Origin of the sequence: Neorhizobium galegae, assembly GCF_017877055.1 — a bacterium.
GTDB lineage: Bacteria > Pseudomonadota > Alphaproteobacteria > Rhizobiales > Rhizobiaceae > Neorhizobium > Neorhizobium galegae_D.
The window spans coordinates 569859-627529 of the sequence record NZ_JAGIPG010000001.1 but is presented as its reverse complement, the minus strand read 5'-3'; the positions used below and the strand labels follow the sequence as shown (position 1 = coordinate 627529).

47 protein-coding genes and 1 tRNA gene (2 of these 48 cut by a window edge) are annotated in these 57671 nt (G+C 63.1%); 27 read left to right on the top strand and 21 right to left on the bottom strand.

All coding sequences use genetic code 11. The features are described from left to right. Nucleotides 1-696, bottom strand: the 5' end (the start) of a protein-coding gene (locus tag J2857_RS02715) for a glutamate synthase subunit beta (RefSeq protein WP_210008429.1). Its footprint begins 759 nt before the window's first position; the window shows 696 of its 1455 coding nt (coding positions 1-696); it begins with the start codon at nucleotides 694-696; the stop codon falls past the left edge of the window. 65 nt (nucleotides 697-761) lie between these two features. Beyond that, nucleotides 762-5483 carry a glutamate synthase large subunit gene (gltB, locus tag J2857_RS02710; RefSeq protein WP_210008428.1) on the bottom strand — a complete coding sequence of 1574 codons (4722 nt, stop codon included), beginning with the start codon at nucleotides 5481-5483 and terminating at the stop codon, nucleotides 762-764. A gap of 477 nt (nucleotides 5484-5960) precedes the next feature. Between gltB and J2857_RS02705 the strand changes: the two genes are divergently transcribed. Continuing rightward, nucleotides 5961-7013 (top strand): threonine aldolase family protein, encoded by a 1053-nt coding sequence (locus tag J2857_RS02705; RefSeq protein WP_210008427.1) that lies wholly within the window; start codon nucleotides 5961-5963, stop codon nucleotides 7011-7013. A gap of 9 nt (nucleotides 7014-7022) precedes the next feature. Here the strand turns inward: J2857_RS02705 and J2857_RS02700 are convergent, their stop codons facing one another. After that, nucleotides 7023-7877: a LysR family transcriptional regulator gene (locus J2857_RS02700; protein WP_037077205.1), complete on the bottom strand. Its 855-nt coding sequence runs from the start codon at nucleotides 7875-7877 to the stop codon at nucleotides 7023-7025. Between the two features lie 88 nt (nucleotides 7878-7965). Between J2857_RS02700 and J2857_RS02695 the strand changes: the two genes are divergently transcribed. Beyond that, nucleotides 7966-8967 (top strand): bile acid:sodium symporter family protein, encoded by a 1002-nt coding sequence (locus J2857_RS02695; protein ID WP_210008426.1) that lies wholly within the window; start codon nucleotides 7966-7968, stop codon nucleotides 8965-8967. A gap of 16 nt (nucleotides 8968-8983) precedes the next feature. Here J2857_RS02695 and mazF read toward each other — a convergent pair whose 3' ends face one another. The 4 genes from mazF to J2857_RS02675 form a co-directional block, all read right to left on the bottom strand. Next, a complete protein-coding gene (gene mazF / locus J2857_RS02690) occupies nucleotides 8984-9322 on the bottom strand; it encodes an endoribonuclease MazF (protein WP_210008425.1) in 339 nt (112 codons plus the stop codon). Next, nucleotides 9319-9561: an AbrB/MazE/SpoVT family DNA-binding domain-containing protein gene (locus J2857_RS02685; protein ID WP_007759004.1), complete on the bottom strand. Its 243-nt coding sequence runs from the start codon at nucleotides 9559-9561 to the stop codon at nucleotides 9319-9321. The genes mazF and J2857_RS02685 overlap by 4 nt, the downstream gene beginning before the upstream one ends. A gap of 149 nt (nucleotides 9562-9710) precedes the next feature. After that, nucleotides 9711-10193 carry an Hsp20 family protein gene (locus J2857_RS02680; RefSeq protein ID WP_037077212.1) on the bottom strand — a complete coding sequence of 161 codons (483 nt, stop codon included), beginning with the start codon at nucleotides 10191-10193 and terminating at the stop codon, nucleotides 9711-9713. Nucleotides 10194-10543: 350 nt separating this feature from the next. Beyond that, entirely contained in the window at nucleotides 10544-10927 is a 384-nt protein-coding gene (locus J2857_RS02675) for a YciI family protein (protein ID WP_210008424.1), read from the bottom strand. A gap of 251 nt (nucleotides 10928-11178) precedes the next feature. Between J2857_RS02675 and J2857_RS02670 the strand changes: the two genes are divergently transcribed. Beyond that, nucleotides 11179-12147 (top strand): alpha/beta fold hydrolase, encoded by a 969-nt coding sequence (locus tag J2857_RS02670; protein WP_210010001.1) that lies wholly within the window; start codon nucleotides 11179-11181, stop codon nucleotides 12145-12147. 21 nt (nucleotides 12148-12168) lie between these two features. Here the strand turns inward: J2857_RS02670 and hisN are convergent, their stop codons facing one another. The 3 genes from hisN to J2857_RS02655 all read right to left on the bottom strand — a co-directional run bounded on the left by hisN (nucleotide 12169) and on the right by J2857_RS02655 (nucleotide 15227). Next, the gene (hisN, locus tag J2857_RS02665) at nucleotides 12169-12945 is read right to left on the bottom strand and encodes a histidinol-phosphatase (RefSeq protein ID WP_210008423.1); all 777 of its coding nucleotides are present in this window, start codon (nucleotides 12943-12945) and stop codon (nucleotides 12169-12171) included. Between the two features lie 321 nt (nucleotides 12946-13266). Then, nucleotides 13267-14286: a hypothetical protein gene (locus J2857_RS02660; protein ID WP_210008422.1), complete on the bottom strand. Its 1020-nt coding sequence runs from the start codon at nucleotides 14284-14286 to the stop codon at nucleotides 13267-13269. A 56-nt stretch (nucleotides 14287-14342) separates the two neighbouring features. Continuing rightward, nucleotides 14343-15227, bottom strand: a complete 885-nt coding sequence (locus J2857_RS02655; RefSeq protein ID WP_210008421.1) for an N-formylglutamate amidohydrolase — start codon at nucleotides 15225-15227, stop codon at nucleotides 14343-14345. Nucleotides 15228-15411: 184 nt separating this feature from the next. On the opposite strand from J2857_RS02655, the gene cpdR1 reads away from it, so the two are divergent. From cpdR1 to J2857_RS02640, 3 genes are all read left to right on the top strand, one after another. Then, complete coding sequence (cpdR1, locus tag J2857_RS02650) at nucleotides 15412-15774, top strand: response regulator CpdR1 (protein WP_037077221.1); 363 nt, start codon at nucleotides 15412-15414, stop codon at nucleotides 15772-15774. A 117-nt stretch (nucleotides 15775-15891) separates the two neighbouring features. After that, nucleotides 15892-15966, top strand: a tRNA-Val gene (locus tag J2857_RS02645). 170 nt (nucleotides 15967-16136) lie between these two features. Then, nucleotides 16137-16376: a hypothetical protein gene (locus J2857_RS02640; RefSeq protein ID WP_210008420.1), complete on the top strand. Its 240-nt coding sequence runs from the start codon at nucleotides 16137-16139 to the stop codon at nucleotides 16374-16376. A gap of 240 nt (nucleotides 16377-16616) precedes the next feature. Here J2857_RS02640 and J2857_RS02635 read toward each other — a convergent pair whose 3' ends face one another. The 4 genes from J2857_RS02635 to J2857_RS02620 form a co-directional block, all read right to left on the bottom strand. Further along, the gene (locus J2857_RS02635) at nucleotides 16617-16790 is read right to left on the bottom strand and encodes a DUF1328 domain-containing protein (RefSeq protein ID WP_210008419.1); all 174 of its coding nucleotides are present in this window, start codon (nucleotides 16788-16790) and stop codon (nucleotides 16617-16619) included. A gap of 79 nt (nucleotides 16791-16869) precedes the next feature. Then, the gene (locus J2857_RS02630) at nucleotides 16870-17931 is read right to left on the bottom strand and encodes an ABC transporter ATP-binding protein (protein ID WP_210008418.1); all 1062 of its coding nucleotides are present in this window, start codon (nucleotides 17929-17931) and stop codon (nucleotides 16870-16872) included. Further along, on the bottom strand, nucleotides 17928-19496 hold the full coding sequence (locus tag J2857_RS02625) for an ABC transporter permease (RefSeq protein WP_210008417.1): 1569 nt from the start codon (nucleotides 19494-19496) through the stop codon (nucleotides 17928-17930). Before J2857_RS02625 ends, J2857_RS02630 begins: the two co-directional genes overlap by 4 nt. 72 nt (nucleotides 19497-19568) lie before the next feature. Next, nucleotides 19569-20582 (bottom strand): iron ABC transporter substrate-binding protein, encoded by a 1014-nt coding sequence (locus J2857_RS02620; RefSeq protein WP_210008416.1) that lies wholly within the window; start codon nucleotides 20580-20582, stop codon nucleotides 19569-19571. Nucleotides 20583-20767: 185 nt separating this feature from the next. On the opposite strand from J2857_RS02620, the gene J2857_RS02615 reads away from it, so the two are divergent. From J2857_RS02615 to J2857_RS02605, 3 genes are all read left to right on the top strand, one after another. Beyond that, complete coding sequence (locus J2857_RS02615; RefSeq protein ID WP_210008415.1) at nucleotides 20768-22837, top strand: ATP-dependent helicase; 2070 nt, start codon at nucleotides 20768-20770, stop codon at nucleotides 22835-22837. A gap of 118 nt (nucleotides 22838-22955) precedes the next feature. After that, nucleotides 22956-24008 (top strand): dipeptidase, encoded by a 1053-nt coding sequence (locus J2857_RS02610; protein ID WP_210008414.1) that lies wholly within the window; start codon nucleotides 22956-22958, stop codon nucleotides 24006-24008. Nucleotides 24009-24127: 119 nt separating this feature from the next. Next, nucleotides 24128-24838: an alpha/beta fold hydrolase gene (locus tag J2857_RS02605; protein WP_210008413.1), complete on the top strand. Its 711-nt coding sequence runs from the start codon at nucleotides 24128-24130 to the stop codon at nucleotides 24836-24838. A 67-nt stretch (nucleotides 24839-24905) separates the two neighbouring features. On the opposite strand, the gene J2857_RS02600 is transcribed toward J2857_RS02605, so the two are convergent. The 3 genes from J2857_RS02600 to J2857_RS02590 all read right to left on the bottom strand — a co-directional run bounded on the left by J2857_RS02600 (nucleotide 24906) and on the right by J2857_RS02590 (nucleotide 28072). After that, the gene (locus J2857_RS02600) at nucleotides 24906-25403 is read right to left on the bottom strand and encodes a histidine kinase (protein ID WP_210008412.1); all 498 of its coding nucleotides are present in this window, start codon (nucleotides 25401-25403) and stop codon (nucleotides 24906-24908) included. 166 nt (nucleotides 25404-25569) lie between these two features. Continuing rightward, the gene (locus tag J2857_RS02595; RefSeq protein WP_210008411.1) at nucleotides 25570-26292 is read right to left on the bottom strand and encodes a DUF1003 domain-containing protein; all 723 of its coding nucleotides are present in this window, start codon (nucleotides 26290-26292) and stop codon (nucleotides 25570-25572) included. A gap of 1 nt (nucleotide 26293) precedes the next feature. Beyond that, complete coding sequence (locus J2857_RS02590; RefSeq protein ID WP_210008410.1) at nucleotides 26294-28072, bottom strand: ABC transporter ATP-binding protein/permease; 1779 nt, start codon at nucleotides 28070-28072, stop codon at nucleotides 26294-26296. Nucleotides 28073-28431: 359 nt separating this feature from the next. Here J2857_RS02590 and J2857_RS02585 point away from each other — a divergent pair, with 359 nt between their 5' ends. From J2857_RS02585 to J2857_RS02500, 18 genes are all read left to right on the top strand, one after another. Further along, nucleotides 28432-29052: a TetR/AcrR family transcriptional regulator gene (locus tag J2857_RS02585; protein ID WP_210008409.1), complete on the top strand. Its 621-nt coding sequence runs from the start codon at nucleotides 28432-28434 to the stop codon at nucleotides 29050-29052. Further along, nucleotides 29049-30014: an HlyD family secretion protein gene (locus J2857_RS02580; protein WP_210008408.1), complete on the top strand. Its 966-nt coding sequence runs from the start codon at nucleotides 29049-29051 to the stop codon at nucleotides 30012-30014. Before J2857_RS02585 ends, J2857_RS02580 begins: the two co-directional genes overlap by 4 nt. 11 nt (nucleotides 30015-30025) lie before the next feature. Beyond that, nucleotides 30026-30961 (top strand): ABC transporter ATP-binding protein, encoded by a 936-nt coding sequence (locus tag J2857_RS02575; protein ID WP_432420149.1) that lies wholly within the window; start codon nucleotides 30026-30028, stop codon nucleotides 30959-30961. Continuing rightward, entirely contained in the window at nucleotides 30958-32112 is a 1155-nt protein-coding gene (locus tag J2857_RS02570; RefSeq protein WP_210008406.1) for an ABC transporter permease, read from the top strand. Before J2857_RS02575 ends, J2857_RS02570 begins: the two co-directional genes overlap by 4 nt. Nucleotides 32113-32273: 161 nt before the next feature. After that, nucleotides 32274-35600, top strand: coding sequence for a DUF2126 domain-containing protein (locus J2857_RS02565; RefSeq protein ID WP_210008405.1), 3327 nt, complete (start codon nucleotides 32274-32276; stop codon nucleotides 35598-35600). 8 nt (nucleotides 35601-35608) lie between these two features. Beyond that, nucleotides 35609-38020 (top strand): circularly permuted type 2 ATP-grasp protein, encoded by a 2412-nt coding sequence (locus J2857_RS02560; RefSeq protein ID WP_210008404.1) that lies wholly within the window; start codon nucleotides 35609-35611, stop codon nucleotides 38018-38020. Continuing rightward, nucleotides 38020-38901, top strand: a complete 882-nt coding sequence (locus J2857_RS02555; RefSeq protein WP_210008403.1) for a transglutaminase family protein — start codon at nucleotides 38020-38022, stop codon at nucleotides 38899-38901. Before J2857_RS02560 ends, J2857_RS02555 begins: the two co-directional genes overlap by 1 nt. Before the next feature lie 125 nt (nucleotides 38902-39026). Further along, on the top strand, nucleotides 39027-40355 hold the full coding sequence (locus tag J2857_RS02550) for a TadE/TadG family type IV pilus assembly protein (protein ID WP_210008402.1): 1329 nt from the start codon (nucleotides 39027-39029) through the stop codon (nucleotides 40353-40355). A 198-nt stretch (nucleotides 40356-40553) separates the two neighbouring features. After that, complete coding sequence (locus tag J2857_RS02545; protein WP_210008401.1) at nucleotides 40554-43016, top strand: glycogen/starch/alpha-glucan phosphorylase; 2463 nt, start codon at nucleotides 40554-40556, stop codon at nucleotides 43014-43016. Further along, a complete protein-coding gene (gene glgB, locus J2857_RS02540; RefSeq protein WP_210008400.1) occupies nucleotides 43016-45226 on the top strand; it encodes a 1,4-alpha-glucan branching protein GlgB in 2211 nt (736 codons plus the stop codon). Before J2857_RS02545 ends, glgB begins: the two co-directional genes overlap by 1 nt. 19 nt (nucleotides 45227-45245) lie before the next feature. After that, nucleotides 45246-46508: a glucose-1-phosphate adenylyltransferase gene (gene glgC / locus J2857_RS02535; RefSeq protein ID WP_210008399.1), complete on the top strand. Its 1263-nt coding sequence runs from the start codon at nucleotides 45246-45248 to the stop codon at nucleotides 46506-46508. A gap of 6 nt (nucleotides 46509-46514) precedes the next feature. Continuing rightward, nucleotides 46515-47972, top strand: a complete 1458-nt coding sequence (gene glgA, locus J2857_RS02530; protein WP_210008398.1) for a glycogen synthase GlgA — start codon at nucleotides 46515-46517, stop codon at nucleotides 47970-47972. Between the two features lie 2 nt (nucleotides 47973-47974). Beyond that, nucleotides 47975-49603 carry an alpha-D-glucose phosphate-specific phosphoglucomutase gene (locus J2857_RS02525; protein WP_210008397.1) on the top strand — a complete coding sequence of 543 codons (1629 nt, stop codon included), beginning with the start codon at nucleotides 47975-47977 and terminating at the stop codon, nucleotides 49601-49603. A 4-nt stretch (nucleotides 49604-49607) separates the two neighbouring features. Further along, nucleotides 49608-51554 (top strand): glycogen debranching protein GlgX, encoded by a 1947-nt coding sequence (glgX, locus tag J2857_RS02520; protein WP_210008396.1) that lies wholly within the window; start codon nucleotides 49608-49610, stop codon nucleotides 51552-51554. Between the two features lie 133 nt (nucleotides 51555-51687). Continuing rightward, nucleotides 51688-52173: a MaoC family dehydratase gene (locus tag J2857_RS02515; protein WP_210008395.1), complete on the top strand. Its 486-nt coding sequence runs from the start codon at nucleotides 51688-51690 to the stop codon at nucleotides 52171-52173. Nucleotides 52174-52178: 5 nt separating this feature from the next. Then, nucleotides 52179-53237 carry a DUF2332 domain-containing protein gene (locus tag J2857_RS02510; protein ID WP_210008394.1) on the top strand — a complete coding sequence of 353 codons (1059 nt, stop codon included), beginning with the start codon at nucleotides 52179-52181 and terminating at the stop codon, nucleotides 53235-53237. Continuing rightward, nucleotides 53234-53386: a hypothetical protein gene (locus J2857_RS30855; RefSeq protein ID WP_245362992.1), complete on the top strand. Its 153-nt coding sequence runs from the start codon at nucleotides 53234-53236 to the stop codon at nucleotides 53384-53386. The genes J2857_RS02510 and J2857_RS30855 overlap by 4 nt, the downstream gene beginning before the upstream one ends. Nucleotides 53387-53459: 73 nt before the next feature. Further along, nucleotides 53460-53600 carry a hypothetical protein gene (locus J2857_RS02500; protein WP_210008393.1) on the top strand — a complete coding sequence of 47 codons (141 nt, stop codon included), beginning with the start codon at nucleotides 53460-53462 and terminating at the stop codon, nucleotides 53598-53600. On the opposite strand, the gene J2857_RS02495 is transcribed toward J2857_RS02500, so the two are convergent. From J2857_RS02495 to J2857_RS02480, 4 genes are all read right to left on the bottom strand, one after another. Beyond that, the gene (locus tag J2857_RS02495; RefSeq protein WP_210008392.1) at nucleotides 53597-53905 is read right to left on the bottom strand and encodes a hypothetical protein; all 309 of its coding nucleotides are present in this window, start codon (nucleotides 53903-53905) and stop codon (nucleotides 53597-53599) included. The genes J2857_RS02500 and J2857_RS02495 overlap by 4 nt on opposite strands. A 66-nt stretch (nucleotides 53906-53971) precedes the next feature. Further along, nucleotides 53972-54532, bottom strand: a complete 561-nt coding sequence (locus J2857_RS02490) for a sarcosine oxidase subunit gamma (protein WP_210008391.1) — start codon at nucleotides 54530-54532, stop codon at nucleotides 53972-53974. Next, entirely contained in the window at nucleotides 54525-57500 is a 2976-nt protein-coding gene (locus tag J2857_RS02485; protein ID WP_210008390.1) for a sarcosine oxidase subunit alpha, read from the bottom strand. Before J2857_RS02485 ends, J2857_RS02490 begins: the two co-directional genes overlap by 8 nt. Beyond that, nucleotides 57497-57671 carry the 3' portion of a sarcosine oxidase subunit delta gene (locus J2857_RS02480; protein ID WP_210008389.1) on the bottom strand. 167 nt of this gene lie beyond the right edge of the window, so the window shows 175 of its 342 coding nt (coding positions 168-342); its start codon lies off the right edge, out of view — the gene reads right to left on this strand; it ends in the stop codon at nucleotides 57497-57499. Before J2857_RS02480 ends, J2857_RS02485 begins: the two co-directional genes overlap by 4 nt.

Genomic DNA, 57671 nt, shown 5'->3' with positions numbered 1-57671 from the left:
ATCGTGCTCGGCGATCAGCTTCTCGACCGGAATATCGACGCCGATATTGGCGCCGTAGTGGAAGGTCACGCCTTCGCCGGTGATCTGCTCGACGCGGCGGTCGATAAAATTCTTCTCCATCTTGAAGTCCGGAATGCCGTAGCGCAGCAGGCCGCCGGCCTTGGACTCGCGCTCGTAGACATGCACTTCGTGGCCTGCACGGCCGAGCTGCTGGGCGGCAGCCAGACCGGCGGGACCGGAACCGATGATGGCCACCTTCTTGCCGGTATGGACGGTCGCCGGCTGCGGCGCGATGAAACCGAGTTCATAGGCCTTGTCGGCGATCGCCTGCTCGACCGTCTTGATCGCGACCGGCGCATCCTCGAGGTTCAGCGTGCAGGCTTCCTCGCAAGGCGCGGGGCAGACGCGGCCGGTGAATTCCGGGAAGTTGTTGGTGGAATGGAGGTTGCGGATCGCCTCCTCCCACTTGTTGTTGTAGACGAGGTCGTTCCAGTCCGGGATCTGGTTGTGAACCGGACAGCCGGTCGGGCCGTGGCAATAGGGAATGCCACAGTCCATGCAGCGCGCCGCCTGCTTGGTGACTTCCGCATCCGACATCGGGATGGTGAACTCGCGGAAATGGCGGATGCGGTCGGAGGCCGGCTGATACTTGCCCACCTGCCGGTCGATCTCCAGGAAACCTGTTACCTTGCCCATGTTTAAACCCTCAATCCGTCCTGCCGCTGCTGCAGCCGGTTAAAACCTAACAACTCCCGCGAAACTTATTCCGCAGCGACGCCCATCCGCATCCGCTCCATCTCCACCAGCGCACGGCGGTATTCGACCGGCATGACCTTGCGGAACTTCGGCCGGTATTCGCTCCAGCGGTCAAGGATCTCCTTGGCGCGGGTCGAGCCCGTGTAATGCAGGTGGTTGGAGATCAGCTGGTAGAGGCGCTCCTCGTCGTGGCGCGTCATGTCCTCGGAAACGTCGACGCGTCCCTTGTGCATGAGGTCGCCGCCGTGATGGTGCAGCTTCTCCAGCATGTCGTCCTCTTCCGGAACCGGCTCGAGTTCGACCATCGCCATGTTGCAGCGCTTGGCGAAATCGCCGCTCTCGTCGAGCACGTAGGCGACGCCGCCGGACATGCCGGCTGCGAAGTTGCGTCCCGTTTCGCCGAGCACGACGACGATGCCGCCGGTCATGTATTCGCAGCCGTGGTCACCCACGCCCTCGACGACCGCGATCGCACCGGAGTTGCGAACGGCAAAACGCTCGCCGGCAACGCCGCGGAAATAGCACTCGCCGGTGATCGCGCCGTAAAGCACGGTATTGCCGACAATGATCGAGTTCTCCGCGACGATCCGAGAGTTCTCCGGCGGGCGCACGATGATGCGGCCGCCCGACAGGCCCTTGCCGACATAGTCGTTGCCGTCGCCGACCAGATCGAAGGTGATGCCGTGCGCCAGAAACGCGCCGAACGACTGGCCGGCCGTGCCGCGCAGCGTCACATGGATCGTGTCGTCCTTGAGGCCCTTGTGGCGCCAGCGCTTGGCAAGCGCACCCGAAAGCATCGCACCGACGGAACGGTCGACGTTCTTGATCGGCACTTCGAAGACCACCGGCTCCTTGTTCTCAAGCGCTGCCTGCGACTTCTCGATCAGCTTGCGGTCGAGAATGTCGTCGATCGGGTGCTTCTGGCGCTGGGTCCAGTAGGTCGCATCCTTCGGAGCTTCCACCTTGTGGAAGATTTTTGAGAAATCGAGGCCCTTGGACTTCCAGTGGGCGATCATCTGGTCCTTTTCCAGAAGCTCGACCATGCCGATGATCTCGTCGAAGCGGGTAAAACCGAGCGATGCCAGGATCTCGCGCACTTCTTCGGCGACGAAGAAGAAGTAGTTGATGACATGCTCCGGCGTGCCCTTGAAGCGCTTGCGCAGAACCGGGTCCTGAGTGGCGACGCCCACCGGACAGGTGTTGAGATGGCACTTGCGCATCATGATGCAGCCGGCGGCGATGACCGGAGCCGTCGCGAAGCCGAACTCGTCGGCACCGAGCAGCGCACCGATGATGACGTCACGGCCGGTCTTCAGGCCACCGTCCACCTGCAGGGCGATGCGCGAGCGAAGCCCGTTCAGCACCAACGTCTGCTGGGTTTCGGCAAGGCCGATTTCCCAAGGCGAACCCGCATGCTTCAGCGAGGTGAGCGGCGAAGCGCCGGTGCCGCCGTCGAAGCCGGCGACCGTGATATGGTCGGCGCGCGCCTTGGCGACGCCTGCGGCAACCGTGCCGACGCCCACTTCCGAGACGAGCTTGACGGAAATGTCCGAGGTCGGGTTGACGTTCTTCAGGTCGTAGATCAGCTGCGCCAGGTCTTCGATCGAATAGATGTCATGGTGCGGCGGCGGCGAGATGAGGCCGACGCCCGGCGTCGAATGCCGGGTCTTGGCGACCGTCGCGTCCACCTTGTGGCCGGGCAGCTGGCCGCCTTCGCCGGGCTTGGCACCCTGCGCCACCTTGATCTGCAGCATGTCGGCATTGACCAGATATTCGGTCGTCACGCCGAAGCGGCCGGAAGCGACCTGCTTGATCGCCGAACGCTCCGGGTTCTGGGAACCGTCCGGCAGCGGCATGTAGCGGTCGCTCTCTTCACCGCCCTCGCCGGTGTTCGACTTGCCGCCGATCCGGTTCATGGCAATCGCCAGCGTCGTATGCGCCTCGCGGGAGATCGAACCGAAGGACATCGCACCGGTCGAGAAGCGCTTGACGATGTCGACCGCCGGCTCCACGTCGTCGATCGAAACCGGCGTGCGGCCGATTGCCTCCGCCGACTTGATCTTGAACAGGCCGCGGATGGTGTTCATCCTGACCGCGCTCTCGTTCACCATCTCGGCGAATTCGCGGTAACGATCCTGGCTGTTGCCGCGCACGGCGTGCTGCAGGGTCGCGACGACATCCGGGGTCCAGGCATGGCTTTCGCCGCGCATGCGGTAGGCATATTCGCCGCCGATATCGAGCGTGGTGGCGAGGACCGGGTCCTTGCCGAAGGCCGCATGATGGCGGGCGACGGTTTCCTCTGCGATCTCTTCGAGGCCGACGCCTTCGATGTTGGACGCCGTGCCGAAGAAATACTTCTCGACCAGACCCGAAGACAGACCGATCGCGTCGAAGATCTGGGCGCCGCAATAGGACTGGTAGGTCGAGATGCCCATCTTGGACATGACCTTGAGGATGCCCTTACCGACCGCCTTGATGTAGCGGTAGACGACTTCCTGCGCATCCACTTCCTTCGGGAATTCGCCGCGCATATGCATGTCGGTCAAGGTGTCGAAGGCGAGATAGGGGTTGATCGCCTCGGCGCCGTAACCGGCCAGACAGCAGAAGTGATGGATTTCGCGCGGCTCGCCGCTCTCGACGACGAGGCCGACCGAGGTGCGCAGCCCCTTGCGGATCAGGTGATGATGCACGGCAGCGGTCGCCAGCAGCGCCGGGATGGCGATGCGGTCCGGACCGATCTGGCGGTCGGAGAGCACGATGATGTTGTAGCCGCCCTTCACCGCCGCTTCCGCACGTTCGCAGAGACGATCGAGCATTTCCGGCATGCCTTCGGCGCCGCGCTCGATGTCATAGGTGAAATCGAGCGTCTTGGTGTCGAACCGGTCTTCGGTGTGGCCGATCGAGCGGATCTTTTCCAGATCGCCGTTGGTCAGGATCGGCTGGCGCACTTCCAGACGCTTGGCGTTCGCCGCACCCTCGTGGTCGAGAATGTTCGGACGCGGGCCGATGAACGACACGAGGCTCATGACGAGCTCCTCGCGGATCGGGTCGATCGGCGGGTTGGTGACCTGCGCGAAGTTCTGCTTGAAATAGGTGTAGAGCAGCTTCGACTTTTCCGACATGGCCGAGATCGGCGTGTCGGTGCCCATCGAGCCCACGGCTTCCTGACCCGTGGTCGCCATCGGCGACATCAGGATCTTGGTGTCTTCAGAGGTGTAGCCGAAGGCCTGCTGGCGGTCGAGCAGCGACACGTCGCGGCGCAGCGCCCGCGGCTCCACCGGCTTCAGGTCTTCGAGGATGAGCTGGGTCTTGTCCAGCCACTTGCCATAAGGATGCTTGGTCGCGAGCTCGGACTTCAGCTCCTCGTCGGAAACGATCTGGCCCTTTTCCATGTCGATCAGCAGCATCTTGCCCGGCTGCAGGCGCCACTTCTTGATGATGCTCTCTTCCGGCACCGGCAGAACGCCGGATTCCGACGCCATGATAATGCGATCGTCGTCGGTCACCATATAACGGGCCGGACGCAGGCCGTTGCGGTCGAGCGTCGCGCCGATCTGGCGGCCGTCGGTGAAGGCGACGGCGGCCGGACCGTCCCAAGGCTCCATCAGGGCGGCGTGGTATTCGTAGAAGGCCTTGCGCTCCGGCGACATCGACTGGTTGCCGGCCCAGGCTTCCGGGATCAGCATCATCACGGCATGCGCCATGGAATAACCGCCGCGCACGAGGAATTCGAGCGCGTTGTCGAAACAGGCGGTGTCCGACTGGCCTTCGTAGGAGATCGGCCAGAGCTTGGAAATGTCCTCGCCGAACAGCGGAGAGGAGACCGACGCCTGGCGCGCCGCCATCCAGTTGACGTTGCCGCGCAGCGTGTTGATCTCGCCGTTATGGGCCACCATGCGGTAAGGGTGCGCGAGCTTCCAGGACGGGAAGGTGTTGGTCGAGAACCGCTGGTGCACCAGCGCCACCGCCGTCTCGAACCGCGGGTCGGCCAGGTCCTTGTAATAGGCGCCAACCTGATAGGCCAGGAACATGCCCTTGTAGACGATCGTCGAGGACGACAGCGAGACCGGATAGAAGCCCATGTCGACGCCGCCGAATGCGTCATAGATGCGGTTGGAGATCACCTTGCGGATCAGGAACAGCTTGCGCTCGAAATCGTGGTTGGTCGCAGCATCCTTGCCGGCGCCGATGAAGACCTGAACGTGATGCGGTTCGGTGGCGGCGATATCAGGCGCCTTCGACAGCGAAGAGTTGTCGACCGGCACATCGCGGAAGCCGAGGAACTGCTGCCCCTCCTCCGCGATGACGTCTTCGATCACCTTCTTGTAGTGCTCGATCTCATCCGCCTTGCGCGGCATGAAGATGTGGCCGACGGCGTATTCGCCGGCCTTCGGCAGGGTGACGCCCTGAGCCGCCATCTCCTCGCGGAAGAAGCGGTCGGGGATCTGCACCAGAATGCCGGCGCCATCGCCCATCAGCGGGTCGGCGCCGACGGCACCGCGATGCGTCAGGTTTTCGAGGATGAACAGGCCGTCCTTGACGATCTGGTGCGACTTCTTGCCCTTCATATGAGCGATGAAGCCGACGCCGCAGGCATCGTGCTCGTTGCGCGGGTTATAGAGACCCTGCGGGGCCGGAATGCCGTTCGCGACAAACGGAATGCGAGTTTTCGTCTCGGCGGACATCGGCGCTTCAGCGCCTGATATCTCGGAGATAGTCTTCGTCATCGTCATTCCTCCTGTTGGCCGCCTTCGGCAGCGGGCAAAGTGGCTCTCAAATATCTCTTGGGGATGACAGCCAAGCTCCATCCCGTGCTTCATGCGATGGCGCCGCTCCAGCGTCAGTTGCAGCCTTGCAGTGCAACATAACCCGGATCGGCGTGAGCGTCAGCGGGAAAGACGCGCCAATTATCGCTTCATTTCCCGGAATTAGGACAGCACTTCTGTCCTAATTTCCAAAATTTATGCCATAGAAGTTAATTGGCGACAAGAGCGGTTGCTAAAAATCTGCGGCTTTTGGCGACAGAAGATTACGCCGAATGCCGTAGATGTCGAAATTTAATTACGTTCGGGCAGGTTTTAAAGTGTGCCACTTGCTGACCTAACCGTTTTGGCCTTTCGGCCGCCCTCGCCGATTGATTACCGGTTCAAAAAGATTAATCTCCGCACGCCTTCCAAGACAAAGCTTCCAGGGTGATTTTTCAAATGTTTTTCGCTTCCGACAACTGGGCCGGCGCCCATCCGTCCATCAATGAACGCCTCTCCAGGGAGTCGACCCGGTTTGCCGCCGCCTATGGCAACAGCGACCTCGACAAGGCGGTCGAGGCCCGGTTCAACGAGATCTTCGAGCGGGACGTCTCCGTTTATTTCGTTTCGACCGGCACGGCTGCGAATTCGCTGTCGCTCGCCAGCATCGCACGGGTCGGCGGCGTCGCCTTCTCCCATTCGGAAGCGCATGTGATCGAGGATGAATGCGGCGCGCCGGACTTCTTTTCCGGCATGCGCATGGTTCCGGTCGAAGGCGAAGACGGCAAGATGGATCCGGCGAAGCTCAGCGCTCGCATCGCCGGCTTCCCGCAGGATTCGCTGCATCACGGCCGCGCCGCCGCCGTCACCCTCACCCAGGCGACCGAAACCGGCACCATCTATACGCTCGACGAGATCGACGCGATCACCAGGATCGCCAAGGCGAACGGCTTGCCGGTGCATATGGACGGCGCCCGTTTCGCCAATGCGCTGGTCTCGCTCGATGTCTCGCCCGCTGAAATGACCTGGAAGCGCGGCATCGACATCCTCTCCTTCGGCGGCACCAAGAACGGCTGCTGGTGTGCGGAAGCGATCGTTTTCTTCAATCCTGAACTCGCCAGGGACTTCGCCTTCATCCGCAAGCGCGCCGCCCAGCTGTTCTCGAAGACCCGTTTCATCTCGGCCCAGTTCGATGCCTATCTGCAGGACGGCCTCTGGCTCAACATGGCAAGCCACGCCAACAGCATGGCAGATCGGCTGCGCGCCGGCATCGGCTCGCTGAACAGCACAAGGCTTGCCTGGGACACGACCTCCAACGAGGTTTTCGCCGTGCTCAACAAGGCATCCGCCGAAGCCGCAGAGGCCAAGGGCGCGAAATTCTACGGCTGGCCGGTGCCGACCAACATGCCGGAGCCGGTCCAGGACGACGAAACCCTGATCCGCCTCGTCACCTCGTTTGCCACCACCGAAGAGGATATCGACCAATTCCTGTCGATCTGCTCGGCGGGCTGAAGCCTCAACCTACGCCTGATGCTGTGGCGCGATCTGCGCCACGATCAGGCTCGACAGCGCCTCCGTGAGCGCGGCATCGGCGCCGCGCCGCGGAACCAGCACGAATTCCACGTCTTCCAGCACCGGCAGCCGGTCTGCCGGGATCTCCTTCAGCCCCGCGGGCGCCATGCTGCGCGGCTGCACAAGCACGCCCATGCCGGCTCGCGCCGCAGCGGTGAGCCCACTCAAGCTGCCGCAGGTGCAGACGATCCGCCACGCCTTCTTTTCCCGGTCGAGCGCCTCTTGCGCCACCCGCCTGGTAATGCTCGGCGGCGGAAAGGCGATCAGCGGCAGCACATCGCCGCGCAGCGCCAGATCCGGGTCGCGCGCCAGCCAGACCAGCGGCTCGCGATAAAGCAGCCGGCCGTTCGTCTCGCCGATATGCCGCTTGGCGAGCACCAGGTCGAGATCGCCGATATCCTGCATCTGATAAAGCACCGCGGAGAGCGCCACGGTCAGCTCCAGGTCGACCAGCGGATAAAGCCGGATGAAATCTTCGAGGATCGAGGTCAGCCGGCTCGCCACCACGTCTTCCGATACCCCGAGCCGCAACCGCCCGCGCAACCGGCTCTCGCCGAACAATGAGGCCACCTTGCCGTTCATGTCCAGCATGCCCCGCGCATAACCGAGCAATGCCTCGCCCTCCGCCGTCAGCTTCACCTGATGCGTATCGCGAAACACCAGCTGCCGTCCGAGCGACTTTTCCAGCCGCTGGATATGCTGCGTCACGGTGGATTGGCCGATGCCAAGACGCGCCGCGGCCTCGGTAAAACTGCCGGTCTGCTGCAGCATGACGAAACTGTTCAGGTGGTGAAGGTTGAGCATGGCTATCCGAAATCGTGATAACTGTTAGTGTTTGCATTCTGTTTCATGATAAGTGAAGGGTAAATCCTCAAATCCGAGGAATCCGCCCATGAGCCGTTTTCTGCCGGACCGCTTCACGGTCCTTCTCGTCTGCACCGTCATTCTCGCCTCGGTTCTGCCGATCCACGGCGTCTATGCCGACTGGTTCAACGTCGCGACCGACATCGCCATCGGCCTCTTGTTCTTCCTGCATGGCGCGCGTCTGTCGCGCGATGTCGTGGTGGCGGGCATCCTGCACTGGCGCCTGCACCTGACGATCCTGCTGACGACGTTTGCGATCTTCCCGATCCTCGGGCTGATGATCGGCTTCATTCCGGACGACATCCTGGCGCCGCCGCTCTATGCCGGCATCCTTTTCCTCTGCGTGCTGCCCTCGACCGTGCAGTCCTCGATCGCCTTCACCTCGATTGCCGGCGGCAACGTGCCGGCGGCGATCTGCGCCGCTTCGGGCTCCAACATCTTCGGCATGTTCCTGACGCCGCTGCTGGCCGGCATCCTGCTCTCGACCACGGGCGACGCGGGCTTTTCGTGGGATGCGCTTGAAAGCATCCTGCTTCAGTTGCTCGCCCCCTTCGTCCTCGGCCAAGTCCTGCAGCCCTGGATCGGCAACTGGATCCGCTCGAAGAAGAAGATCCTCGCCCCCGTCGACCGCGGCTCGATCCTGATGGTCGTCTATCTCGCCTTCTCGGAGGCGGTGATGGAAGGCCTGTGGCACACCTTCTCGGCGCTCGATATCGGCGTCGTCATCCTGGTCGACATGGTGTTGCTGGCAGTCGTGCTCTGCATCACCATGTTCGGCAGCCGTGCGCTGGGCTTCAACAAGGAGGACGAAATCACCATCACCTTCTGCGGATCGAAGAAGTCGCTCGCAAGCGGTGTACCGATGGCCAACGCCATCTTCTCCGGTCAATCCTCGTCGATCGGCGCCATCGTCCTGCCGCTGATGCTCTTCCACCAGATCCAGCTCATGGCCTGCGCCGTCATCGCCCAGAAATATGCGAACCGCCTGAAGGCGAAGGAGGATGCCGTCGCGGCCCCGGCTGCGGCCTGAGGGGCGGCGGCGTTGATCAGGGCTTGCCGATCAGCGCACCTGCTCTGGCCCTGATCTGGGAAAGCTCCCGGGCGGAAACCCGGCCCTTGCGCTGCGCATTGCGCGCCTTCCAGTCGAGGCTCTTCAGCTGGTCGGCAAGGACCGTGCTGTCTCCGTCGTCACCGATCGCCACTTCGAAAGGATATCCCTTCCGCTTGGTGGTCATCGGGCAACACAGCATCAAGCCGAAGCGATTGTAGCTTTGAGGGCTCAACACGACGGCTGGCCGGCGCCCGGCCTGCTCATGTCCTGCCCGCGGCGAAAATTCCAACCAGACGATATCGCCGGCCTCCGGAACATAGGACGCAGGCGTCATAGGGCTTCCTTGCCGACAGGCGCTCCAAAATCAATTTCCTCATGGAGGTTGTCCGGTGTTATGCCTGCAATGAGCTGGTCGAGATCAAGCTCCGCATCCCGCACCACCTCAATGATGATCCGGCCGTTTTCCTCCGACACATCCACGACCGTATCGATCTGCAACTGAGCCGCCTCCATGACGGCGGCGGGGATGCGCACCGAGGCGCTGTTTCCCCATTTTTTGACGGTGACGCGCATCAGCCTCTCCCATGTAGAAACATTGTCGATACAATAGGGGCACAAGCCGCACCGGTCAATGAACCCAAAAAACGAAAAACGGCCCTTCCCCCAAGAGGAAGGGCCGCATTGGGCTTGCTCGACTATATCGACCGGAACCCGGCAGCGGGTTAGTTGACCTGCTGCGGGGTAACCTGGGCCTCGATCGTCTTCGGAGCGACTGCGTCTGCGGCAATCGCGATGCGACGGGGCTTCATGGCTTCCGGAATGTTCCGGAGGAGGTCGATATGGAGCAGGCCGTTCTTCAGTGAAGCGGATTGCACTTCGACATGATCGGCGAGCTGGAAGCGGCGCTCGAAGGCGCGCTTGGCGATGCCGCGATAGAGGTATTCGCTCTGTTCGGCAGCGGTTTCGTCTTCGCTCTTTTCACCCTTCACGGTAAGCACGTTCGCATGGGCTTCGAGGCTCAGTTCCTTTTCGTCGAAACCGGCAACGGCCATGGTGATGCGATAGGTGTTTTCACCGGTCCGCTCGATATTGTAGGGCGGATAGCTCGGGGTCTGGTCAGCCGGCCCGCGATTGTCGAGCAGGTTGAAAAGGCGGTCGAAACCGACGGTGGAGCGGTAAAGGGGGGTAAAATCGACGTGACGCATGGAGTCCTCCTTGGGAAGCGACGTTGCGGTTTTCATCTGGGTTTGCGCATCCCTTCATTGGCGATGCGGTCCCGTTCCGCGGACCCGTTTGGCGTCCGCAGAGTTCAAATGGGGATTGGTTTTCGCGGCTTCAAGGCCCCGTTCGCGGCGCGATTTACGAGTGAACCTGACATGAACAGCCCGTTTCGAGCCGGTTCAGGATCGTTTTGATAGAAGTGACGGTGGAAGGCAGACTGTCTCTCTCGACCGAAGCTCCATTCGTCCCTTCGCTTCGGTCATCAATTGCCGGGATCGCTTGGGGTATCCCTAGACCCCGCGATTCCGGCTTCTTTTTCCTCCTGAAAAATCCCCTAGTCCTCGGCCCGCGTCTCCAGCGGCGCGCCCGGCAGATAGAGCAGGATCGGCCTGATTTCGTAGACCGCCGTCGGATTGGCACGGCGCAGATCTCGTGCCGCCGCAATGGCTCCATCGATCGTCGGAAAATCCACGAGGTAGAGGCCGAGCAGCTGCTCCTTGGTTTCGGCAAACGGACCGTCGATGACCATCCCCTCGCCTTTGCCCCGCAATGTCACGGCCTGTTCCGTCGGCCCGAGTCGAGCGGCAGGTCCCAGGGACTTCTGCGCAACCAGACGGTCATTGACCTCCAGCAGCTCGGTCATCAGCGCCTGATCCTCCTCCTCGGTCCAGGACTGGACCACTCCCTCCTCGTGATAGGCAAGGATTGCGTAATACATGGCTTGTCTCCCTCCTTATACCTCGACTGACGCCAACCATCTTCCTCGCACACTCCCGTGCTCCGGCGGGCCGACGGACATCCAGAAATCTTCAAATGCGGTTGAATACACATGTTAGACCGGCAGCGTGCAAGCCCTCCGATGTCTTCGACATCGGAGGGCACGCCACCGGCTGGCGCCCGCCGCGCTTTTCCCTTGACGTCCCGCCGCCGCTGGCTGACCCTGCCGGCATGAGCGAAGCGGCAGATTCCATCGACGACATTCTCCACCCGACGCCCGACAATCCGGCGCCGGCCAATTACACGGCCGGCTATTTCACCGGCCATCGCGGCACCCGGTTACGCTACGGCCTGTTCCGCTCCGGGATGTCGCCGGCGATCGGCACCATCGTGCTGATGCAGGGCCGCAATGAGTCCATCGAGAAATATTTCGAGACGATCCGGGACCTCAACGCCATGGGCCTCTGGGTCGCGACATTCGACCTGCGCGGCCAGGGCGGCTCGCAGCGATTGACGAAAAATCCGCGCAAGGGCCATGTCCGACGCTTTTCCGATTACGAGCGGGATCTCGAGATCTTCCTCGAACATATCGTCCTGCCGGATGCCCGCCTGCCCTTCTTCCTGGTCGCCCACTCGACCGGCGCCCTGATCGCGCTCTCGGCTGCCCCGCGGCTGTCGAACCGCATCAACCGGATGGCACTCGCTGCCCCCTATATCGCGCTTTCGGGCCAGGGCGTGCCGGAGGCACTGATCCGCTCGCTGGCCGGACTGGCAAGCTGGACCGGCTTCGGCGGCGTCTCGATGGGCAGCGACCGCAGCAACCGCGCCTTCGAAGGCAATCCGCTGACCTCGGACCCGAAGCGTTTTGCCCGCAACATTGGGATCGGCGCCGCCCATCCGGAGCTGACGATCGGCCCGCCGACGGCCCGCTGGCTGCACGAGACGTTCAAGGCCGCGCGCCGGGTGTCCTCCCAGTCGCACCTGACCAGGATTACCATCCCGACCCTGATCCTCGCTCCAGTTCTCGACGCCATCGTCCCCTATGCGGCGCAGGAGGAGCTGTCGCGCAATTTCCGCGCCGGCCAGCTCATCACCATCAACGGCGCGCGCCACGAGCTTTTCCACGATAGGGATATCTACCGCGCCCAGGGGCTGGCGGCCATCGAGGCCTTCATGCCCGGCCAGGATGGCGGCTTCGGGCTTTCCGAAACCGCGGCATGACCTACAGGTCGGCCGGCTTACCTATTGGCCGGAAAGCAGCTTCATCGCTTCCGCATGCACGGCCTTGCTGCCGGCCGCCAGGATATTGCCGCCGTTTTCCGGGCGTCCGCCGTCCCAGGTGGTGATGATCCCACCCGCCTGCTCGATGATCGGGATCAGTGCGCCGACATCGTAGGGCTTCAGATTGTTCTCCACGACGAGATCCACATGACCGGATGCGAGCAGCACATAGGCATAGCAATCGCACCCGTATCGGAACAGCCGCACCTTCTCTTCGACCGAACGATATTTCGCCAGATCGTCGCCGCCGAAGATATGCGGCGAGGTGGTGAACAGGGTAGCGTCGGCAAGGCTGCCGCAGTCACGCACCGAAATCTGCCGTTCGCCATCCGGGCCGGAATACCAGGCGCGAGTGCCGTCGGCGAAATAACGCTCGCCGATAAAAGGCTGGTCCATCAGGCCCATCGCGGCGCGGCCGTTCGACTGGAACCCGATCAGCGTGCCCCAGACCGGTAGGCCGGAAATGAAGGCACGCGTGCCGTCGATCGGATCGATCACCCAGATATGCTCGCGATCGAGGCCGATATTCTCATGCTCCTCGCCGAGAATGCCGTGTTCCGGAAAACGTTCGGCGATCAGCGCCCGAATCGCCGTCTCCGCAGCGCGGTCGCCTTCGGTCACCGGATCGAAGCCGCCCTGCTCCTTGTTGACCACGGAAAGTCCTGTGCGGAAGCGCGGCAGGGTCTCGGCCTTGGCGGCGGCGGCAAGCGCATCGAAGAAATCGCGATCGGGGAGCATGGAGAAATCCGCTGAGGAAGAGGTGATCTCTTCTAGGATACTCGCCCGAAACTGAAAACCGGATTCGCGTGACCACGCGCAGAAAATCCAAAAACAAGCGACCCGGCGCCGAAAAACTCATCAAACCGCCCAAAAATGGCGCATATTTAATCAGCCAAAAAACATGCTTGACATTTGTGCACCGCACTCGTAGCTTCAATGCACAGTCTTTGACTGTAAATACCCTCCTTGGGTGTTTCCTCCCTAGACTTAGCCGCGCCCACAAGCGCGGTTTTTTTTGCCCGCGACCAAGCTGGCGCGCGGCTCTCAGATATCCAGATCTCAAACGTAAGTTGGATCAAATGGATCTTGATCTTCCTCCCCCGGCCTAGAGACCCATTCTGGGCGATCCGGTATCGACCATGCGGCCATATTCCGCGCCGTTCGAAACATCCCGCGCGGAAACTCCGCCTGCAGTATTCCTGCGTGATGAAGGGCAGCAACAATTTTAATAGAGGCGAATATTGCAAAAGCGGCTTCAGCCCGGGTAGCCAAAAAGCCATTATGTGCGATCGCGTTCCGCTTCTTGTTCAGAAAGCCCAAGGCATCGGGACCCGCAAACCAAATGTCCTTTAATTCTTTTCCATGGAGGACTCTCAATAATGGCCCGAGAAATGTCTTAAGCCGACCTCCGGTAATACCTCTCAGTATAAGATCGCGACCATCCTCGCCGACAGATACACCTTTCTCTTCGAGCGCGTCTTCAACAATCCCTTGCGAAAGATCATCCAAGATACCATGGGCGATTATGATAGCTTCGGAGTAGTATCCGTGTTCAAACAGTTCAAAACAATTCAGATAGCGGCGCGCAATTGGTACAGTATTCCCTTCTATATGAGGGTTCGCTAGCTTTTGGGTTTCAAGGCGATCGACTGGAGATTCACCGCCGGGCATCCGCCGATTGACGTCAAAAGGTTTGAACGTACCCTCTATAAAGCACGTGTGAAACAGGGTATCGCCTGTACCTATTCGCCTAAGATGTAGCCCCTCGGCATGCCCAAGGCGGACCAGCTTATATGCATCCATTAATTGATTTATAGATTTGAGTGCTTTGAGTAAGGGGAGTTGCCGCTCGACGTGCCCCTCAAACTGCGCTTGAGTTTTGCCCTTTTGATCATCCCAAGTCACGGTAAATAGCGTGCTGGTTCGCGGCATATCAATCCGATCGAGGAAAGGCGGAAAACCGAACATAAATGCGTCGGGATACAAGACATTCACTACTGTTCTCGCAACGTTGTACGATCCAACGTCAATCGAGCCTCGAAACCCAACGGCAATATGATAAATAACTTTGTTAGCCATGCACCATTAAGGCTGTTAAAAAGCCTACCCGCATAATTAAATCGCTCAGAGGTATCTTATTCGGCGGCGAGCGCGCTGTCGCCGGAAAAGTCGACGACGAAGTCCGCCATCTGCCGCATGAAGGTGGAAAGGGCGGCCGCGACCACCGGGAACTCCGGCCGCCTGGCAAGCGTCATCTCGTCCACGTAAAGCGCCCGGTTGATCTCGATCTGCAGGGCATGCAGGCCGCGCACCGGCCGCCCGTAGTGCTCGGTAATGAAGCCGCCGGCATAGGGCTTGTTGCGCACGGCGGAAAAACCCATGCCCTCGAGGAACTGCATCGCGGCCCGCGAAAGCTCGGCGGATGCGCTGGTGCCGTAGCGGTCACCGATGATGAAGTCGGGCCGCACGTCCGAACCGGACAGCCGGATATTGCCCGGCATTGAATGGCAGTCGATCAGGATGGCGAGCCCGAAGCGTGCATGGGTGCGGGCGATCAGCTTGCGAAGGCAGGCGTGATAAGGCTTGTAGATCGTTTCGATGCGCGACATCGCCTCGTCGACCGGCAGCCGGCGGCGGTAGATTTCCATGTTTTCCGCAACGATCCTGGGGATCGTGCCGAGCCCGCCTGCGACCCGCATGGAGCCGATATTGACGAAAGGCGGCAAAGGCCCGTCGAACATGCGAGGATCGAGCTCGTAGGGCTCGCGGTTGACATCGAGATAGGCGCGCGGGAAATGGGCGAGAAGCAGCGGTGCGCCAAGCTCCGGCGCATCGGCGAAAAGCTCGTCGACATAATGGTCTGCGGAGCGGCGGATGGAGAGCGAATCGAGGCCGCTCTCGGCGAGAAATTCAGGCGGGTAGAAGCTGCCGCTGTGAGGCGAATTGAAGACGAAGGGGATAGTCTGCGTGGCGGGCTCCCTCACTTCGAAATGTTCAAAATCACCCGCGTTGCAATCCATCCTGCCTTTACCATGTCACGAACTTGTTCAGGAACTCATGTTGCCAGTTGCCCGAGGCGAAGTCCATACTATCTATACCCTACCAAATCCTCTTACACCCCCATTAAACGGATGTTTACCGCGCGTTGGCAGTGTAAGAGATACCGACAACTCTAAAAATTTGCATTGGATAACGGTCCTGGAGATGATTCAGAAAATCCTTCTCGCCGAAGACGATAACGACATGCGTCGTTTCCTGGTGAAGGCGCTTGAAAAGGCGGGCTACAAGGTTGCGTCCTTCGACAACGGCGCGAGCGCCTATGACCGCCTGCGCGAAGAGCCCTTCTCGCTGCTCCTGACCGACATCGTCATGCCGGAAATGGACGGGATTGAGCTCGCCCGCCGGGCGACCGAACTCGACCCGGACCTCAAGGTGATGTTCATCACCGGCTTTGCCGCCGTCGCGCTGAATTCCGATTCCAAGGCCCCGAAGGACGCCAAGGTGCTGTCGAAGCCCTTCCACCTGCGCGATCTGGTGGACGAAGTGAACAAGCTCCTGGCGGCCTGAAACCGGAAACCCGGCCCCGAAAGCCCTGATCTGCAAGGCCTTCAAAAAACCTTCGCATTTCATGGCAAAAACCTGTTGACGGCCCGACCAGTCTATGGTCTATGCGCCGCCACGGATGGGCGTGTAGCTCAGCGGGAGAGCACTACGTTGACATCGTAGGGGTCACAGGTTCAATCCCTGTCACGCCCACCATCCAGTTCAAAACGTTGAGAAATCCGCTTCGGCGGATTTCTTCGTTTCTGATCCTTCCCTTAACATATCCGTTCCAAAACGGCGCATTTGCGCCCGAAATTCTTCACCAGCCTTGCTGGCGATTTGGTCATCTGCGCCTGTTATGGTGTTACGACATCAAGGAGGTGTAGATGGCGCAGTTCAAGAATTCGGAGCATCTCGTGCAGACGAAAGCACCGGCCTTCGAGAAGGATTGGATGCCGGGGCAGAAGGTGCCGAACGCCGGCATCTACCGGTGCAGGACCTGCGGCGACGAGATCGTCGTGCACAAGGACGCGGCCATCCCACACATCCACCACGAGCATACGGTCCTTGGACCGGTAATCTGGAAGCTGCTCGTGTTCGCCCAGAAACATCCGTCGCGCCCCTGACGGTTCGCGCCGGCATAGGTTCCTGCTGTTCGAGATCGGTGTCTTTTTTCGCGGGAGCGTACCGAATCGGCCGGAACCCGCCTCGCAACACGACATGGAATATGCCAAATGCGACCCACCGCGTCATTGATGCGGATTTTCCCCAATTTGCCCCGCCAGACCTTCGGCGGGGCTTTTTTGTTTCAAGCGAACTGTCTCGACCGGCTCCTGGTGCTTCAAGCCGGAAAGTAGCCGGTGGAATCAGAGAATTGCGTTGCCGGCCGCAAGCGCAAGCACCACGAAAACCAGAAAGATGACGAGGAAGATGAAGAAGAGAATCTTTGCGATCGAGGCCGTCGCGGCGGAAACTCCGGAGAAGCCGAGGAAACCGGAAATCAGCGAGATGACCAGGAAGATGAGAGCCCATTTCAGCATGGAATTGTTTCCTTCACGTTGATGGTCGGATAACGCGAAGAAATGTTCCAGGGTTCCCAACGGTCCCAGGAGCTTGCGGTCAGAAGCCGGGCTGCCGGAAGAGATGCGCCGTTCCAGCCACCCCGATCGTCACCCTGTCGCCGGCGACGAGCGTCTCGCGGCTCGGAATGTCGAGCCTGAAAGAGAAGCCCTGCGGATCGCCGCCGAGCGTGATGCGGACATCCGAGGTCGGACCGCAGAAATTGATTTCGGCGATCGTTCCCACGGCTCCCTCGCCGCCGCCCTGAACCCCATTCCGCGTCACCGTGACCTGCTCCGGCCGCAGCATGATCTGCGCCTTGCCGCGATAGGCGATATCATCAACCGGCAGGACTCCGAGCGGGCTGTCGGCCCGCCCGTTCGCGACATCGGCGGGCAGCACGATCGCCTCGCCGAGGAAGGCTGCCGTCGCCGCGTCGACCGGCCGCGAATAGACCTCGCGCGGAGACCCCACCTGCGCGAACTTCCCCGCCCGCATCACCGCCACCTGGTCGGCGAAGGCAAGCGCCTCGCCCTGGTCGTGGGTTACCAACAGCGTGGTGATGCCGGCCGCTGTCAGCACGTCGGTCACAGCCTTGCGGGTCGCGGCCCTGAGACCGGTATCCAGCGCCGAGAAGGGCTCGTCGAGCAGCATCAGCCTCGGCTTGCGTGCCAGAGCCCTGGCAAGCGCTACGCGCTGCTGCTGGCCGCCTGAGAGCTGATCCGGCTTGCGGGCGAGCATGGCCGGGTCGAGCCCGACCATGTCCATCAGCTGCGCGATGCGGTCATTCTTCACCGAGGCCTCCGCCTCCAGCCCGAAACCGATATTCTGCCGGATCGTCAGATGCGGAAACAGGCAGCCGTCCTGCGCCACGATGCCGATGCCGCGCTTGTGGGCCGGCACCTGGGAGCGAGCGTCGGCAAGCTGCTGGCCTGCGAACACGATACGGCCCTCATCCGGCGCATCGAAGCCGGCAACCAGGCGCAGAAGCGTGGTCTTGCCGCAGCCGGAAGGCCCGACGATCGCCGTGCGGCTGCCGGCCGTCACCGACAGGTCGATGCCGTCGAGGGCTGCGACGGAACCATACTGTTTGCGCAGGGAGGTCAGGGTAAGAAACGTCATCGCCCGGCGATCTTTTTCGATTGATGGTGGAGAAGAAAGGTGAGCGGCAGCGAGAAGGCGACCATCAGCACCGCATAGGGCGCCGCACCCGCATAGTCGATCTCGCCGGTCAGCGCCCAGAAGGCCATGGCGAGCGTGCGGGTGCCGTTCGGCGCCAGCATCTGGGTGGCAGTGAGTTCATTCATGATACCGAGGGAGGAGAGCGCGACGCCTGCCGCCGCCCCCGGTGCGGCAAGCCGGATGGTTGTCGCAAGCAGCGCATTGCCCGGCGAACGGCCGAGGCTAGCCGCCGCCTGCTCGATCTCGACCGGCACCTGCGCGATGCTGGCGCGCAGGCTCACCAGAGCACGCGGCAAAAACATCACCACATAGGCAAGCACGATGGTCGCAACGCTCTGGTAGAGCGGCAGCATGGCCCGCACGGTGATCGTCACCAGCGCCAGCGCCACGACGACGCCCGGCATCGAGCTTGCGAGATAATAGCAGCCTTCGAGGAACCGGCTGGCGGGGGTCGGCCGGCGCACGGAAAGCCAGGCGATCGGCACGGCGGCGGCGGTCGTCGCGATCCCGCCGATCAGGCAGATGATCAGCGTCTGCCACAGCGCCAGCCCGACCTCGTCGATCCGCCACACGCCAGCACCCCCGGCGATCAGCCAGCGGCCGAGCGTCAGCACCGGAATGCCGAGTGCAAAGGCGGCGGTCGCAGCCGGCAGAAGGAGAGCGACGTATTTCCACCTGCCGAGCCGGGCGACCTTGGGCCGGCGGGCGACGCCGGATCCGAGCCGCGCATACCGGCTGTGGCCGCGCAGCGAAGCCTCGAGGCCAAGCAGCACGAAACAGCAGAGCACCAGCACCAGCGCCAGCATGTAGGCGGCGACACCGTTATAGGTCGACTGGAACTGGTCGAGAATGGCGGTCGTGAACGTGTCGAAGCGGATCATCGCGAAGAGGCCGTATTCGGCAAGCAGATGCAGGCCGATCAGCAGCGCGCCGCCGCAAAGGGCAAGCCGCAGTTGCGGCAGCACGACGCGCCGGAAGACGGCAAAGGGCGCCAGTCCCAGCGAGGCCGCCTGGTCCTCCAGCGCCGGGTCGAGCAGCCGGAAGGCAGCGGACAGGGGAAGGTAGAGAAAGGGAAAATAAGCGACGACCGAGATCGCCACGCCGGCGGCAAGCCCGTTGAAGCCGGGCCACAGCCCGATCCAGGCATAGGAATGCACGAAGGCGGGCACGGCCAGCGGCGTGACGCAGAGCCAGGACCAGAACCGCGCGCCCGGCAGGTCACTGCGTTCCGTCAGCCAGGCTAGTGCCACGCCGAGCACCGCGCAGATCGGGATAGTGAGGACGACGAGCAGGAAGGTATTGGCCAGCAGCTCGCCGACCCGCGAACGGAAGATCAGCTGAAAAGCCATCTCCCAGCCGGTGACGACCGTCGCCCACAACACGAAGCCGAGCGGCAGGAGCGCCAGCAAAGCCACCACGACCGCGATCGTCAACGTCCAGGACGACGCCGCCGGCGGGCGGTGTCGCGGCGCGATGGAGATCCTGGTATCTGCGGTGGAAGTCATTGCCGGTCCGAAAAGATGAGACATCGCAGGTACGCCCTGCGATGTCTCCATGCAACTGTTATTGGCCGCTTTTTAGAGCAGGCCGGCGGCGGTCATCATGTCGGTGACCTTGGCATTGTTGAGGGTCGAGGGCTCGACCTTCGGGGCTGCCAAGTCGGCGATCGGGGTCAGCATCTTGTTCGAGGCCTCGCCCTTGCCGACGGCATATTCAAAGGCGGTGCCGTCGCGCAGGATCTTCTGGCCGCCCTTGCCGGTGACCCACTTCAGGAAGGCCTGCGCCTGTTCCTTGTGCTTGGAGGAGGCGAGGACGCCGCCGCCCGAGATCGATACGAAGGCGCCCGGATCCTGGTTCTTGAAATAATGCATGCCGATGTTCTTGGTATTTTCGCCGGTCTTCGCGACATCGCCGAAATAGTAGTAGTGATAGATCAGCGCGCCTTCGAACTGGCCGGCATTGACGGCCTTCATCGCATTCGAATTGCCGCGGATCGGGGTGGCGTTTTCCTTCATGCCCTTCAGCCAGGCTGCGGTCGCTTCTTCGCCCTTGAGCTGCAGCAGCGCACCGACGATCGCCTGGAAGTCGGCGCCCGACGGCGATGCCGTCCAGCGGCCCTTCCATTCCGGCTTGGCAAGGTCGAGCATCGACTTCGGCAGCTTGTCTTCCGTCAGCTTGGTCTTGTCATAGACAAAAACGGTCGAGCGGGCAGCGATGCCGACCCAGTTGCCGTTGGCCGGATGGAAACCCGGCAGAACCTGATCGAGCGTCGCCTTGTCGACCGGCGCGAACAGGCCCTTGCCGTCGACCAGCACCATGGCCGGCGAATTTTCGGTCAGGAACACGTCGGCCGGCGAATTGGCGCCTTCCTGGACGATCTGGTTGGCGATTTCGAGATCGCTGCCCTGGCGGATGGTGACCGCGATGCCGGTCTCTTCCGTGAAGGCCTTCGCCCATTCCTTGGTCAGCCCTTCGTGCTGGGCATTGTAGATGGTGAGGCTGTCGGCCACCTGCGCCGAAGCCGGCGAGGAAAGGGTAAGAACGGAAAAGGCCAGGGCAACGCCCGCAGCCAGAGTGAATGAAGTTTTCAAGATCGCCTCCAAAATTTGACAAGGCGTCTCTTAGACAAAGAGGACTTAAGAGGTCAAGTTAAGGTTCGTTCCCAAATCCGTGATGGCCAAATGGCCGCATTCCAGATGGGTCGATGCCATGACAGTGGATGCAGGCGGCGGCCCACGAATCAGCTATGGCTAAATCGAACACATCGGGAACGGGCATGGCTGTTGCTTATCTGGAAAAGCTGAACGACGCGCAGCGGCGCGCGGTGGAGCACGGCGCGGACGTGCCGAACGGCGGCCCGGCCGGTCCGCTTCTGGTCATCGCCGGCGCCGGTTCCGGCAAGACCAATACGCTTGCCCACCGCGTCGCCCACCTGATCGTCTCGGGCGCCGATCCGCGCCGCATCCTGCTGATGACCTTTTCCCGCCGTGCCGCATCCGAAATGGGCCGCCGCGTCGAGCGCATCTGCGCGCAGGTCCTGGGGGCCAATGCCGGCATCATGACCGATGCGCTCGCCTGGGCCGGTACATTCCACGGCATCGGCGCCCGGCTGCTGCGCCTCCACGCCGACCAGATCGGTCTCGACCACGATTTCACCATCCACGACCGGGAAGATTCCGCCGACCTGATGAACCTGATGCGCCACGAGCTCGGCTTCTCGAAGACCGAGAACCGGTTTCCGACCAAGGGCACCTGCCTGCAGATCTATTCCCGCGCCGTGAACTCGGAAACGCCGCTCGACGAGGTGCTGAAACTCCATTTCCCCTGGTGCTCGGCCTGGGAGCCGCAGCTGCGCGAACTGTTCGCCTCCTATGTCGAGGCCAAGCAGGCCCAGAACGTGCTGGATTACGACGATCTCCTGCTCTACTGGGCGCAGATGATGAGCGAACCGGCGATTGCGCAGGATGTCGGCGGCCGTTTCGACCATGTCCTCGTCGACGAATACCAGGACACCAACCGCCTGCAATCCTCGATCCTGATGGCGATGAAGCCCGGCGGCATCGGGCTGACCGTCGTCGGCGACGACGCCCAGTCGATTTATTCCTTCCGCGCCGCGACGATCCGCAACATCCTCGATTTCCCGAACACCTTCGATCCGCCGGCCAATATCGTCACGCTCGACCGCAACTACCGCTCGACCAACACGATCCTCGCCGCCGCCAACGGCGTCATCGATCTCGCCCGTGAGCGTTTCACCAAGAACCTGTGGACCGACCGCCAGTCGGAGGAGCGCCCCCGCCTCGTCGCCGTCAAGGACGAGACCGAGCAGGCCAATTACATCGTCGAAAAGATCCTCGAAAACCGCGAAACCGGCATGACGCTTAAACAGCAGGCCGTGCTGTTCCGCTCCTCGCATCACTCCGGCCCGCTCGAGGTCGAGCTCACCCGCCGCAATATCCCCTTCGTGAAATTCGGCGGCCTGAAATTCCTCGACAGCGCCCATGTCAAGGACATGCTGGCGGCCTTGCGTTTCGCCCAGAACCCGCGCGACCGGGTCGCCGGCTTCCGGCTGATGCAGCTTCTTCCCGGCATCGGCCCGCAGACGGCCGGCAAGATCCTCGATGCGATCGCAGCCGATCCCGAGCCGCTGGCGGCGCTGCAGGAAATCCCTGCCCCACCACGCTCCGGCGCGGACTGGCCGGCTTTTGTCGACATGCTCGCAGCCGTCCGCAGGGGCAAAGGCTGGCCCTCCGAAATCGGCCTTGCCCGCCAGTGGTACGAGCCGCATCTTGCCCGCATCCACGAGGATGCCGAAACCCGCAAGGCCGACCTGCTGCAGCTCGAACAGATCGCCTCCGGTTATACGTCGCGCGAACGTTTCCTCACCGAGCTGACGCTCGATCCGCCGGACGCGACCAGCGCCGAATCCGGCACGCCTCTGCTCGACGAGGACTATCTCATCCTCTCGACCATCCATTCGTCGAAGGGCCAGGAATGGCGCTCTGTCTTCCTCTTGAACTGCGTCGACGGCTGTATCCCGTCCGACCTCGGCGTCGGTTCGACCGCCGAGATCGAGGAGGAACGCCGCCTCCTCTACGTCGCGATGACGCGGGCGAAGGACCACCTGCACCTGATGACGCCGCAGCGTTTCTTCGTGCACGGCCAGGCCTCGCAGGGCGACCGCCACGTCTATGCTGCCCGCACCCGCTTCATCCCGGCGACCCTGCTGCAATTCTTCGAAACCGCCGCCTGGCCGGTTGTGGCGCCGATGTCCGACGCCGAACGCCAGGCCCGCCACCAGGTCCGCATCGACGTCACCGCTCGCATGCGCGGCATGTGGCGGTAGGCAGCCCCAACGACGTAACCACCGTCATAAGCTTCTAACCCAATTGTGGGATGAGCCGTCGTCAGGCGACTGCAACGGGCCGGATGCGCCGGCGCCTCCACTTAAGGATCGAATTCGCATGAACGGCATCGAAGTCTTCGACGGACACAATGACGCGGTCCAGTACATATCGGACTACAAACCCGGCGGCCGGGATTTCCTGGCCCGTTCCGAGGCGGGGCATCTCGATCTTCCCCGCGCAATCGAGGGACATCTCGTCGGCGGGCTTTTCGCCCTGTATGCGTATCCCGAGCACAAGCCGGAAAACGATCTGACGCAGACCAGCGATGGATACGAGGTTCGTTATGCCGAGGCTCTGAACGAGGATTATGCCCGCCGGCTGATCGACGCCCAGCTTCACGCGATGAACGGATTGATCCGGCGCTCGGACGGCCGGATGCGACTCGCGACCAGCGTCGATGACATCAACACCGCCCGGGCCTCCTCCGCCTTTGCCGTCGTGCTTCACATGGAGGGCGCAGAGGCAATCGGTCCCGATCTCGACTATCTGCACGTCCTTCACGCAGCAGGCCTCCGATCTCTCGGCCCGGTCTGGAGCCGCCCGAACATTTTTGGCTACGGCGTACCCTTCGCCTATCCGCGTTCGCCGGATACCGGCCCCGGATTGACCGATGCCGGCAGGAGCCTGGTGAAGAGCTGCAATGCGCTGGGCGTCATGATCGACCTCTCGCATCTGAACGAGCGCGGCTTCTGGGACGTGGCGGCACTGAGCTCCGCCCCGCTCGTCGCCACCCATGCCTGCGCCCATGCGCTGTGCCCCTCGACTCGCAACCTTACCGACCGGCAGCTCGACGCCATTCGCGATACCGACGGGGTGATCGGCTTCAACCTCGCCGTCTACGACATCCGCGCCGACGCCCATCTCGACGCGGATACGCCGCTCGATATGGTAGTCCGCCACATCGAATATCTCATCGACCGCATGGGGGCGGACAGGGTCGCCCTCGGCTCGGACTTCGACGGTACCGTCATATCCCGCCACATCAGGGACGCGAGCGGCCTGCCGCATCTCTTCGATGCCATGCGCAAGGCCGGATTCGACGAGCCGACGTTAAGGAAATTCGCGTTCGACAATTGGCTCCGCGTCTTCGGTCTGACCTGGCCGTCCTGATCGGGACAGACGCCGGACGGCCACGTCGCAATAGGCTTGTCCCCTCTCCTGTCGCATTGACTTCATCCGGAACGGATGGGAAACAACCCGCATCGTTCAGGTGTCTAGGGAGGGGACGGATGACCAGCCGCAAGATCGTATTGGTACAGGGTGCCTGGGGTTCGAGCGCCAGCTGGACGCCGGTCGCCGATAGTCTTCGGAGCATGGGCCATCAGGTCTTCGTGCCGAGCCTCACCGGGCTCGGCGAACGCAGCCACCTCTTTTCGGGCGCCATCAATCTCGACATCCATATCGGCGATGTCTGCGGCCTTATCGACGCGGAAGGCCTGGAGGAATTCGACCTCGTCGGCCATTCCTATGGCGGCATGGTGATCACAGGTGTCGCCGATAAGTTCGCAGCCCGCATCCGCACGCTGATCTATCTCGACGCCTTCCTGCCGGAAAACGGCCAGTCGGCGCTCGATCTGCTCGGTCCGGAAGTGGCGGTGGCCAACCTCGCCATGGCCGGCGAGCTCGGCGGCGTCGCCGTGCCGCCCCCTGCCCGTCACGCGACCCGCGTGCCGGAACATCTGCGCCACTACATGGCCAGCCGCTCGCCGCAGCCGTTCGCGACGTTGATCCAGAAGATCAAGCTGTCGGGTGACTATCGGAAGATCACGAAAAGGCTTTACGTCTCGGCCAATATCGACCAGTCGAACATCTTCTCGGGCATCTACGCCAGGGTTGGCGCCGATCCGTCATGGGCGTCGATGGAAGTGCCGAGCGGCCACGTGCTGCAGCTCGAAATGCCGGAGGAGGTCGCCCGCATCATCAGCGATTTCATCGGCTGACTTTTCGACCCGGTCGGTCCGGCGACATCGAAAGCGGCGGCGGAAACAACCGCCGCCGCACCCGGTATCACTTTACGATCGGCTTGATCGACAACAGGATGTCGACCAGTTCCTTCTGGTGCTTTTCCTCGTCGCCCTTGGTTCCCCAATAGGTGACGACGAGGCCCTTGGTCGGCGACGTCTGGATCAGTGCAAGCCCGACGCTCACCGGACCGCTCTCGTCCTTGCCGTCCCAATCGAGCGTGGTCATCTGCATGCCGTTGAACTCCTCGACCGGAGTTTCCTTCAGCGTCTTGGGATCGACGGTGACGCCAACCTCCTTCAGGAAGTCGATGGCATCCGAAACGGTCTTGTCCATCGACTTCAGCTCCGCGACATCGGCGGAAAGATAGACGGCATCGTCGCTCGACGTGGCATCGACGCCGGTGTCGGTTTCCTTCGGGTTCCAGCTGTCGGGGATCTTGATGCTGGCGATCGGAGCGTCGCTCGGGAACTTGAGTGTTTTTGCCTCAGCCAGCATGGGAGCGGCCATAACGAGCATGGCAATCAGGAGAGCTTTTTTCATCTGTGAATCCTAAAGAGATGGGGACCGCAGATGCTTCAACCAGCGGCGAAAATCCGTTTAGCACGCAGCCCTTTAAGAATAGGTGCAGCAAACACTCAAAAAGCCGGGGAATTCCGCCAAAGTTGCCGCCGGCGCTGCAGCCGTCCTCGTCGGCCGTGGGGCGGACCTAGTTCGAACTCCGCCCGCCGCCGCGCCGTTCCAGAAGTTCGATCTGGATCTGCTGCATTTCTGCCAGCCGCTCCCATTGATGCGCCATCTGGTGGTCGATCTTTTCATGGAGCTGGCGGATTTCCAGTTCGGCGCGCAGGTTTATCATGTAGTCGTTCTCGGAGCGCATCCGGTCCTTTTCCTCCTGCCGCCGTTGGCTCATCATGATGACCGGTGCCTGCAGCGCCGCCAGGCACGAGAGTACCAGGTTGAGCAGGATGAACGGATAGGGGTCGAAAGGCTCGGCGAACAGGCCGACGACGTTCACCGCCATCCACACGACCAGCACGCCGAGAAAGCTCAGAATGAAGGTCCAGGAGCCGCCGAAGGAGGCGACCTTGTCCGCCACGCGCTCGCCGAAGGTGGGGTTGCTCTCGAGCAGGCCGGCAGCGCTCTTCTGCACCGTCGAGGCGCCCTTCTCGAAACTGTCGAGCACGCGCCTGTCGAGATCGGAAAGCTCACCGCGCTCCTCGTCCAGCAGCTTTTCCACGTAGCGGCGGCGGAAACGGGCGAGGTCCTCGTCGCAGATCAGGCTGTTCTCATCGCAGTCCTTCACCTCCTCGACGATCATCTCGGCAAGATGCGGCCGCAGATATCCGGTCCTGTGCATTTTCGGGAGTGGAAAGGTGCGGCCGCAGACGATGCATTGTCCGGTCTTGGCGGACGTCATGTGCCTGCCCATGTCAGGCCTCTTCTTTCGTCTTCTGCGCATGCGCGTGAAGCGGCGACAGGTGGAATAGCCGCGGCGAGAATTTCTTCCGGAACTCTTCCGAACGACCGATATAGATGAGCGTCACGCCTTTAAGACGGCTGAGCACCCCCAACAGCCGCTCCTGGGTTTCCGGCTCCAGTCCTTCCAGCACGTCGTCCATGATCAGCCAGGCCGGCTTGCGCAGCACCGCATTGGCGATCGACAGCGCCGCCTCCTCGTCCTTGTCGAGCAGCCGGTCCCAGCGCTCCAGCTCATCCAGCCTGCCCACGAGACGGCCGAGTCCGACCGTTTCGAGGGCCTCGATCAGCGCCTTGTCGTCGATGTCGCTCAGCCCGGCCGGATAGGTCATCACCTCGCGCAGTGTCGCCGTCGGCAGGTATCCGTCCTGCGGCATCAGAATCATGCGGCCCGTCGGCGGCAAGCCGATCTCGCCGCGCCCCCAGGGCCAGATGCCGGCCAGCGCCTGGAAGAACAGATGCCGGTCAGCGCCCGGATCGCCGTTGATCATCACCCGCTCGCCCGGCTCGATGGCGCAATCGCCTTCGACGACGCGCACCCCATGCCCCGCCTCGCCCTGCTCGGGCGCGCCGTAGACCATGAGACCGCAAACGCTGATGCCCTCTCCCTGGCGCGCCTCGCGATAGGTGATCACCTCGCCCTCCTTGGCCGGTGTATCCATGGCGAGCAGCGCATTGCGGAAGGACGAGACGCGGTTCAGCGTCGCCCGCCAGTCGGCGATGACGCTGAAATTGACGACATACCAGCGGAGCGCCTGGTTGACCTGGTTGAAGGCGCCAACCGCCATCATCAGTCCACCGAAGGAAAGATCGCCTGAAAAATACATCGGCGACGCGATGATGATCGGCGCTACCAGCGCCAGCCAGCCGAATCCCGCCGATACCCAGGTGAGGTTGGCGAGCGCCCAGGCGAGCTTGCGCAGCATGCCGAGCACCCCGTCGATCGCGAAATGCACCCGGTCGCGCTCGCTTGCCTCGCCGCGTGCCAGCGTGATCGGCTTCAGGTTCTCGTTGGCGCGAACCAGGGCCGAGCGCAGGTCCGCTTCACGGGCGTAGCGCTCGGCGTTGAGCCGCGGCAGCAGGTTGCCGACCACGTTGCTGAGCACCGAGCCCAGAAGCGCATAGAGGATCGTCGTCCACACCATATAGCCGGGGATCGAAATGGTGCGGTCGCCGAAATGAAAAACGAAATCGGACGAGATCGCCCAGAGCACGCCGATGAAGCTCCCGAGCAGGATCGTCGAGTTGACGAGCCCGATCGCCAGCGCCGTGGTGTTTTCCGCCAGGATCCGCGTGTCCTCGTGCAGCCGCTGGTCGGGATTGCTGGCGATCGAGCCTGCACCGACGAGCTTGAGCGCCCGGCCGGGCTTGAGCCAGACATCGGCGAGATCGCGCGCCAGTCCCTCGCGCATCCGCAGGGCGGTGATCTGATTGAGCCACTGCTGGACGACGTTGAGCAGCGTCAGCGAAAAGGCGATGACGCCAAAGACGACGAGCTGGTTCAGAAATTCAGGCATGTCGCGGCGTTCAAGCGCGTCGTAGAACGGCCCATTCCACTCGTTCAGCCGGTATGTCGCATAAGTCGTTGCGAAGATGACGACGAGCAGCGCGACCGTCAGGACCAGGACGCGGTTGCGCACCGGCGCATTCCAGAAAGCCTTGCCCATCATGCGGAGCTGGCCCCCCAGGGAAAGCTCGAAGGCCGGTGCTACGCCTTCGGAATTCTGCGACATCTACTGCGACTCCTACAATAACCCTCGTCACCCCCAACTTAGCATGCGCTTGCGGCTTTTGCAGCTTCAAGGGTCCGGCTTGGTTTATATGGTGATGCAATCGCGATTCGTTCACCCCGGTCCAGGTACGGTTAAGCCATTCGTCTCACCTTGTGCTTGCGGCTATCCCGCAGGCGCTGGCAATCGCATTTGGCATGCCGGGCCACACACGCGATGGCCGTCCATCCCCACCGACGGAAATCGCTCACACCGGGAGCTTCGCCTCCCCTCGCCAACCTCCCCGCCCCCCGCGAAATTCCTTGCTATTTCGGCTCCTCCATGTTAATGACCGACCAGTCAGTCATAATTAAGAATGTACGATGGCCGAGAGAAAAAGAGAAAAACGCGATCCACAGCAGCGCCGGGCCGAAATCCTGGCCGCCGCCTTCGCCTGCTTTTCCGAGCGCGGTTTTGCCGCCACCCGCATGGAGGATGTCGCAACCCGCGCCGGCATCGCCAAGGGCACCGTCTATCTGCACTTTCCGGACAAGGAGGCGCTGTTCACCGAGCTCGTCTCCGGCATCGCCTCGCCGATCCTCGGCCGGATCGAGGGGCTGGCTGCCAACGAGGCGATCCCGCCGCGTTTCGCCATCTCGATGTTCTACACCCTCTTCAGGCGCGAGGTACTGGAGACGGACCGCCGCCATCTGCTGCGCCTGATCCTCGCCGAAGGGCCGATGTTTCCAGCCGTCACCGAGTTCTATCACCGCGAGATCATCTCAAAGGGGCTTGGCGTGTTGCGCACCCTGCTCGCGCGTGCCGCCGACCGCGGCGAACTACGCCATCCGGCCATCGCCGACATACCGCAGATCGTCATCGCCCCGGCGCTGCTGTCGATCGTCTGGATGACGCTGTTTGAGGCTTACGAACATCTCGACACCCAGAAACTGTTCGACGCTTTCCTCGAAACCCTGTTCGTGCCGGAAGGAGGTGCGAAGTGAAGCGTATCCTCGTCATCGCGATTCTGGCGGCCGCCGCCCTTGCCGCCCTGCCCTTCCTCTTCGCCGGCAAGCCGCCGCGTCCCTACCAGGGCTGGGTCGAAGCAGACATGCTGTTCATCGGTGCCGAAAGTGCCGGCCGGCTCACCCAGGTGGATATCGCCGAAGGCGCAACGATCGCAGCCGGCGCGCCACTCTTCAGGCTGGACTCCTTGAGCGAAGAGGCCGCCGTCGCTGCCGCCCGCGCGTCGCTTGCGCGCTCCCGGGCCGAACTGGATCTGGCGCAGGCCGCCCAGAAGCGTCCCGAAGAGATAGACGTGCTGCGCGCCTCCGAACGGGAAGCCTCCGCCCGGCTGGAGCTTGCCCAACAGGATCTCGACCGCACCCGCGTCCTCGTCGAGCGCGGCACTGCGACCCGCGCCAATCTCGATACCGCCACTGCCACCGAAGCCGCCAATCGCGCAGCCCTCGACAACGTCCGCAGCCAGATCATCCTCGCCGCCCTCCCCGCTCGCGGTGAGACGCTGCGACAGACAGAGGAATCCGTCGCGGCCGCCAGGGCTGATCTCGCTTCGGCCGAGGCAGCGCTTGCCCGCCGCTCGGTTTCGGCGCCGGCCGCGGGCAGCGTCGAGACGCTCTATTACAGAAGCGGCGAAGTCGTCCCCGCAGGCCGTCCGATCGTCGCTCTCCTGCCCCCGGAAAATGTCCGCATCCGCTTCTTCGTCCCCGAAACCGAAATCGCCGTGCTGTCGCTCGGCCAGCCGGTCCGCGTCGGCTGTGATGCCTGCCGGCCGGCCGATGCCAAGGTCAGCTTCATCGCCAGGAGCGCGGAATACACGCCGCCGGAAATCTACAGCCTCGAAGAGCGCTCAAAACTCGTCTACCGCGTCGAGGCCATCCCGGCCGATCCGAAGGCGCTGCGCCCCGGCCAGCCGGTCGACGTCCTGCCCGGACCACGCCCATGACCGACGCCACCATGACGGTCGACGCCCCCGAAACGGTCATCGACGTCCACCACCTCACCAAGAGCTTTGGCGGCCGCAAGGTGGTCGATGATCTCTCCATGTCGGTGAAGAAAGGCCGCATCCACGGCTTCCTCGGCCCCAACGGCTCCGGCAAGACCACCACCATCCGCATGCTCTGCGGCCTCCTGACGCCCGACAGCGGCGATGGCACCTGCCTCGGCTTCGATATCCTCACCGAAAGCGACCGCATCCGTCGCCGGGTCGGCTACATGACCCAGAAATTCTCGCTCTACCAGGACCTGTCGATCCGCGAGAACCTCGAATTCGTCGCTCGCGTCTACGGCCTGGCCGATCCGCGCGGCAAGGCGAGCGCGGCGATCGAACGCCTCGGTCTCAAGGGCCGCGAGAAACAGCTGGCCGGCGAGCTTTCCGGCGGCTGGAAACAGCGTCTCGCGCTCGGCGCCTGCATCCTGCCCGAGCCGGCGCTTCTCCTGCTCGACGAACCGACCGCCGGCGTCGACCCGAAGGCGCGCCGCGATTTCTGGAACGAAATCCATGCACTGGCGGCCGGCGGGCTCTCGGTGCTGGTCTCCACTCATTACATGGACGAGGCGGAGCGCTGCCACGAGATCGCCTATATCGCCTACGGAAAACTGCTCGCCGAAGGCACGGTGGACGAAGTGATTGCCGGCACCGGCCTCGTCACCTTCACGGTCTCCGGCCCGGACGTGCACCATCTCCAGGCCGAACTCGAAAACCAGCCCGGCATCGACATGATCGCCCCCTTCGGCACCAGCCTGCATGTCGCAGGCCGCGATGCGGAGGCGCTGGAAAAGGCAATCGCCCCCTACCGCGAAAAACCCGGTCTCAAATGGGAAAAGGGTGAACCCACGCTCGAAGACGCCTTCATAGACCTGATGCGCCGTTCGGAGGACAATTTCCGATGACCACGGCTCCCCGCAGCACAAACGGCAACGGCGGCTCCTTCGGTCGCTTCTGGGCGATGACGGTCAAGGAATTCATCCAGATGACGCGCGACCGCATCACGCTTGCGACCATGGTCATGCTGCCGATCATGCAGCTTTTCCTGTTCGGTTTTGCGATCAACACCACGCCGCACAACCTGCCGACCGCCGTCCTGATGCGCGAGAACAGCGATGTCGGCCGCTCCATCCTCGCCGCCCTGAAGAACACCGATTTCTTCGAGGTGAAGACCGTCGTGACCCGCGCGGAGGACATGGACGCACTGCTGCAGTCCGGCGACGCGCTGTTCGTCGTCGAAATCCCCGAAGGTTTCGAACGGTCGCTCCGCCGCGGCGATTCGCCGTCGCTGCTGGTCGCCGCCGACGCAACCGACCCGGTCGCTGCAAGCTCGGCGCTCGGCGCGCTTTCGGGGATCATCGCGACCGCGCTCGAAAACGATCGCCAGGTCGCCTTCGCCGAACCGGTGAAACCCGCCTTCCAGATCGTCCAGCACCGCCGCTACAATCCCGCCGGCTCCTCGACCTTGAACATCGTCCCCGGCCTGCTCGGCACCATCCTGACGATGACGCTGCTGATCTTCACGGCCCTCTCCGTCACCCGCGAGGTCGAGCGCGGCACGATGGAAAACCTGCTCTCGATGCCGATCAAGCCCTTGGAGATCATGCTCGGCAAGATCGCGCCCTACGTGCTGATCGGCCTCATCCAGGCGCTCGTCATCATCGGCGTCGGCATCCTCGTTTTTCGCGTCCCGATTCTCGGCGATCCCCTGTCGCTGGCGGCCGCAACCTCCCTCTTCGTCGTCACCAACCTGTCGATCGGCTACACGTTCTCGACGGTTGCGGCGAACCAACTGCAGGCCATGCAGATGGCGATGATGTTCTTCCTGCCGAACATCCTCCTCTCCGGCTTCATGTTCCCCTTCGCCGGCATGCCCAATTGGGCGCAGTGGATCGGCGAGGCCCTGCCGCTCACCCACTATATCCGCATCGTCCGGGCGGTGATGCTGAAGGGCGCCAGCATCGAGACATTGGCCTATGACACGCTGGCGCTCGCCGGCCTGATGGCCGTCGCCATGCTGATCGCCGTACGCCGTTTTCGCCGCACGCTGGATTGAAGGCTGCAAAGCTACGTCTTTCAACGGTGTTGCCGCATCGCGATAAGCTCGGATTCCGCCTTGCATTATTCTCGTGCATTGCACAAAATCCTTGCAACGATCATCGATCGGCCAGCGTAAAGGCCGGCAAAGGCAGCCAGAGGGGCAGCCAAAGGGGCAGTATGTCGATCAAGGCGAGTATCTACCACCTTACCCATTACATGTACGACAAGCCCGTCCGTCTCGGACCGCAGATCATCCGCCTCAAACCGGCCGCCCATTCGCGCACCAAGGTGCTCAGCCATTCGCTGAAGGTGACGCCGTCCAACCATTTCGTGAATCTGCAGCAGGATCCCTACGGCAACTACCTCGCCCGATTCGTTTTCCCGGACCCGGTCACCGAGTTCAAGATCGAGGTCGACCTCGTCGCCGACATGACGGTCTACAATCCCTTCGACTTCTTCGTCGAAGAGGAAGCGATGAAATGGCCGTTCGCTTACCCGCCGGAACTGGTCGAGGACCTGTCGATCTACATGGTGCCCGAGCCGCCGGAACCGGCGCTCGTCGATTACCTGAAGACCTTCGACATGTCCCCGGGCCAGCCGACGGTCGACATGGTGGTCGGCATCAATGCCCGCCTGCAACAGGCGATCGGATATGTCATCCGCATGGAGCCCGGCGTGCAGACGCCGGAACAGACGCTGACCTCGGCCCTGGGCTCCTGCCGCGACACCAGCTGGCTGCTCGTCCAGATCCTGCGTCATCTCGGCCTCGCCGCCCGCTTTGTCTCCGGTTACCTGATCCAGCTCACGCCGGACCTCAAGGCGCTCGACGGCCCGTCCGGCACCGAAGTCGATTTCACCGACCTGCATGCGTGGTGCGAAGTCTATCTCCCCGGCGCCGGCTGGGTCGGCCTCGATCCGACCTCCGGGCTTTTGACCGGCGAAAGCCATATTCCGCTCGCCGCGACCCCGCATTTCCGCAATGCCGCGCCGATCTCTGGCGGTTATTTCGGCGAAGCGGAAACTTCCTTCGCCTTCGACATGAAGGTCAACCGCGTCGCCGAGCACCCGCGCATCACCAAGCCTTTTTCGGACGAATCCTGGGATGCGCTCGACAAGCTCGGCGAACAGGTCGACCGCGTCCTCAAGGCGCAGGATGTCCGCCTGACGATGGGCGGCGAACCGACCTTCGTGTCGATCGACGATTTCGAATCCGGCGAATGGAACACCGATGCAGTCGGCCCGACCAAGCGCGAAAAGGCGGATGTCCTGATCCGCAAGCTGCGCGAGCGTTTCGCGCCGGGTGGCTTCCTGCATTACGGCCAGGGCAAGTGGTATCCCGGCGAAAGCCTGCCGCGCTGGACCTTCTCGCTCTACTGGCGCAAGGACGGCCGGCCGATCTGGAGCAATCCGGACCTCGTCGCCGAGGAAGGCCGCAATTACGGCGTCGGCGAGCAGGATTCGGAAAGGCTGCTCACCGGCATCGCCACCGAACTCGGCATCACCCCCGACATGGTCGTGCCGGCCTATGAGGACCCGGCCGAATGGATCATCAAGGAAGGCTCGCTGCCGGACAATGTCGATCCGTCCAATTCCAAGCTCAAGGACCCGGAAGAGCGCAACCGCATCGCCCGCGTCTTCGAGCGCGGCCTCACCAGCCCGAGCGGTTATGTCCTGCCGGTCCAGGCCTGGAACGCGAAGGCGAGCGGCAAGCGCTGGATCAGTGAGAAATGGCGCACCCGCCGCGGCCGCATCTTCCTGGTGCCCGGCGACAGCCCGGTCGGTTACCGCCTGCCGCTCGGCACCCTGCCTTATGTCCCGCCTTCGCAATTTCCCTATATCCACGAGGCCGACCCTTCCATCCCGCGCAATCCGCTGCCGGACGTGATCGTCCCGGCCGGCCGCGCCATGCCGGAATCCTCCTTCAAGGCGGGGGACGCGGCCAATCCCGGCCGCGTCGAACAAACCCTCGGCGAGATCGGCGGCGCGGTGCGCACCGCAATCTCGGTCGAAGCCCGCGACGGCCGGCTCTGCGTCTTCATGCCGCCGGTGGAAAAGATCGAGGACTATCTCGAACTGATCGCCGCTGCCGAAAACGCCGCGACCGCACTCGGCCTCGCCGTGCATATCGAGGGCTATGCGCCGCCGCATGACGAGCGCATCAACGTCATCCGCGTCGCGCCCGATCCGGGCGTCATCGAGGTCAACATCCATCCGGCCGCGAGCTGGAAGGAAACGGTTGCGACCACCACCGCGATCTACGAGGAGGCCCGCCAGAGCCGCCTCGGCGCCGACAAGTTCATGATCGACGGCCGCCACACCGGCACCGGCGGCGGCAACCATGTGGTGGTCGGCGGCGCCAATCCCAACGACAGCCCGTTCCTGCGCCGCCCCGACCTGCTGAAGAGCCTGGTGCTCCACTGGCAGCGCCACCCGTCGCTCTCCTACCTGTTCTCCGGCCTGTTCATCGGTCCCACCTCCCAGGCGCCCCGCATCGACGAAGCCCGCCACGATTCGATGTACGAGCTGGAAATCGCGCTCGCCCAGGTGCCGGCGCCCGGCCAGGGCGTGCCCCCGCTGCCATGGCTGATCGATCGCCTCTTCCGCAACCTTCTGACCGATGTCACCGGCAATACCCACCGGTCGGAAATCTGCATCGACAAGCTGTTCTCGCCGGACGGCCCGACCGGCCGCCTCGGCCTCGTCGAGTTCCGCGGCTTCGAGATGCCGCCGAATGCCCGCATGTCGCTTGCCCAGCAATTGCTGGTCCGGGCGCTGATTGCCCGTTTCTGGAAGAACCCGCTGCAGGGCCGCTTCGTGCGCTGGGGTACCACGCTCGCCGACCGCTTCATGCTGCCCCATTACGTCTGGGCCGACTTCATGGACGTGCTGCAGGATCTTCGCGAAAACGGCTTCGACCTTCGCCCCGAATGGTTCGAGGCGCAGCTCGAATTCCGCTTCCCCTTCTTCGGCGAGGTCGAATACGAAGGCTCCAAGCTGGAGCTGCGCCAGGCGCTCGAACCCTGGCACGTGATGGGCGAACAAGGGGCGATCGGCGGCACCGTGCGGTATGTCGATTCGTCGGTCGAGCGCCTCCAGGTCCGGCTCGAAACAACCAACCCGGCCCGCTATACCGTCGCCTGCAACGGCCGCGCCGTACCGCTCAAGGCCACCGGCACGTCCGGCGTCTCGGTTGCCGGCGTCCGCTTCAAGGCCTGGCAGCCGGCCGCCGGCCTGCATCCGGTCCTGCCGGTTAATACGCCGCTCACATTCGACATATATGATACATGGTCCGGCCGTTCGATCGGCGGCTGCATCTATCACGTTGCCCATCCGGGCGGGCGTAGCTATGACACCTTCCCGGTCAACGGCAACGAGGCGGAGGCACGCCGCCTCGCCCGGTTCGAGCCGTGGGGGCATACGGCGGGCGGCTATACGCTGCTGGCCGAAACGCCCTCGCCCGAATTTCCGCTGACGCTCGATCTGCGCCGGCCGCAAGGAGTCTGAAACGCCCGATGTCCAAGGCACCGGCAACCGAACGCAAGGCAAAAGAGGGGATCGCTGGCGATCCCCTCCTCGGTTATGCCGCACTCCCGGGCGTTGCCGACGAGATGCTCGACGCGAAGGGGCAGATCCGGCCGGTCTGGCGCAACCTGATCTCCCATCTCGGCCGCATGACCGAGCACGAGCGCCGCGAGCGTTTCGCCCGCGCCGACCGTTACCTGCGCGATGCGGGAGTCTTCTACCGCACCTACGGCGCTCAGGGCAGCGGCGAGCGCAACTGGCCGATCAGCCACGTGCCGGTCCTCATCGACGGCCGAGAATGGGAGACGGTCTGCAAGGGCCTGACCCAGCGCGCCGATCTTCTGGAAGCGCTGATCGCCGATATCTACGGCGACAACAAGCTGGTGCAGGAGGGTTTCCTGCCGCCGGCGCTGATTGCCGGAAACGCCGAATTCCTCCGCCCGCTGGTCGGCGTCAAGCCAGTCGGCGGCCATTACCTGCATTTCTGTTCGTTCGAGATCGGCCGCGGTCCGGACGGCAACTGGTGGGTGCTTGCCGACCGCACCCAGGCGCCGTCCGGTGCCGGTTTCGCGCTCGAAAACCGCGTCGCCACCACCCGCGCCTTCTCCGATATCTACGCCGAATCGCATGTCCACCGCCTCGCCTCCTTCTTCGGCGCCTTCCGCGATGCACTGCAATCCCACAAGCAGAACCCGGAGGATCGCATCGCGGTCCTGTCACCAGGCCCTGCCAACGAGACCTATTTCGAGCACGCCTATATCGCCCGCTATCTCGGCTTCATGCTGCTCGAAGGCGAAGACCTTACCGTCGTCAACGACCGCGTCATGGTCCGCACCGTGGCCGGCCTCAAGCCCGTGGGAGTGCTCTGGCGCCGCCTCGACGCGGCCTACGCCGATCCGCTCGAACTCAACCAGCACTCCCATATCGGCACGCCCGGCATGGTCCAGGCGCTGCGTGCCGGCGCGCTCACCTTCGTCAACGCGCTCGGCTCCGGCATTCTCGAGACCCGCGCGCTGCTGGCGTTCGCGCCGACCGTCTGTCGGCGGCTGATCGGCGAGGACCTGATCATGCCCTCGATCGCCACCTGGTGGTGCGGGCAGAAAAAGGAACGCGAGCACGTCGCCAAGAATATCGAGCGCATGGTCATCGGGCCGGCCTATTCGCGGCTGCCCTTCTTCGACGACAACGGCCAGTCGGTACTCGGCTCGTCGCTGCGCAAGACGGCGAGGGACACGGTCGGCGAATGGCTGGCGACCGAAGGCGCCAAGCTGGTCGGCCAGGAGGTCGTGACGCTTTCGACCACGCCCGCTTATGTCAACGGCAAGCTCACGCCTCGGCCGATGTCGCTGCGGGTCTTCGCCGCCCGCACCGAACACGGCTGGCAGATCATGCCGGGCGGCTTTGCCCGCATCGGCGCCGGCGACGACGTGGCGGCGATCGCCATGCAGTCGGGCGGGGCCGCCGCCGACGTCTGGATCGTCAGCGACAAGCCGGTCGCAAGGGCGACGCTCCTGCCGCCCGAGGAAAGTTTCACCCGCAACATGCCCGGCAGCCTGCCGAGCCGCGCGGCCGACAATCTCTACTGGCTCGGCCGCTATATCGAGCGGGCCGAAGGCGCCCTGCGCATTCTGCGCGCCTGGCATCTGCGCTATGCCGAGTCTGCCGATCCGAACGCACCGCTTCTGGCCGATGTCACCCGCTACCTGAAGGGCATCGATGTCGAGATGACCAAGGCGGTGCCGGCATCGCTCCTGCGCAACATCGACAGCGCCATCTATTCGGCGAGCAACATTCGCGACCGTTTCTCGCCGGACGGCTGGCTGGCGCTGACCGACCTTGCCAAGACCGCCCGCCGCTTCCACGAAACCGTCCATGCGGGCGACGACGCCTCGCATGCGATGACCGTGCTCCTGCGCAAGCTTGCGGGCTTTGCCGGTCTGGTGCATGAAAACATGTACCGTTTCACCGGCTGGCGTTTCCTGTCGATCGGCCGCCACCTGGAGCGCGGCATGCACATGACCCGGCTGCTCGGCCACATGTCAGGCCCGGACGCGCCGGACGGCTCGCTCGACATGCTGCTCGAGATCGGCGACAGCGTCATGACCCACCGACGCCGCTACAACGTCAATACGGCAAGGCTGACGGTCGCCGATCTCCTGGCGCTCGATCCCCTGAACCCGCGCTCGATCCTGTTCCAGCTGAACGAAATCCGCACCGAGGTGGAGCAATTGCCGAACGCTTTCGTCAACGGCCAGATGTCGCCCTTCTACCGCGAGGCGATGCGGCTGCATTCCGGCCTTGCGGTGATGACCCCGGAAGCCATGAACGACGATACCTACCAGAAGATCGAACTGGAGATGGAGAAGCTGTCCGATATCCTCGGCCAGACTTATTTCAGCTGATGCTTTACGATCTCTCCCTCCACATGGGTTATACCTACGACGTGCCGGCCTCGGGCGCCCGCCACGTGATCCGCCTCCTGCCGCTCTCCCTGCCCGACCGGCAGCGGCTGATCGCCGGCTCGATCACCGTCAGCCCGCATGCCGATGAGCGGACCACCTTTATCGATTTTTTCGGCCAGCAGGCGACGTCCGTGCTGCTGCGTGCGCCGCACGAAACGCTCGACATCCGCATGCAGGCCCGCGTCATGGTGGAAACCACCTCGATGACGGCGGACCTGTCGCCGGAACTGGCGACGCTTGGCGACGAACTGGCGGATTTCTGGTCGGTCGATGCCGCCTCCCCGCATCACCTGACCGCACCGAGCCCGCGCCTTGCCGAGGAACCGCTGATCGCCGCCTATGCCCGAGAGATCGTCAAGCCCGGCCAGACCGTGCTGGAGATCGCGCTTGGCATCTGCGCCCGCATCCACAAGGACTTTACCTACGACGCCAAGGCGACCGAGGTCGATACGACGCCGAAGGAGGCTTTTAGGCTGAAGCGCGGCGTGTGCCAGGATTTCACCCATATCATGATCGTGGCGCTCCGCAGCCTCGGCATTCCGGCCGGTTATGTCAGCGGCTTTCTGCGCACCATTCCGCCGCCGGGCAAGGAGCGCCTCGAAGGCGCCGACGCCATGCATGCCTGGGTGCGGGTCTGGTGCGGCGAGACCATGGGGTATGTCGAACTCGATCCGACCAACAATATTCCGGCCGGCAGCGACCATATCGTCGTCGGATACGGCCGCGACTACTCCGACGTCGCCCCGGTGATCGGCGTCCTTAAAGGTTACGGAAACCAGAACGCCGTGCAGGCGGTGGACGTCATTCCGCTGAAATCGTGACATCCCGCTCCGTTTTGGCGCTGATTCTTGGCATTCGGTAAAATTGCAACGAATGGTTTAGGCCTTCCTATACCCGCTAGGAATACACCACGGATGTTCAAATGAATTGAACGGATCTGGGGGCTATGATGAAGCACACACTTTTTGCGCGGCTGGCACAGGACCGCGCCGGCAATTTCGGTATCATGACAGCTGCCATGCTTCCCGTCCTGCTGGCAGTCGGCGGCGTCGCGGTCGATTTGACACAGGCGATGGATCAAAAGAACCAGCTCCAGGCGCTGGCCGACGGCGCCACGCTCGCCGCTGCCGCCGCCATGGCCGACAAGGGCACCATGACGACGGCGGAAGCCCAGAAGCTCGGCACCGATATGTTTGTCGCCCAGAAGATGGAGGCGATTAAGAATTCCGGTGTTTCGGCAGAGGAACAAGCTGCAGAAGAGGCCAAGCTCAGAGCGAACACCCAGACGTTGGTAACCTCCTCGGGCAGTTCCACTACGGCCGCCAGCTACGAGGTCCGCATGAAGTCGAGCTACGATGTGCCGCTCAGCGGCCTGACCTCGCTTCTCGGCTTCCGGACCATACGCGTCAGCATCGAAAGCGTCGCCGCGAGCGGCCGCGAAGGCAATGCCCTTTCCATGTACCTGGCGCTCGACGAATCCGGGTCGATGGCCTGGGACACAACTACCGTGAACTCCGTCACGCCGACGAAGACCGATTGGGTCGATGGACCATACGAATGCGGTAACAAGAATAATTCGAAGACCTGCTACGGCTGGCATATGGGAACTGTGCCCAACTACATAACGAAGATGGAGTCGCTCAAGGCCGCCGGCGGCGTCATGTTCGCCGAACTTGAAAAGGCCGATCCGAACCACGAACTGATCCGTGTCGGCGCCGATTCCTACGACGACCAGACGAAGGCCCAGCAGAGCATCCAGTGGGGCACCACCGCGGTGGATAGTTATGTCAAGAAGCTGCCTGCCGTGCCGGATGGCGGCACCGACGCCAGCGGCGCGCTGACCAATGCGTTCAATGCCCTGAAGAATGCCAACACCGCCGAAAAGACCGCCCATAACGGCAAGGGCAACACCAACTTCGATCGCTACATCGTTTTCATGACGGATGGCGAGATGACCGGCAACAGCGGGACCTGGAATTCGACGATCGACACCAAAGTCCGCAACACCTGCCTGAGCGCGAAAAGCGACGGCCTGACGGATGCCGCAAAGCTGAAGCTGAAGAACGGGCAGCAGCTCACGGAAGAGGAAATGTCAAAGGGCATCAAGATCTACACGATCGCCTTCATGGCGCCGGACAAGGGCAAGCAGCTGTTGAACTACTGCGCCAGCGGCCCCGGATATTATTACGAGCCGACTGACATGACGACCCTCGTGAAAACTTTCGGCGAGATCGCCCGCAAGGCCGCTCAGACCGGAACCCGCCTGACCAACTGAACCTGCCTTCCAGAAAAGGCGCAAAGACGCTCCGCCCTCACCGGCGGGGCGTTTTTCGTGGTCTCGTCGGAGCGATACACGCAAAGATAAATCGGTCATTGCACAGTGTCATAACGGTGCATAAACTGGTTCTATACATCATGCCAGATGGACTGAATCGGACGCCCTTCCTCCCGCTCCCCAGAAAGTTGGCGACATATGAACAACACGTCTTCTCCGGTCGAAATTCCCCAGCCGGCCCCCCGCAGCTCCCGCCCCGAAATTATGGCGGAAGAGATCATCGAGCGCCTGACCTACCGTATCGGCAAGGACGCCAAGGTGGCCAAGCCGCACGACTGGCTGACCGCCACGATCCTGGTGGTGCGCGACCGCATCATCGATACCTGGATGGAATCGACCCGCAAGGTTTATAAAACCGGCGGCAAGCGCGTCTATTATCTCTCGCTCGAATTCCTGATCGGCCGCCTGATGCGCGATGCCGTCAGCAACATGGGCCTGATGGGAGAAATCCGCGACGCGCTGTCCTCCCTCGGCGTCGATATCGACGTGATCGCCGTTCTGGAACCCGATGCCGCGCTGGGCAATGGCGGTCTCGGCCGTCTCGCGGCCTGTTTCATGGAGAGCATGGCGACGGTCGATATTCCGGCCTATGGCTACGGCATCCGCTACGTCCACGGCCTGTTCCGCCAGCAGATGGCCGACGGCTGGCAGGTCGAGCTTCCGGAAAGCTGGCTCGCCCACGGCAACCCCTGGGAATTCGAACGCCGCGAGAGCTCCTACGAGATCGGTTACGGCGGCACGGTCGAGACGGTCGGCGGTTACGACGAGACGCCGCGCTATGTCTGGAAGCCGGCCGAACGCGTCATCGCCATGGCCTATGACACGCCGGCCGTCGGCTGGCGCGGCAAACGCGTCAACACGCTGCGTCTCTGGTCGGCCCAGCCGATCGATCCAATTCTATTAGACGCCTTCAACGCCGGCGACCATATCGGCGCGCTGCGCGAAAGCAACAAGGCCGAAAGCCTGACCCGCGTCCTCTACCCGGCCGATGCCAACCCGGCCGGCCAGGAACTGCGCCTGCGCCAGGAATTCTTCTTCTCATCGGCCTCGCTTCAGGACATCCTGCGCCGCCACCTGCAGCAGTATCCCGACTTCACCAACTTGCACGAGAAGGTCGCAATCCAGCTCAACGACACCCACCCGGCCGTATCGATTGCCGAGCTGATGCGCCTCTTGACCGACATCCACGGCATGGATTTCGAGCAGGCCTGGTCGATCACCCGCCAGACCTTCTCCTACACCAACCACACGCTTTTGCCGGAAGCGCTGGAAACCTGGCCGGTACCGCTGTTCGAGCGCCTTCTGCCCCGCCACATGCAGATCGTCTACGCGATCAACGCCCTGATCCTGATCGAGGCACGCAAGCAGAAGAGCTTCTCCGACACCCAGATCCGCGCGATTTCGCTGATCGACGAAAGCGGCGACCGTCGCGTCCGCATGGGCAACCTTGCCTTTGTCGGCTCGCATTCGGTCAATGGCGTCTCGGCCCTGCATACGGACCTGATGAAGGTCACGGTCTTCGCCGACCTGCACACGATGTATCCGGCCCGCATCAACAACAAGACCAACGGCATCACCCCGCGCCGCTGGCTGATGCAGTGCAACCAGGGCCTCACCTCGCTGATCCAGGAAGCGATCGGCGACGAGTTCCTCGACAATACGGATGCCTTGCAGGGCCTCAACGCCCATGCCGACGACAAGGCCTTCCAGGAGAAGTTCGCCGCCGTGAAGCGGGCCAACAAGGTGCAGCTCGCCAACCTCGTCGGTAGCCGCATGGGCATCCGCATCGACCCATCGGCGATGTTCGACATCCAGATCAAGCGCATCCACGAATACAAGCGCCAGCTTCTCAACATCATCGAAGCCGTTGCCCTCTACGACCAGATCCGCTCCCATCCGGAACTCGACTGGGTCCCGCGCGTAAAACTGTTCGCGGGCAAGGCGGCGCCGAGCTATCACAACGCCAAGCTGATCATCAAGCTCGCCAATGACGTGGCGCGCGTCATCAACAACGACCCTGCCGTCCGCGGCCTGCTCAAGGTCGTCTTCGTGCCCAACTATAACGTCTCGCTCGCCGAGATCATCGTTCCGGCCGCCGATCTTTCCGAGCAGATCTCGACCGCCGGCATGGAGGCATCCGGCACCGGCAACATGAAGTTCGCATTGAACGGCGCGCTGACCATCGGCACGCTCGACGGTGCGAATGTCGAGATGCGCGACCATGTCGGCGAGGAGAATATCGTCATCTTCGGCATGACCGCCGACGAGGTCGCCAAGGTCCGTTCCGAGACCTACCAGCCTCGCGCCATCATCGAGAAGTCACGTGAACTCGCCCAGGCGCTCAACGCCATCGCCACCGGGGTTTTCTCGCCGGACGACCGTTCCCGCTTCACGGCCCTCACCGACGGCATCTACAATCACGACTGGTTCATGGTCGCCGCCGATTTCGACGCCTATGCGGACGCCCAGCGCAACGTTGACCAAATCTGGTCCGACCCTAAATCCTGGTATTCGAAGACAATTCGCAATACCGCCCGGATGGGATGGTTCTCCTCGGACAGAACTATTCGTCAGTATGCGTCTGAAATCTGGAGAGCCTGATGAAAAAATCGCCGCGCGTCGATGACGGGAGAGCTCCTGGGGAGATTCCGTTATCCGAGATCGAGGCGATTTTGGAAGGCAGGCATACCAATCCCTTCGCCGTCCTGGGGCTTCACAAGCTCGGGGACGGTTTCAGGGTCCGTTGCTTCGTTCCCGGTGCCGAGGCCGTCACTGCATTGTCGCTCGGCGGCGCCGAACTGGGTGAACTGACGTGCCACCACGAGGCCGGGTATTTCGAAGGCCTCGTCAACGCCACCCACCTGCAGCCGATCCGTTACCGTGCCCGCCGCGGTGACGACGAGTGGGCGGTCACCGACCCCTATACGTTCGGCCCGGTGCTAGGGCCTATGGACGACTATTTCGTCCGGGAGGGCTCGCACCTGCGCCTCTTCGACAAGATGGGCGCCCATGCCCTGAAACACGAGGGTGTCGAGGGGTTCCATTTCGCGGTCTGGGCGCCGAACGCCAAGCGCGTTTCCGTCGTCGGCGACTTCAACGGCTGGGACGGCCGCCGGCACGTCATGCGCCTGCGAGTCGATACCGGTATCTGGGAAATCTTCGCCCCCGATGTCAGAGCCGGCTCCGCCTACAAGTTCGAGATCGTCGGCAAGAACGGCAAGCTCCTGCCGCTGAAGGCTGACCCCTATGCCCGCCGTGCGGAACTGCGCCCCGACACCGCCTCGGTCACCGCACCGGAACTCTCCCAAAAATGGGACGACGCGGCCCACCGGGAATTCTGGGAAAAGGCCGACCACCGCCGCCAACCGATCTCGATCTACGAAGTGCATGCCGGCTCCTGGCGCAAAAAACCGGACGGCTCCTTCCTCTCCTGGGACGAGCTCGCCTCGGAACTGATCCCCTATTGCACCGACATGGGCTTCACCCATATCGAGTTCCTGCCCATTACCGAGCATCCGTTCGATCCGTCCTGGGGCTACCAGACGACCGGCCTTTTCGCCCCGACCGCCCGCTTCGGCGAGCCCGAAGGTTTCGCCCGTTTCGTCAACGGCTGCCACAAGGTCGGCATCGGCGTCATCCTCGACTGGGTGCCCGCCCATTTTCCGACCGATGCCCACGGCCTGCGCTTCTTCGACGGCACCGCACTTTACGAGCATGCCGACCCCCGCCAGGGTTTTCACCCCGACTGGAACACGGCGATCTATAATTTCGGCCGCAACGAAGTCCTCTCCTATCTCGTCAACAACGCGCTCTACTGGTCGGAGAAATTCCATCTCGACGGCCTGCGCGTCGATGCCGTCGCGTCGATGCTCTATCTCGACTATTCGCGCAAAGAAGGCGAATGGGTGCCGAACGAATATGGCGGGCGGGAAAACCTCGAAGCCGTTCGCTTCCTGCAGAAGATGAATTCCCTCTCCTACGGCGCCCATCCCGGCGTGATGACGATCGCCGAGGAAAGCACCTCCTGGCCGAAGGTCTCGCATCCCGTCCACGAAGGGGGGCTCGGCTTCGGCTTCAAGTGGAACATGGGCTTCATGCATGACACGCTGAGCTACCTGCAGCGTGAGCCAATCCACCGCAAGCATCACCACAACGAACTCACCTTCGGCCTGCTCTACGCCTATTCGGAGAATTTCGTGCTGCCGCTGTCCCACGACGAAGTGGTGCACGGCAAAGGCTCGCTGATCGCCAAAATGGCCGGCGACGACTGGCAGAAATTCGCAAACCTGCGGGCCTATTACGGTTTCATGTGGGGTTATCCCGGCAAGAAGCTGCTGTTCATGGGCCAGGAATTCGCCCAGTGGAGCGAGTGGAGCGAGGCCCGTTCGCTCGACTGGAACCTGCTCCAGTACCACCCGCACGAGGGCATGCGCCGCCTAGTGCGCGATCTCAACTTCTGTTACCGCTCCAAACCCGCGCTGCATGCCCGTGACTGCGAGGGCGAAGGTTTCCGCTGGCTGGTCGCCGACGACGCGGAAAATTCGGTCTACGCCTGGCTGCGCATGTCGCCGGGAGAAAAGCCGGTGGCGGTGATCAGCAATTTTACACCCGTCTACCGTGAAAATTACCGCGTCCCCTTGCCAACCGAAGGCAGATGGCGGGAAATCTTGAATACCGACGCCGAGATCTACGGCGGCAGCGGCAAAGGCAATGGGGGTCGCGTTCAGGCAGTGAACGCGGGAGGAACCGTTCAGGCCGAAGTCACGCTGCCGCCGCTCGCGACGATCATGCTCGAACTGGAACAGGCATAAGGGACCTTGGGAGGGAACAATGAACGAAAAGAGAATTCAGCCCCTGTCGCGTGATGCAATGGCCTATGTGCTTGCCGGCGGCCGCGGCAGCCGCTTGAAGGAACTCACCGACCGCCGCGCCAAGCCCGCCGTCTATTTTGGCGGCAAGGCACGCATCATTGATTTCGCGCTGTCGAACGCGCTGAATTCCGGCATCCGCCGCATCGGGGTCGCAACGCAGTACAAGGCGCATTCGCTGATCCGCCACATGCAGCGCGGCTGGAACTTCTTCCGCCCCGAGCGCAACGAAAGCTTCGACATCCTGCCCGCCTCCCAGCGCGTCTCCGAGACGCAATGGTACGAAGGCACCGCCGACGCCGTCTTCCAGAACATCGACATCATCGAGGCCTACGCGCCCGAATACATGGTCATCCTCGCCGGCGACCACGTGTACAAGATGGACTACGAATACATGCTGCAGCAGCATGTGGATTCAGGCGCCCAGGTCACCGTCGGCTGCCTGGAAGTGCCGCGCATGGAAGCGACCGGCTTCGGCGTCATGCATGTCAACGAGAAGGACGAGATCATCGCCTTCGTCGAAAAACCCGCCGACCCGCCCGGCATTCCCGGCAATCCGGATTTTGCGCTCGCCTCGATGGGCATCTACGTCTTCCACACCAAGTTCCTGATGGACATCCTGAAACGCGACGCGGAAACGCCCGGGTCGAGCCGCGATTTCGGCAAGGACATCATCCCCTATATCGTCGAACACGGCAAAGCCGTCGCCCATCGTTTCGCCGATAGCTGCGTCCGCTCCGATTTCGAGCGCGAGCCCTACTGGCGCGATGCCGGCACGGTCGACGCCTACTGGCAGGCCAATATCGACCTGACGGAAATCGTCCCCGGGCTTGATATCTACGACAAGTCCTGGCCGATCTGGACCTATGCGGAAATCACCCCGCCGGCCAAGTTCGTCCATGACGACGAAGATCGCCGCGGCTCAGCGACCTCCTCGGTCGTATCCGGCGACTGCATCATCTCCGGTTCGTCGCTCAATCGAAGCCTGCTCTTCACCGGCGTTCGCGCCAATTCCTATTCCCGCCTCGACGGCGCGGTCGTGCTGCCGAATGTCAGGATCGGAAGACGCGCGCAGCTTCGCAATGTCGTCATCGATCACGGTGTAACCATTCCCGAAGGCCTGGTGGTCGGCGAGGATCCCGAACTCGATGCGAAACGTTTCCGCCGCACCGAAAACGGCATCTGCCTGATCACCCAGACGATGATCGACAAACTGGACCTGTAACGCGTTATGGAAGTGCTTTCGGTTGCGTCCGAAGTCTATCCGCTGGTCAAGACCGGTGGACTTGCCGATGTGGCCGGCGCGCTGCCGATTGCACTGAAAGGACATGGCGTTTCAGTGAAGACGCTGATGCCCGGTTATCCGGCGGTGATGCGGGCAGTGAAGGACGCAAGGTTCGTCATCAGCTTCGACAATCTGCTCGGCGCCCGGGCCAACGTGCTCGAAGTCGAGCATCAGGGGCTCGATCTGCTCATCCTTGATTCGCCCGTCTTCTTCGACCGTCCCGGCGGACCCTATGTCGATGCCACCGGCAAGGATCACTTCGACAACTGGCGGCGATTCGCGGCCCTCTCCAAGGCCGGCGCGATGATCGCGCAAGGGGCCATGGCTGATGGCGATAAGGGCTGGCGGCCGGATATCGTCCACGTGCACGACTGGCAGGCGGCGATGGTGCCGGCCTACATGCGCTATTCCGCCGAACCCGAAGTGCCGACGCTGATCACCATCCACAACATCGCCTTCCAGGGCCAGTACGGCGCCGATATCTTCCCCTATCTCGAACTGCCGGCACATGCTTTCGGCATCGAGGGCGTCGAATATTTCGGCGGTGTCGGCTTCCTGAAGGCAGGCCTGCAGACGAGTTGGGCGATCTCGACCGTCAGCCCGTCTTATGCCGAGGAAATCCTCACCCCCGAATTCGGCATGGGTCTCGAAGGCCTGCTAACGATCCGCCAGGGCGATCTCCATGGCATCGTCAACGGCATCGATGCCGACATCTGGGACCCGGCCACCGACCCCGCGGTGAAATCCCACTACAACGCCGCGACGCTGAAGACCCGCGCCGAGAACAAGCAGGCGGTTGCCGAACGCTTCGGCCTCGACCAGGAGGCCGGGCCGCTGTTCTGCGTCATATCGCGTCTCACCTGGCAGAAGGGCATGGACCTGCTCTCCGAGACGCTCGACGATCTCGTCGCCATAGGCGGCCGGCTCGCCGTGCTCGGCTCCGGCGACCGGGCGCTCGAAAACGCCTTCCATGCGGCCGCAAAACGCCATCCCGGCAAGGTCGCCGTCCTCTCCATCTATGACGAACCGCTCTCCCACCTGATGCAGGCGGGCTGCGATGCGATCGTCATTCCCTCCCGCTTCGAGCCCTGCGGCCTCACCCAACTCTACGGCCTGCGCTACGGCTGCATTCCGGTCGTCGCGCGCACCGGCGGCCTGAACGACACCGTCATCGACGCCAGCCACGCGGCGGTCGCCTCCAAGGCCGCGACGGGCGTCACCTTCGGACCGGTCACCACCGACAACCTGCGCCGGGCGCTTCGCCGCACGGTTCGCCTCTACCATCAGCCGAAGGTCTGGACGGGGATGCAGAAGCAGGGCATGAAATCCGATGTCTCCTGGGAGAGAAGCGCCGGTCTCTATGCCGGCCTCTATGCCAGCCTCATTGCCAAAAAAGGATCATGACCATGATCAAGACCGTTTCGACGACACCCTTTCAGGATCAGAAGCCGGGCACGTCCGGCCTGCGCAAGAAGGTTCCGGTCTTCGCGCAGGAAAACTACGCGGAGAACTTTATCCAGTCGATCTTCGACAGTCTCGAAGGCTTCGAGGGCCAGACGCTGGTGATCGGCGGCGACGGCCGCTACTACAACCGCGAAGTCATCCAGAAGGCAATCAAGATGGCCGCAGCCGCCGGCTTCGGCAAGGTCATGGTCGGTCAGGGCGGCATCCTCTCGACGCCCGCCGCCTCCAACATCATCCGCAAGTACAAGGCCTTCGGCGGCATCATCCTCTCGGCCAGCCACAATCCCGGCGGACCGACCGAGGATTTCGGCATCAAGTACAATATCGGCAATGGCGGCCCGGCCCCGGAAAAGATCACCGACGCGATCTTCGCCCGCTCCAAGGTCATCGATACCTATAAGATCGCCGATGTCGCCGATCTCGATCTCGATGCGATCGGGACCTTCGACGTCGCCGGCATGGCGGTCGAGGTGATCGATCCGGTCGCCGACTATGCCGAACTGATGGAACAGCTCTTCGACTTCCCGTCGATCCGGTCGTTGATCGCCAGCGGCGTCAACGTGGTCATCGATTCGATGGGCGCCGTCACCGGCCCCTATGCGCGGCAGATCCTCGAAAACCGCCTCGGCGCCCCGGAAGGCTCGGTGCGCAACGCGGTTCCCCTGCCGGATTTCGGCGGCCACCACCCGGACCCGAACCTCGTCCACGCCAAGGAACTCTATGACGACGTGATGAGCCCCGGCGGCCCGCATTTCGGCGCCGCGTCCGACGGCGACGGCGACCGCAACATGATCGTCGGCAAGGGCATGTTCGTCACCCCCTCCGACAGCTTGGCAATCATCGCCGCCAACGCCACCGTGGCGCCCGGTTACGCCCGCGGCATCGCCGGCATCGCCCGTTCCATGCCGACCAGCGCCGCCGCCGATCGCGTTGCCGAAAAGCTCGGCATCGGCATGTTTGAAACCCCGACCGGCTGGAAATTCTTCGGCAACCTGCTCGACGCCGGCAAGGCCACCGTCTGCGGCGAGGAAAGCTTCGGCACCGGCTCCGACCACGTGCGCGAAAAGGACGGCCTCTGGGCCGTGCTCTTCTGGCTGAACATCATGGCCGCCCGCAACGAAAGCGTCGCCGAAATCGTCAAGTCGCACTGGGCCGAATATGGCCGCAACTACTACTCCCGCCACGATTACGAGGAGGTCGATTCGGACGCCGCCAACCTCCTGATCACCGCCCTGCGCGACAAGCTGGCCACCCTTCCCGGCCAGTCCTTCGGCGCACTGAAAGTCGCAACCGCGGACGACTTCGCCTATCACGATCCGATCGACGGCTCGGTCTCCAAGAACCAGGGCATCCGCATCCTCTTCGAAGGCGGCTCCCGCGTCGTCTTCCGCCTCTCCGGCACCGGCACGTCAGGCGCCACGATCCGCGTCTATGTCGAGCGCTACGAGCCGGATCCGTCCCGCCATGCGATCGACACCCAGGAGGCGCTCGCCGACCTCATCGCGGTTGCCGACCAGATTTCCGATCTCCGCAAGAGGACAGGCCGCGACAAGCCTACCGTGATTACGTGAGCCTATGGCGAAAGCGACGATCCAGGGCGGCGTGACCTTGACAGCAGACGGCGCAGAATTCGCCGTCTGGTCCCATAACGCCGAGCGGATCGAACTCTGCCTCTTCGACCCCGAGGGAAAACGTGAGACCGCCCGCCATCGGCTGGTGCGCGGCCGCGACGACATCCACCGCATTTCGGTGCCGGCGCTCGGTGTCGGTGCCCGTTACGGCTACCGCGCCTGGGGTGCCTACGATCCGGACAACGGCTCCTGGTTCGACTCGTCGAAACTGCTCGTCGATCCCTATGCCCGCGAGCTCGATCGTCCCTTCCGGCATGACGCCCGGCTCTCGATGTTCGGCGTCGATACCGCCGATCTCGTGCCGAAGACGATCGTCACCCGCGATCCGCTCGCCAAGATCGGCCGGCCGATCCTGCCGCCAGGGGGCTTCGTCTACGAGGTCGCGGTAAAACCCTTCACCATCCTCCACCCGGCCATCCCGGAGAAACAGCGCGGCACGGTCGCAGCCCTTGCCCATCCGTCGATCATCGCGCACCTGAAGAAGATCGGCGTCGATGCGATCGAGCTGATGCCGATCACCGCCTGGATCGACGAACGCCACCTTCCCCCGCTCGGCCTCACCAACGGCTGGGGCTACAATCCGGTCGCCTTCATGGCGCTCGATCCGCGCCTCTGCCCCGGCGGGATCAAGGAACTGCGCGAGACGGTCACGACGCTGCACCAGGCCGGCATCGGCACCATCCTCGACCTCGTCTTCAATCATACCGGCGAGAGCGACCGTTTTGGCGCGACGCTTTCCATGCGCGGCCTCGACAACCGCTCCTATTACCGCCATGTCCACGGCGAACCCGGCCGTCTGGTCAACGATACCGGCACCGGCAACACGGTCGCCTGCGACCACCCTTATGTCCGCCGGCTGATCGTCGACACGCTCCGCCATTTCGTCATTCATGCCGGCATAGACGGTTTCCGCTTCGACCTCGCCCCGATCATCGGCCGCACGGAAAGCGGTTTCGAGGCCAAGGGCGAGACGCTGAAGGCGATGATCTGCGACGAGGCACTGAAGGATCGCATCCTGATCGCCGAGCCCTGGGATATCGGCCATGGGGGTTACCAGCTCGGCAATTTCCCGGAGCCCTTCCTCGAATGGAACGACCGCGCCCGTGACGACATGCGCCGCTACTGGCGCGGCGACGAGTGGACGACGGGCGCGCTCGCCACACGGCTCTCCGGCTCGTCGGATATTTTCGAAAAATCCGGCCGCAGCCGGACAGTCAACTTCCTCGCCGCCCATGACGGCTTCACGCTGATGGACCTCGTCTCCAACGAGCACAAGCACAACGAGGCGAACGGCGAACAGAACCGCGACGGCCACGGCGAAAACTTTTCCTGGAACAACGGCATCGAAGGCGAGACCGACGATGCTGCCATCAACGAGAACCGCCGCCGCGATGTCGCGGCCCTCATCTCCACCCTGTTTGCCAGCCGCGGCACGGTCATGCTGACCATGGGCGACGAAGCCGGACGCAGCCAGCGCGGCAACAACAACGCCTATTGCCAGGACAATGCGATTACCTGGTTCGACTGGAGCAAGATCGACAAGACGCTGATCGAACACACCGCCATGCTCGCAGCGCTCCGAAAACGCTTCGCGGTCTTTTCGGAAACCTCCTTCTTCACCGGCAACGGCGATGTCGAATGGCTGTCCGCCTCCGGAAAGCCCATGGAAGTCGGCGACTGGGAAAATCCCGGCAATCCGGTGCTCGGCATGGTGCTGAAAACGCTCGACCGGCAGACCGACAGGGACACCCGCATCGCCATCCTCTTCAACCGCGGCCACGAGCAGGCAAGCTTCGCGCTTCCCGGCTGGGGATGGAAACATTTCGCCTCCCGCGAGCTTTGGAATCAAGTGCTTCCCGCCCGCTCGGTGCGTTTCTGCATCGAGGAATGATGCGCCGCAAAAATCACTCGCCAACCGAGGCAAACCCTGTAAAGTCCGCCAGCCATCAGAGCAGTTCCGGGAAAATGCCAGGCGGTTTCGTCCGGGATTGCGCCCGCTTTCTGGAAGAAATCAGTGAGGTCGCATGCGTGAAATTTCGCTAACCGAGGTCGAGGGGCTGGTTGGCACGGAGATCGGTACATCGGAATGGATCACGGTGGATCAGCCGATGATCGACCTCTTCGCGGATGCCACCCACGATCACCAGTTCATCCATGTCGATCCGGAACGCGCGGCTGCGGAGAGCCCCTTCGGCGGCACCATCGCCCACGGCTTCCTGACGCTGTCGCTGCTGTCCGCCATGAACTTCGACTGCGTGCCCAAAATCCGCGAACAGACCATGGGCATCAATTACGGTTTCGACCGCATCCGCTTCATGTCGCCTGTCAAAAGCGGCAGCCGCATCCGCGGCCATTTCACCCTTGCCGAAATCCGCTTCCGCGGCGCCGGCATGCTGATGACCACCTATGACGTCTCGGTCGAGATCGAGAACGAAAAGAAACCGGCGCTCACGGCCATCTGGACCACCATCGTCCAGTTCGACCCGAAGGACCGGCCCGAAGGAGTGTGAGCGCCATGGCATCCGAAGACGAAATCAGGCAGGCGTTCCGGGAACAGATCGTCGGGGGCCAGATCCTGGGGTCGCCCTTTACCGCTCGCCTCGGCACATTGATGCTGGAACATCTTGACCGTTCAACCGAAGTGGGCCGGCGAATTCTCAGCTGGGAAGGAGATCCTGCCACCCGGGGCGACCTGGTGCCCACCCGCCTCGCCGGCGCGCTGCATGCGCTGGTCATCGACGGCAAGGACGATTGCCTGAAGGCAGCCTATCCGCCGAACGACGTGGGCGACGACGTGCTTTGGACGGCGCTCGCCACGGCCTTCGAAACACATGAAGCCTTCATTCTCGAACGGCTGAAGTTCGCGCCTCAGACCAACGAGGTGCGCCGCTCGAGCGGCCTGCTCGCCGGCTTCCTCACCATTGCCCAACTGTTTGGCAAGCCGCTGATCCTGTCGGAATTCGGCGCCAGCATGGGACTCAACCTCAACTGGGACCGCTATCACCACGATCTTGGCGGCTTCGTCTGGGGCGATCCGTCGTCTGCGGTCCGGCTGAAACCCGATTGGCAAGGTCCCTTCCCGCCTGATGTCGAGATCACCGTCGCGAACCGCGCCGGCTGCGACCTCAACCCGCTCGACCCCAACTCGCCGCAAGACAGCCTGCGGCTCCTGTCCTACATCTGGGCCGATCAGGCGGACCGGATGGAACGCACGCGAGCCGCGCTGCAGATCGCCAGAGAGCATCCGGCGCCCGTCGAAAAGGGCGATGCGCTCGCCTGGCTGCGCGACAAGCGGCTGAAGGTGCTCGTGCCCGGCACGGTCCACGTCGTCTACCATTCGATCGCCTGGCAATACCTGCCGCCACAAGCCCGCGCCGCGGGCGAGGCAATCATCGTCGAGGCCGGTAGCCGTGCGACGGAACAAGCCCCGCTCGCCCGCCTGCAGATGGAAATGGACGACGATCCGGACAGCGCGGCGCTCAGCCTGCAGATCTGGCCGACCGGCGAGATCCGCGAACTCGGCCGCATCGATCCCCACGGCCGTTGGGTGAAGTGGCGGGGGTGGGAGGTTTGACCCCAGCCGAGATCGAGCAGACGAAACTGCTGGCGAATGCCTTCGATCGAGCGTCCACGGCGTGCATCACCGTCGGCGTCGTTACGCCGGTTGCGGCGATGCTCTATGGCATCGGCAATGTAGGTACCCAGTTCGGCTTCGCGTGGTAGGATGCTTTGTGGGCTGGCTTATGATCGCGGTATTCCTACATTACCTGGCGAGGCTAACCCTGAGGAGACTGGCATGACGATAGAATTTTTCGTCTCATTCGGAATGCCTGCCATTATCGGGATCATCGCCTATACGCGTATCGCCTGCACGAATGGGATCTCGACCGCAAGCACAAACCCCGCCAACCCGGCGAGTGATTCCCGCGCTGCCTAAGCCCCCATCTCCATCAGTACGAAACCGATGAGCGGCAGTAGCGCCGCGCCGATCGCGATGTGGGCGGTGCGGGTCGGCGTCAGGCCGACGGCCGCGCCGGAAATGCCGGCCCCGATCAATCCGGCTATCGGGATGGAGAGGCTCCGGTCGATCCCAGGGGCGAAGAAGGCAATAGCGCCCGCGACCGACGCGCAGGCGCCGATCAGCGCACCTTTCCAGGTCTCGATTCCGGCAAGCTTTGCGGCCATCGCCCCGCCGGTCACCGCCGCAACGACGGCGATCGCCATCAGTGTGAATTGTCCCATGACATCCTCCCCATTCTCATGCGGAGAGTGAGGTTCTGTAAGAGCAAGTCAAGTGAGGCTATTGTCTTAGACGGCCGCGTCCTGCGCACCTTCCGCCAGCAGGCCGAAGGCGTAGTCGGAGAACGACCGCCACACCTCCACCCGGAAGGCATCTTCGCCGGTTCGCAGAAGCACGATTTCCACCTTGCCGAACACGGTCCGCGAGCAGGCGCCGACCGGGAAGACCTTCAGCGACAGGTCCTGCGGGCAGCCGGCATTGATCGCCGCCGCGGCCCCCCGCCCCGACACCAGGATCGCCGTATTGCGGTGGGATACATCCGTCGCCGAATGCAGCGCGCCGGAGTTCTTCGCGGCCTGCATCAGCCCGCCGTTCTCCTCCGCGATCACCAGCCATTCGTCCGGCCCGAGCCACAGGGCCGAGCGGCCGTTGGCGGAAGCCGATGTTTTCGGCCTGACCGGCAGATCGACGCCGAGCGCCGAGGAGAGCGCCGCGACATCCTCGGCCCTGCACCGCAGCGAAATGCGCTCGGCGGGCGGTGCTGCTTCGAGGCGGACGGTCGAGGAACCGCCGTGAAAACCGGAAAGAGGCGAAGTGCGGTTTGCCAGATCGGCGCCGGAATCAACCATTGATGCGGCCTCCCTGCTTGTCGAAGAACACCATGTCGGTCACTTCCACCTCGATCGTCCTGTCTTTAAGCGGCACATGGAGCGTCTCACCGATCCGCGCCCTTCCGCCGGCGACCAGCGCCAGCGCAATCGAGCGGCCGCAATTCTCCGACCAGTAGGCCGATGTCACATGGCCGAGCATGGTCATCGGCCTGGCCTGGTTGGGATCGGCGACGATCTGCCCGCCCTCCTCCAGCACCAGCGCCGGGTCCTTGGTGAGCAGTCCGACGAGCTGCTTGCGCCCCTCGCGCACCAGGTCCGGGCGCTTCAATCCACGGATGCCGACGAAATCCGACTTCTTCGAAGAAACCGCCCAGCCGAGGCCCGCATCGTCTGGCGTCACCGTGCCGTCCGTATCCTGGCCGACGATGATGTACCCCTTCTCGGCGCGCAGCACGTGCATGGTCTCGGTGCCGTAGAGACAGGCGCCGATCGGCGCCGCCCGCTCCCATATCGCCCTCCAGACAGCCGGGCCGTAGTCCGCCGGCACGTTGATTTCATAACCGAGTTCGCCGGTGAACGACACGCGAAACAGCCGCGCCGGAACACCCATGACCGAGCATTCCGCCACGCTCATATGCGGGAAGGCCTCGTTGGAGATATCCACGCCATCGACGAAAGGCTGGATGATCTCGCGCGCCTTCGGCCCCTGCACGGCGATGACGGCCCATTGTTCGGTCGTGGATGTCAGCCAGACTCTCAGATGCGGGAATTCCGTCTGGAGATAGTCTTCCATGTGGTGCAGCACGCGCGGCGCACCGCCGGTCGTGGTCGTCACATGGAACCGGTCTTCGGCAAGCCGGCCGACGACGCCGTCGTCATACACGAAACCGTCCTCGCGGGTCATGATCCCGTAGCGGCTCTTGCCGGGTTTCAGGCTGTCCCAGGCGTTCGTATAGAGCAGGTTCAGGAACTGCGCAGCATCCGGCCCGACCACCTCGATCTTGCCGAGCGTCGAGCCGTTGAACACGCCCGCCACCTCGCGCACCGTCCGGCATTCGCGGTTGACGGCAGCCAGCATGTCCTCGCCGCGCCTCGGGTAATACCAGGCGCGCTTCCAGTTGCCGACATCCTCGAACTCGGCGCCCTCAGCCGCTTCCAGCGCATGCATCGGCGTCTTGCGCGCCGGATCGAAGAGTTCTCCGCGCGAATGGCCGACCAGCGTGCCGTAGGTTACCGGCGTATAGGGCGCGCGGAACGTCGTCAGCCCCACCTGCGGGATCGGCCGGTCGAGCATTTCGGCGGCGATGGCGAGGCCGTGCATGTTGGAAAGCTTGCCCTGGTCCGACGCCATGCCGTTTGTGGTGAAGCGCTTGATATGCTCGATCGAATGCATGCCCTCGCGCACCGCAAGGCGGATGTCCTTGGCGGTCACGTCGTGCTGGAAATCGACGAAGGCCTTCACCGTCGTATCCGGCCCGGCACCTTCCGCGGCACCGATCATGCCCCCGGTCCATTCGAACCGGTTTTCGCCCGCAAGCGTCACAGAACCGCCGCCCGCCGCAATCGCCTCGTCGATCAGTTCGGCGAGGTCGTCCGTGCCGTTGCAGGAACCGACGGAAACGCAATTTTGCGCGTAGATATCCGGAAGGAAGCGCTGGTTGACGCCGTCGAACCGCAGTTTTCCGCGCGACTGCGAGAAGAGATGCACCGAAGGCGTCCAGCCGGCCGAAACAATCAGCGAATCGACCGCTATTCTGCGGGCATCGCCGCCGCCATTGCGCGCAACGGTCATCGAGGAGATTCGCAGCCGGCCGCCGGTATCGGTCACCGAATGGCCGCTCAGCACGGAAATCCCGAGCGCGCGGGCCTGCGCCAGCAAGGCCTCGCCGGGGTCGGGGCGGCAATCGACGATCGCCGCGATCGAGACGCCCGCCCGCTTCAGGTCGAAGGCCGCCTCATAGGCCGAATCATGCGCCGTATAGACGCCAACCTGTCTGCCGACCGCGACACCGTGGTGATTGAGGAAGGTGCGCGCAGCGGAAGCCAGCATGATGCCCGGCCGGTCGTTATTGGCAAACACCATGTGCCGCTCGATGGAGCCGGTCGCCAGCACCACCTTTTTCGCCCGCACCTGCCACAGCCGCTCGCGGGGGGCGCTCTTGGCCGGTTTGGCGACATGGTCCGTCACCCGTTCCACGAGGCCGAGGAAACCGTGGTTGTAATAACCGAACACCGTCGTGCGGGTCAGCACCGTGACGTTCGGCATCGCCTTCAGCTTTGCAGCGATCGCCTGCGCCCAGTCGTAACCGTTCTGTCCGTCGATCGTGGTCGCCGTGTCGTAATGCAGCGCGCCGCCGACTTCCGGCTGTTCGTCGACGAGGAAAACGCTTTGCCCGGTCGCTGCCGCAGAAAGTGCGGCCGTCAGACCCGCCACGCCGGCACCGGCGATCAGCACGTCGCAATGGGCATAGCGGTTGGCATAGTGATCCGGATCCTCCTCCGTCGGCGCCACACCGAGGCCGGCCGCACGGCGGATGAAGGGTTCGTAGATCTTCACCCAGGCCTCCCGCGGCCACATGAAGGTCTTGTAGTAGAAACCGGCCGCAAAGAAGGGCGAGAAGAGATTGTTGATCGCCCCGACATCGAACTTCAGCGACGGCCAGCGGTTCTGCGAAGCGATCTTCGCCCCGTCGAAGACTTCCTGCACTGTCGCCCGCACGTTCGGCTGACGCCGTGCCGCATCGCGCGACACGTCGATCAGCGCGTTTGGTTCTTCCGGACCGGCAGACAAGATGCCGCGCGGCCGATGATATTTGAACGAGCGGCCAAGCAGATGCACGCCATGCGCCAGGAGCGCCGAGGCAACCGTATCGCCTTCCAGCGCCGTATAACTCTTGCCGTCGAAGGTGAAACGCGCCGTGCGGGCGGGCGTCAACCGGCCCGCACCCTTGATGCGGAAGGTGCCTGAATTGGAGGAAGCGCTCATCGTGCGTCTCCTTCGGTCGCTTCATAGGTCTCGACGGTCTTTTCGGAGGCCCCGGTTTCGGGGAGCAGCTGCTTCGGCATTCCCGCCTTGTAGGTCGTCAGGAACCTGTCGCTCACCGTGTCGCGCGCCGCATTGAAGAACCGGCCGCAGCCGTGGATATGCCGCCAGCGT

Coding starts and splice junctions, on each gene's coding strand:
- gltB (WP_210008428.1), bottom strand. CDS start 5,483: ATGACGAAGACTATCTCCGAGATATCAGGCGCTGAAGCGCCGATGTCC.
- J2857_RS02705 (WP_210008427.1), top strand. CDS start 5,961: ATGTTTTTCGCTTCCGACAACTGGGCCGGCGCCCATCCGTCCATCAAT.
- J2857_RS02700 (WP_037077205.1), bottom strand. CDS start 7,877: ATGCTCAACCTTCACCACCTGAACAGTTTCGTCATGCTGCAGCAGACC.
- J2857_RS02695 (WP_210008426.1), top strand. CDS start 7,966: ATGAGCCGTTTTCTGCCGGACCGCTTCACGGTCCTTCTCGTCTGCACC.
- mazF (WP_210008425.1), bottom strand. CDS start 9,322: ATGACGCCTGCGTCCTATGTTCCGGAGGCCGGCGATATCGTCTGGTTG.
- J2857_RS02685 (WP_007759004.1), bottom strand. CDS start 9,561: ATGCGCGTCACCGTCAAAAAATGGGGAAACAGCGCCTCGGTGCGCATC.
- J2857_RS02680 (WP_037077212.1), bottom strand. CDS start 10,193: ATGCGTCACGTCGATTTTACCCCCCTTTACCGCTCCACCGTCGGTTTC.
- J2857_RS02675 (WP_210008424.1), bottom strand. CDS start 10,927: ATGTATTACGCAATCCTTGCCTATCACGAGGAGGGAGTGGTCCAGTCC.
- hisN (WP_210008423.1), bottom strand. CDS start 12,945: ATGCTCCCCGATCGCGATTTCTTCGATGCGCTTGCCGCCGCCGCCAAG.
- J2857_RS02660 (WP_210008422.1), bottom strand. CDS start 14,286: ATGGCTAACAAAGTTATTTATCATATTGCCGTTGGGTTTCGAGGCTCG.
- J2857_RS02655 (WP_210008421.1), bottom strand. CDS start 15,227: ATGGATTGCAACGCGGGTGATTTTGAACATTTCGAAGTGAGGGAGCCC.
- cpdR1 (WP_037077221.1), top strand. CDS start 15,412: ATGATTCAGAAAATCCTTCTCGCCGAAGACGATAACGACATGCGTCGT.
- J2857_RS02640 (WP_210008420.1), top strand. CDS start 16,137: ATGGCGCAGTTCAAGAATTCGGAGCATCTCGTGCAGACGAAAGCACCG.
- J2857_RS02635 (WP_210008419.1), bottom strand. CDS start 16,790: ATGCTGAAATGGGCTCTCATCTTCCTGGTCATCTCGCTGATTTCCGGT.
- J2857_RS02630 (WP_210008418.1), bottom strand. CDS start 17,931: ATGACGTTTCTTACCCTGACCTCCCTGCGCAAACAGTATGGTTCCGTC.
- J2857_RS02625 (WP_210008417.1), bottom strand. CDS start 19,496: ATGACTTCCACCGCAGATACCAGGATCTCCATCGCGCCGCGACACCGC.
- J2857_RS02615 (WP_210008415.1), top strand. CDS start 20,768: ATGGCTGTTGCTTATCTGGAAAAGCTGAACGACGCGCAGCGGCGCGCG.
- J2857_RS02610 (WP_210008414.1), top strand. CDS start 22,956: ATGAACGGCATCGAAGTCTTCGACGGACACAATGACGCGGTCCAGTAC.
- J2857_RS02605 (WP_210008413.1), top strand. CDS start 24,128: ATGACCAGCCGCAAGATCGTATTGGTACAGGGTGCCTGGGGTTCGAGC.
- J2857_RS02600 (WP_210008412.1), bottom strand. CDS start 25,403: ATGAAAAAAGCTCTCCTGATTGCCATGCTCGTTATGGCCGCTCCCATG.
- J2857_RS02595 (WP_210008411.1), bottom strand. CDS start 26,292: ATGGGCAGGCACATGACGTCCGCCAAGACCGGACAATGCATCGTCTGC.
- J2857_RS02590 (WP_210008410.1), bottom strand. CDS start 28,072: ATGTCGCAGAATTCCGAAGGCGTAGCACCGGCCTTCGAGCTTTCCCTG.
- J2857_RS02585 (WP_210008409.1), top strand. CDS start 28,432: ATGGCCGAGAGAAAAAGAGAAAAACGCGATCCACAGCAGCGCCGGGCC.
- J2857_RS02575 (WP_432420149.1), top strand. CDS start 30,026: ATGACGGTCGACGCCCCCGAAACGGTCATCGACGTCCACCACCTCACC.
- J2857_RS02570 (WP_210008406.1), top strand. CDS start 30,958: ATGACCACGGCTCCCCGCAGCACAAACGGCAACGGCGGCTCCTTCGGT.
- J2857_RS02565 (WP_210008405.1), top strand. CDS start 32,274: ATGTCGATCAAGGCGAGTATCTACCACCTTACCCATTACATGTACGAC.
- J2857_RS02560 (WP_210008404.1), top strand. CDS start 35,609: ATGTCCAAGGCACCGGCAACCGAACGCAAGGCAAAAGAGGGGATCGCT.
- J2857_RS02555 (WP_210008403.1), top strand. CDS start 38,020: ATGCTTTACGATCTCTCCCTCCACATGGGTTATACCTACGACGTGCCG.
- J2857_RS02550 (WP_210008402.1), top strand. CDS start 39,027: ATGATGAAGCACACACTTTTTGCGCGGCTGGCACAGGACCGCGCCGGC.
- J2857_RS02545 (WP_210008401.1), top strand. CDS start 40,554: ATGAACAACACGTCTTCTCCGGTCGAAATTCCCCAGCCGGCCCCCCGC.
- glgB (WP_210008400.1), top strand. CDS start 43,016: ATGAAAAAATCGCCGCGCGTCGATGACGGGAGAGCTCCTGGGGAGATT.
- glgC (WP_210008399.1), top strand. CDS start 45,246: ATGAACGAAAAGAGAATTCAGCCCCTGTCGCGTGATGCAATGGCCTAT.
- glgA (WP_210008398.1), top strand. CDS start 46,515: ATGGAAGTGCTTTCGGTTGCGTCCGAAGTCTATCCGCTGGTCAAGACC.
- J2857_RS02525 (WP_210008397.1), top strand. CDS start 47,975: ATGATCAAGACCGTTTCGACGACACCCTTTCAGGATCAGAAGCCGGGC.
- glgX (WP_210008396.1), top strand. CDS start 49,608: ATGGCGAAAGCGACGATCCAGGGCGGCGTGACCTTGACAGCAGACGGC.
- J2857_RS02515 (WP_210008395.1), top strand. CDS start 51,688: ATGCGTGAAATTTCGCTAACCGAGGTCGAGGGGCTGGTTGGCACGGAG.
- J2857_RS02510 (WP_210008394.1), top strand. CDS start 52,179: ATGGCATCCGAAGACGAAATCAGGCAGGCGTTCCGGGAACAGATCGTC.
- J2857_RS02500 (WP_210008393.1), top strand. CDS start 53,460: ATGACGATAGAATTTTTCGTCTCATTCGGAATGCCTGCCATTATCGGG.
- J2857_RS02495 (WP_210008392.1), bottom strand. CDS start 53,905: ATGGGACAATTCACACTGATGGCGATCGCCGTCGTTGCGGCGGTGACC.
- J2857_RS02490 (WP_210008391.1), bottom strand. CDS start 54,532: ATGGTTGATTCCGGCGCCGATCTGGCAAACCGCACTTCGCCTCTTTCC.
- J2857_RS02485 (WP_210008390.1), bottom strand. CDS start 57,500: ATGAGCGCTTCCTCCAATTCAGGCACCTTCCGCATCAAGGGTGCGGGC.